Below are 40,686 nucleotides of genomic sequence, written 5' to 3' on the forward strand. Positions count from 1 at the left end.
AGGCCGTCCTTGAGGGCCAGCGGCACGGTGGCCGCGGGGACGAGCTCGCGCAGCGCCACCCAGTCGCATTCACCGGGCAGGCCCTCGAACGGGCGCTGTACGTGCTCGGTGACGGCGTGCGCGGCCGCGGCGCCGTGGCAGGCCTTGTAGCGGCGCCCGGATCCGCAGGGACAGGGCTCGCGGGCGCCCACCACCGGGATTTCCCCGTTGTGGAGCTGCGGCTTCGCGGTCTTCGCGGCGGGGCGCTTCTTTGCCATCGTGGGTGTCTCCCGGTTGCGGCGGTACGGCGGGTTCTGGGCGCGAGCCTAGCCGTTGGTACCGCCGGAACCGGTGGGGTGCGGCCGGGAGCACGGTCGGCGTGCGCTCCCGGACGGCAGCCGGCTGCCTCTACGGATCCCGCGACCCGTTTCCGGGGCCCCCGCGGTAACCCGTTCGCGGCCCCTCGTCAGGTGTCGAGGTCGTCGAAGGCCGTGATGAAGTCGATCGCCGGGGATGCGACGCGCGTAGCGAAATCCTCGTGCCGGGTCCCACAGGCGACGATCACCCACACGGTGACCTCACCCGCCGCTCCGTCCCGGACACCCCAGTCCTGGGCCAAGGCGCTGATGATGTTCAGCCCCCGGCCGCCCCGCGCGGTGACCGAGGGTGTGGACGGGATCGGCCGGGTGGGCCCGCCGCCGTCCGTGACCTCGACCGTCAGTCGCCCCGACTTGTCGACGCCCCATGCGGCGCGTATCTCCCCGTCCCCTACTTCCCGCGCGCCCAGTGGCCGGCCGTGTCGGCAAGCGTTGCTGAGCAGTTCGGAAAGGATCAGAACGGCGTCGTCCACGACCGATTCGGACACCCCGCTGATCCGCAGCTCTCTGCGCATCCGGTGCCTCGCCTCGCCCACGCCCGCAGGACCATGGCGTACGTCCATGCACGACGACGTGGGCACTTCCTGTGCCATCACCAACGCCACCCCCGGAACCTCCTTAGCCCCACGCCATGATCTGGATGCCCCAATGGCCTGGACCGGAAACCGCCACGGACGGGCCCTCTGACGCATTCACGACGGACAGATGCGGAGCGGATGCGCCGGTGCACACCCTGTTACGGGAGGGGTGGAGGCGGCGGGTGTGCATAACGGGACGTCAGCGCCCTAGCTGTGACAGAACCTGACGGGGTCTGTTCGTGATGATCGCTTCTACCCCCAAATCAGCGCAGAGCTGAACGTCATCAGGTTCGTTTACGGTCCATACGTGTACGGGGTGGCCCGCTGCCTGGAGCCTGCGGATGTAGCCGGGGTGGTTGCGCACGATCCGCAGCCCCGGCCCGGCGATGCTCACCCCGGCCGGCAGCCGCCCGTCCCGCATCCGCGGTGAGATGAACTGCATGAGGTAGACGGTGGGGATCGTCGGAGCGGCCGCCCGTACCCGGTGCAGCGAGCGGGGGGAGAAGCTCATGACCCGGACGGGGTGCGGGCCCCCGGCGGCCGGGGCGTCCAGTCCGAAGCGCTTGAGGAGGAAGAGGAGCCGCTCTTCCACCTGTCCGGCCCAGCGGGTGGGGTGCTTCGTCTCGATCGCCAGTTGAACCGGGCGGCCGGCGTCGGAAACCAGCTCCAGCAGCCGCTCCAGGGTGAGCACGGAGGTGCGATCGGGGTCGGCGTCCCAGTCGGGCGACTCCTCGCGGTCCTTCCAGGATCCGAAGTCGAGGGCGGCGAGGTCGGCCAGTTCCAGGGCGGAGACGGCGCCGCGCCCGTTCGAGGTGCGGTTGACCCGGCGGTCGTGGACGAGCACGAGGTGGCCGTCCGCGGTGAGCCGGACATCGCATTCGAGGCCGTCGGCGCCGTCCTCGATGGCCTTCCGGTAGGCGGCCAGGGTGTGCTCGGGGGCATCCTCCGAGGCGCCGCGGTGGGCGACGACCTGAATGGGGTGCGGCGTTGCATGGGTCACCGGGTCATGGTGCCACCGAGGGGCCTCACGCGTCGGGGTGAGTACTGCTAATGCGGGTGAAATGTCGGATATAAAGAATGGACGGAGATGCACAGGTCCGGCTTACAGTGCTCTGACGGGTCATGGGAAAAGCTCTGTACTGGAACTTGTGCGGCACGTCGAACGTTCAGTCGGACCGGTATCACCAGATATCCAGCACCAGTAGCCGTGTGTGTGAACGAGGAGAGAGCGCTGTGAGCACCGAGAACGAGGGCACCGCGGCCCCGACGCCCCCCGCGGCCCCGCCCGCACCCCCTGTGCCCTTGGCCGCTTCGTCCACCCCCGAGCCCTCGTCGGCCGCCGAGCCCGGGGCCGCGCCCTTCGACGCGCCCGCGGGGCAGCCTCCGGCGCACGCGGCCGGTGCCGAGCCGACCCAGCAGCTTCCGCACACCGCTCCGGCTGCGCCGCCCGCCGCTCCGGCCTACGGCCCGCCGGCCCCGGGGGCGCAGGACCCGTACGGGCACGCCCCGCACGGTCAGGCCGCGCACGGGCAGACCCCCGCCCCTGGGGCGCACGGCGCGGAGGGCTGGCCCCCGCCGCCCCCCACCGTCCCGGCGTACAGCGCCGATGGCGGACACGGCGGCGGTACCTGGGGTGCGCCGCTGACCGCGCACGGGTCCCCGGCCCCGAAACCCAAGGGCAGGGGCGGCCTGATCGCGGCCGTGCTCGTCGCGGCCCTCCTGGCCGGCGGTGTCGGCGGTGGCGTCGGCTACTGGGCGGCGGAGCGCAACAACGACGGTTCCGTCTCGACCACGATCACCGCCAGCACGCCCAAGGACCTCAAGCGCGAGCCCGGCTCGGTCGCGGGCCTGGCGGCCGGCGCGCTCCCCAGTGTGGTCACCATCGAGGCCTCGGCCGGAGACGGCGAGGGCGGCACGGGCACCGGGTTCGTCTACGACGAAGAGGGCCACATCCTCACCAACAACCACGTCGTCGCCTCGGCGGCCAACGGCGGCAAGCTGACCGCGACCTTCTCCAACGGCAAGAAGTACGACGCCGAGGTGGTGGGCCGGGCGCAGGGCTACGACGTGGCCGTGATCAAGCTCAAGAACGCGCCGGCCGGACTCAGGCCGCTGGCGCTCGGCGACTCCGACAAGGTCGCCGTCGGAGATTCGACGATCGCGATCGGCGCTCCCTTCGGCCTGTCCAACACGGTGACCACCGGCATCATCAGCGCCAAGAGCCGCCCGGTGGCCTCCGGTGACGGCTCCGGGGGCAAGAACTCGTACATGAGCGCGCTGCAGACCGACGCCTCGATCAACCCGGGCAACTCCGGCGGCCCGCTCCTCGACGGCCACGGCGCGGTCATCGGCATCAACTCGGCGATCCAGTCCGCCGGGAACGGCAGCTTCGGCGGCGGCCAGGCCGGTTCGATCGGCCTCGGTTTCGCCATCCCGATCAACCAGGCCAAGAACGTCGCCCAGTCGCTGATCAAGACGGGCAAGCCGGTGTACCCGATCATCTCGGTCTCGGTGGACCTCCAGTCCAAGGTCGAAGGCGCCAAGATCTCCGAGCAGGGCGCTTCCGCCAACGAGCTGGTCGACCCCAACGGTCCGGCCGGCAAGGCGGGCCTCAAGCCGGGCGACGTCATCACCCAGTTCGGCGGCAAGCCGATCGACAGCGGCCCGACCCTGATCAGCGAGATCTGGACGTACAAGCCGGGCGAGACGGTGAAGCTCACCTATGTGCGCGACGGCAAGCCGAACACGGTGGACATCACGCTCGGCTCCCGGGTGGGTGACAAGCCCTGACCGAGGGGCGGCCAGGGCGGGCGCTCAACGTCCGCTGGGCAATGGCTTGATGGAGAGGGGCCGTGGGCGGGATTCCGCCTACGACCCCTCCCAACGTCCGCTTATGCTTCCTTCGTGTTCGATTCTCGGCACATACGGACATTCCACGAAGTGGTCGCCTCCGGGTCCTATTCGGCGGCCGCGCGCGTCCTGGGGTACACCCAGCCCGCGATCACCCAGCAGATGAAGGCGCTGGAACGCGCCGTCGGCACCCCGCTCTTCACCCGGGTCGGCCGGACGATGCAGCTCACCGAAGCCGGGGAGTCCCTGGCCCGGCACGCCGAATTCATCCTCGGCAGCCTCTCTGCGGCCGAAGCGCAGCTCAAGGCGTACGCCCGGTTGCGTACCGGGCGGGTGCGGGTCTGCGGGTTCCCCAGCGCCAACGTCACACTCGTCCCCGAAGCGCTCAGCGGGCTGGCGAAGGAGCATCCCGGCATCCAGGTCGAGCTGCTGGAGGGAGAACCGCCGGAGTCGCTGCGGCGGCTGCAGCGAGGTGAATGCGACATCACGCTGGCCTTCACCTACCCCGGGCTGCACGAGGAGGTCCCGGAGGAGGTCGCCGAGGTCAAGCTGCTGGAGGACCAGCTGACGGTGCTCCTGCCGACCGGACATCCACTGGCCCGGCGCCGGGCCGTCCACCTGGCCGACCTTTCCGGGGAACGGTGGATCGCCGGCTGTCCGCGCTGCCGGGCCAACCTGCTGCACGAGTGCGCGGAGCTCGGTTTCGTCCCCGACATCCGGTTCGCGACCGACGACAACCTCGTGGTGCAGAGCCTCGTCGCGCAAGGCCTGGGGGTGGCGATGATGCCCGCCCTGGTGCTCCCCTCGCTCTCGCTGACCAAGGTCTGCGGTCGGCCGCTCCAGCCGGCCGCGCGCCGCCACATCGCCGCGTACGTGTACCGGGACCACCTGCGGATCCCGGCGACGGCCGTGGTCCTGGACGAGCTGAAACGGGTGGCGGAGAACCGCATCGGATGCTGACGCCGACGCGCTACGGCCACGCGCATCCATAAACGCAGCCTGGGATTTCAGGTCGAAACTGTCGTTGGACGTGATGGATGGGCTGCCGGACGCTCCCTGTATGACCACCACCACACCGGCCCGTACGACCACGAGCATGGCCGCCCTCGTCCACGAGATCCGCGCGGTCGTGGAGCGTGGGTTCGTTCCCGACCTGACCGCCCACCTGGTCGGTGAGCGGCTCGCCCCGTACCTGCGCAGGAATGATCTGCTCACCCCCGATCAGCGCGAAGGACACGCGGACCGCTACCGGCAGCACGTGCTGCACGCCGAGCCGGACGGCAGCTTCTCGGTGGTGGCGCTGGTCTGGTTACCGGGGCAGGAGACCGCCATCCACGACCACGTCGCATGGTGCGTGGCCGGGGTCTATGAAGGAGCCGAGAGCGAGCTCCGCTACCGGCTCGCCCCGGCCACGGCGACGGCGGGCGCGCGCCTGGTGCCGACGGAGGAGGTCGTGAACGGACCGGGCGACGTCTGCGGGTTCGCCCCGCCCGGTGACATCCACAAGGTCCGCAACTCCTGTCGAACGACGGCGATATCCATCCACGTCTACGGCGCCGACGTGGCCCGCCTGGGCAGTAGCGTCCGCCGCGTCTACACGATCCCGGCCGGCTGATGGCTCTGCTGAACCGGCCCACCCACCGCCCGGTGTGGGACCGGCTGCGCCACGTTTCACGTGAAACAACGCCGACCGCTCCTGTTTCACGTGAAACCTCCCCCTCCCCGTGGCCTGGGCTGACGCTCGCCACCTTCGGTGCCTTCCTCGCATGGTGCGCGCACCTGGTGGTACCGGCCGTGCCGATGCTGACCGCGTCGGTGGTGCTGGGCATCTGCGTCGCGCATCTCCCGGTCACCAGGGCCGTCGTACGAGGGCCCGCGCGCCCGGGACTGTCTCTGGCGGGCCGCAGGCTGATGCGGATCGGCATCGTCCTGCTCGGCCTCGGTCTCGGCCTGGACCAGGTGCTCCGGCTGGGCTGGTCGACGGTGGCGATGGTGAGCGCGGTGGTCGCCGCCACTTTCTTCGGCACCTTGTGGTTGGGCCGGCGCCTGGGGTTGCCGGGGGACCAGCCGTTGTTGATCGCCACCGGGTACTCGATCTGCGGGGCCTCGGCGATCGGCGCGGTGAGCGAGGTGTCCGGCAGTGATGAGGAGGACGTGGCCTCCTCCGTCGCCCTCGTGACCCTGTGTGGAACTTTGGCCATTGCCGTACTCCCGCTCCTCCAGGGTCCTTTGGGCCTCTCCGACCTGGAGTTCGGCCGATGGGTGGGCGCGAGTGTCCATGACGTCGGCCAGGTGGTGGCCACCGCTCAGACCGCGGGACCCGCCGCACTCGGCGAGGCGGTGCTGGTCAAGCTCATGCGGGTGGCGCTCCTGGCTCCGCTCGTCGCGGCAGTGGCGTTCTCGGTACGGGCCCGGCGGCGCGGAGTGCGTACGGCCTCGGGACGGCGGCCCGCCCCGGTGCCGCTCTTCGTGGCCGGTTTCCTGCTGGCGGCCGCGGTGCGTGCCACCGGGGTACTGCCCGGCCCGGCGCTCGACTGGGCGCATACCGCCCAGGAGGCACTGCTGGCCGCCGCGCTGTTCGGCCTGGGCACCGCGGTGCACCTGCCGTCCCTGGCCAGGACCGGAGGCCGGGCGGCGGTGCTCGGCCTCGGTGCCTGGGTGGTCGTGGCCGGGGTCTCCTACGGAGGCGTACTGCTCACCGTATGAGGGTTGTGGCGAAGGAAGTTGGCCATTTCCTGGCCGGAACCGACCGAACGTTCCGACTGTGGCCTGACATCTCACGCCCGCCGTGCCACCCTGCACCCGATCCGCACCGACCACTCTTCACCCCACCCTGCCCGGTTCCGACCGGACCGGGCACGGCAGAAGGAGTCCTGCGTGAATCGACACCGCACGGTCGCATCCGTTCTTCTCGCGGCGGGCGCCCTGCTCGCCGGCGCCCTGACGGCCGCCACCCCCTCGGCCGCAGTGGAGGCCCCGTCCGCCCCGTCCTCCTTCCGGCAGCAGCAGACACCTGGCTTCTGGACCGCCGAGCGCATGCGGGCGGCCGCTCCGCTGGACGTCACGGCGGCCCCGGGATCAAGCTCCCACCGCTCGCCCTCCCCGATGAGCCGCCCCACGTCGGTCCCCACGACGCGGGCGGCGGCCTCCCCCGCCTCCTTCCCGCAGCCGGGCGGCGCCTGGACGGGCGGCGGCGCGGTCGTGAAGACCTCGGGTCGGGTGTTCTTCACCTTCAACGGCCGGACCGCTTCGTGCTCCGGCGACTCCGTCACCAGCGCCAACGGCAGCACGGTCATCACGGCCGGGCACTGCGTGAAGTACCAGGGAGCCTGGCACACCAACTGGATCTTCGTCCCGGCGTACGACAACGGCAACGCGCCGTACGGTCAGTGGTCGGCGACCAAGACCTTCGCGACCACCCAGTGGGCGGCGAGCGAGGACATGAACATGGACGTCGGCCTGGCCGTCGTCGCGCCCCTGAACGGCCAGAAGCTCAGCCAGGTCGTCGGCGCCCAGGGCATCCAGTTCAACGGTGGCTACAACAAGAAGATGTACTCGTTCGGCTTCCCCGCGGCCGCGCCCTACGACGGCACCAAGCTGGTCTACTGCAGCGCGAACACCGGCAAGGACTTCCTTCTGACCAAGGACCACAGCCTGGCCTGCAACATGACGGGCGGCTCCAGCGGCGGCCCCTGGTTCCAGGACTTCAACGAGGCCACCGGCCTCGGCACCCAGGTCTCGGTGAACAGCTTCGGCTACAACTTCCTGCCGAACACGATGTTCGGCCCGTACTTCGGCAATGAGGCCAAGGCGGCCTACGACCAGGCCCAATCCGCCTGACCGCGCCCCCACCGGCCCCCACCGCCCGGTACTCTGTACCGGCCAGGTGGGTTGCCCGAGCGGCCTAAGGGAACGGTCTTGAAAACCGTCGTGGCGCGAGTCACCGTGGGTTCAAATCCCACACCCACCGCCAGCTCAGCGAACGCGCTGATCAGAAGGGGCACCCCGGTCCGGGGTGCCCCTTCGTCGTGGGGCGGGCACGGGGAACAGCCGCAGGCGGCGTCGCTCCATGGGGAGGTCGACGGGGGGCGTTGGTCCCTTTGAGTGGTGTTTGTCGGAAGATCGGCGCGCGTGGTGGGGTTCGTGCGGTTGCGGAAACATCATGGCGAATGTATTCAGATCCGCCCTTCGGAACATCGCGAAATGAGGGACCCGTCATGGCTCTCCGCAGCACCGTCACGTCGTTCTGGACCGTCGTCCTCGCCGCGGTCGCGGCGCTCCTCGCCGCCCTCGGCTTCGGCTCGAAGGCCACTGCGGCCCACGCCCCCTCCGTGGCCGCTCCCGTGGTCCCGGCGACTCGGCGCCGGCCGGTCCCGATGGCGCGGCGGACGTGGCGGGCGATGATGCGGGGCGGCTCGCTCCCGCCCACGATCAAGCAGCGGATCCGGGCCGAGGCGCACGGCAAGACCCCTTCCGTCCGTCGCTCGACCACGGCCCTCGCCGCGGGTGGGATCGCGGGAGGCGTCGGGCAGCCGGCCACCTCTGCGACCGCTGACGGTCCCGTCCGGCAGACCGCTGCCATTGCCGCCAGGGGGCGCACCCGTGTCGTCGCGCAGCGGCTGGAGCTCGCCGCGTAGGAAGCACACGGCGGGTCGGAGCGGAACAGCGGGCGCTGGAGCCCGGCCGGTCACGGCCGAGGATCGCGCCCAGGCGCCCCGGTAGTGGGGTGCGAGGAAGTGAGCCCTGGCGGGCGCCGGGGGCGCACGGGGGGCGCGAGGCAAGGCATCGCAGGGTCGCAAGCTCGGGAGACGGCGGGGTCCCCGGACGGCGCGGCCCTTTTTGGCATGTCCGGACGCGTCAAAACGGCAAAGCGATTCTTCTCCCGTGGGGCAGGAGTGTCGGCCGTTTCAGGGATGCTGCTTTGGGGCCACAGGGCGTGAATCAGGTTTATCCGATGTCGCTCATGCTTGCGGGGATCAGTGCGCTCCGGGGTGGTTCGCCGGGGATTCGGTGGGCAACTCTGATCTCGCGGCGTCGTCACCCGCAGAACGGCCGAGGGGGTCGGCCAAATCCGTTGGTAAGAAGGCGACTTCGGCTTTCTGGAGGATCAGACATGGCAAGCATCCGTACCGCCCGCGTCATCGCCGCCGTCGCCACTCTCCCCCTCGCCGCCGCCCTGTTCGGCGGCGTGGCCGCGGCGGACAACGGCGCTTTCGCGAACGACGGATCGAATGCGAGCGTCGCCAAGCGGGACTGACTGCTCGGGGCGCCCGTGCGACCGGACCGGCTGGGGTCCGGTAGTGCGGGCGCCCCGGTGCGTCACCGCCGTCCACCGACCGCTCGTCGGCATCTTGACACCGACCAGGGATCTGACGGACAGTCAGTTTCACTCGTCGATGTGAAGCCGGGAGGCCCGCGCGTGCACCTCGCCCCGACCGGAGACCAGCTGCGGCTCCGCTCCGAACTGCGGGACTACTTCCGCGAGCTCATGCCCGACGGACTGCCCGAAGACCCGGCTGCGCAGCGGGGACTGCTGCGGCGCATCGGTGCCGACGGACTGCTCGGCCTCGGCTGGCCCGTCGGATACGGGGGCCAAGGACGCGGGGCGGACGAGCAGTTCGTGTTCTTCGACGAGGCCTACCGGGCCGGCGCCCCCGTCTCCATGGTCACCCTCAACACCGTCGGGCCGACCCTGATGAAGTACGGGACGCAGGCGCAGAAGGACCACTTCCTCCCGCGCATCCTCAAGGGCGAGCTCGTCTTCGCCATCGGCTACTCGGAGCCGGAGGCCGGCACCGACCTCGCCTCGCTGCGCACCCGCGCCGTGCGCGACGGCGGTCCCGAAGGGGACTGGCTGATCGACGGGCAGAAGATCTTCACGTCCAACGCCCAGAACGCCGACTGGATCTGGCTCGCCTGCCGCACCGATCCCCAGGCCCCCAAGCACAGGGGGATCTCGATCATCCTGGTGCCCACCGACGCCCCCGGATTCGACTGGACCCCGATCGAGACGGTCGGCGGACTCACGACCACCGCCACGTACTACGACGCGGTCCGGGTGCCCGCCGGCCACCTCGTCGGACCCGAGCACGGCGGCTGGGGACTGATCACCAACCAGCTCAACCACGAGCGCGTGGCCCTGGCCGCCATAGGCATGCAGGCCGAGGACTTCTATGAGCACGCCCTCGGGCACGCCCGGACCCCGGACCCGGTCACCGGCGAGCGTCCGGCGGACCACCCCTGGGTACGGTCCCGCCTAGCCGAGGCCCACGCACGGCTGGCCGCGGTGCGCCTGCTCAACTGGCGCCTGGTCCAGGACGTCGGCTCCGGTACCCTCGCGCCGGGCGACGCCAGCGGCGTCAAGTTCCTGGGCACCGAGTCGGCCGTCGAGGTGTACCGGATGTGCCAGGAGGCGGTGGGCGAGGAGGCCCTCGTACGCGGGCCCGCGGGTTTCGCGGGAGGCGAACTGGAGCGGATGAACCGGGCCGCCCAGATCAACACCTTCGGCGGCGGGGTCAGTGAGGTCCAGCGGGAGATCGTCGCCATGATGCGGCTCGGCATGAAGGGGAGGAAGCGATGACCGCGGACCCGGCCGTGGACGCCGACGGGGCAGCCCGGTTCCACACGCTGCTGAGAACCTTCGAAGGGCGCCCCGCCGCCTCCGGCGGGCGCGCCAAGGACGCGGTGAACGAACCGATGATCCGTCACTGGTGCGAGGCGATGGGCGACACCAACCCCGCCTACACCGGTCCGCACGCCATCGCACCGCCCACCATGCTCCAGGCCTGGACGATGGGCGGCCTCTCCGGCCACAGCGACCGCTCCTCCGCCTACGACGATCTCTTCGCGGTCCTGGACGGCGCGGGATGCACCTCGGTCGTCGCCACCGACTGTGAACAGGAGTACCTGCGCCCGCTGCGCCCGGGCGACACCGTCACCTTCGACGCCGTGATCGAGTCGGTCTCCCCGCGCAAGACGACCAAGCTGGGTACCGGTCACTTCGTGACGACCCGGATGGACGTGCGCGCGAACGGGGAGCTCGCCGGCACCCACCGCTTCCGGATCCTCAAGTACGCACCGGTCCAGCGGGCCGCGCGGGAGCGACGACCCGCTGCGCGCCGTCCGCGGCCCGTGATCAACCGGGACAACCAGGGATTCTGGGACGGGGTGCGCGAGCACAGGCTGCTCGTCCAGCGCTGCACCGCCTGCGCCACCCTCCGATTCCCCTGGCTCCCCGGCTGCCACGCCTGCGCGAGTCCCGACTGGGACACCGTCGAGGCGAGCGGGGCCGGCACGGTCTTCAGCTACGTCGTCATGCACCACCCGGCCTTCCCGGCGTTCGACCCGCCCTACGCGGTCGCGCTCGTGGAACTCGCCGAGGGAGTCCGGATCATCAGCAACATCACCGGCGTCCCCTACGACAAGGTGCGCATCGGCCTGCCCGTCCGGCTGGAGTTCCTGCGCGTGGACGAGGACCTGCAACTGCCCGTGTTCCGGGGGAGCGAGGGCTGATGGACTTCCGGCCCACCGAGGAGCAGGCCGCCGCGGCCGGCCTCGCCGCGCGCATCTTCCACGACCTCGCCACCCACGAGCGCCTCGCGGCCGCCGGCACCGGCAGTGACGCCGAACTGTGGAAGGCCCTGACCACCGCCGGGCTGACGGCCGCCGTCGAGGATGTCGGCCTGCTCGGGCTGGTGCTCCTGCTGGAGGAACAGGGCCGCACGACCGCGCAGGTGCCGTACGCCTCCACCTGCGCCTACGGGATCCTCCCCCTGGTCCGGCACGGCACTGCGGACCAGCGCGCCCGGTTGCTGGCCGCCCTCGGGACGGGCGAGGCGGTGGCCACCGGAGCCTTTCCCGCCCGGGGCAGGATCACCGCCACACCGGACGGGCTGCTCAGCGGAAGCGTCCCCGTCGTGCCCTGGCTGCGCGACGCCACGCACGTGCTGGTCCCGGACGCGGAACGGTCGCTGTGGCTCGTACGGACCGGCCTGCCGGGCGTGGACACCTCGGCGGTGGAGACCACCGCGCCGTGGGCCGCGGGCCGGCTGACGCTGACCGGCGCGCCGGCGGAACGGCTAGGGCGGGGGCCGCGGGTCTACGAGGACGTCCTCGCCGTTGCCCGTACCGCCTTCGCCGGGCTCCAGGCGGGCGTCTGCGCGGGCTCGCTGGCCCGCGCCGTGGAGTACACCTCCACCCGTGAACAGTTCGGCCGGCCGCTCTCCACCAACCAGGGGGTCATGCTCCGCGCCGCCGACGCCCACATGGACACGGAGGCGATCCGGGTCACCACGTACGAGGCGGCCTGGCGCATCGACGAGGGCCTGCCCGCGGACGGGCACGCACTGACGGCCGCCTGGTGGGCGTCGGAGGCGGGCAAGCGGGTCGTGCACGCCGGGCAGCACCTGCACGGCGGCACGGGAGCGGACCTGGACCACCCGGTACACCGCCACTTCCTGTGGGGGCGGCAGCTGGACGCCTACCTGGGCTGCGGCAGCGAGCTGCTGGCGGAGCTGGGCACGCTCCTGGCCGAGGAACCGCCGCGGGCCGCCGAGCCGCCCGTACCGCTGACCACCAGCCCTGACCACCACAGAGGGGACGACACATGAGGGTCGGTGACGCACTGCCGCCGCTGGAGATCCCGGTCACCCGCACGCTCATCGTCGCGGGCGCCATCGCCTCCCGGGACTACCAGGACGTGCACCACGACGCGGAGCTCGCGCGCGAGAAGGGCTCCCCGGACATCTTCATGAACATCCTGACCACCAATGGCCTGGTCGGCCGGTACATCACCGACCACCTCGGGCCGGCCGCCACCCTGCGCAGGGTGGCCATCCGCCTCGGTGCACCCAACTACCCCGGCGACACCATGACCCTCACCGGGACGGTCACCGCGCTCGACGGGGACACCGTCGAGATCCGGGTGGTCGGCGCCAACGGCACAGGACACCACGTCACCGGCACCGTCACGGTGTCCCTGGCGGACCGGGAGGCCGGAGAGTGAGCGTCCGTACCCGGGACGACCTGGGAGGCCGGGCGGCCATCGTCGGCATCGGCGCGACCGAGTTCTCCAAGGACTCCGGCCGCAGCGAGCTCAGGCTCGCCGTCGAAGCCGTCCACACCGCCCTCGACGACGCCGGCCTGGCCCCGGCCGATGTCGACGGCATGGTCACCTTCACGATGGACACCAGCCCTGAGATCACCGTCGCGCAGGCGGCCGGCATCGGAGACCTCTCCTTCTTCTCCCGGGTCCACTACGGTGGCGGCGCGGCCTGCGCCACCGTCCAGCAGGCCGCCCTTGCCATCGCCACCGGTGTCGCCGAGGTCGTGGTCTGCTACCGGGCCTTCAACGAGCGCTCCGGACGCCGCTTCGGCTCCGGGGTACAGCAGCGCGAGCCCTCGGCGGAAGGCGCGGCCCTCGGCTGGTCACTGCCGTGGGGACTGCTCACCCCGGCGTCCTGGGTGGCCATGGCAGCCCAGCGCTACCTGCACGCGTACCACCTGACCCCCGAAGCCTTCGGGCACGTGGCTGTCACCGGCCGTCGGTACGCCGCGAGCAACCCCGCCGCCTACTTCCACGGCAAGCCCGTCACCCTCGCCGACCACGCCGCGTCCCGCTGGATCGTCGAGCCCCTGCGGCTCCTGGACTGCTGCCAGGAGACGGACGGGGGCCAGGCCCTGATCGTCACCAGCACCGAGCGGGCCCGCACCCTGCGACAGTCGCCAGCCGTGATCACCGCCGCAGCGCAGGGCGCCGGCCGCCGGCAGGAGGCCATGACCTCCTTCTACCGGGACGACATGACCGGGCTTCCGGAGATGGACGTCGTCGCACGCCAGCTGTGGCGGACCAGCGGACTGCGGCCCTCTGACATCGACGTCGGCATCCTCTACGACCACTTCACCCCCTTCGTGCTCATGCAGCTGGAGGAGTTCGGGTTCTGCGGGCCGGGGGAGGCCGCCGACTACGTGGCCGCCGGCACGCTCCCGCTCAACACCCACGGTGGCCAGCTCGGAGAGGCGTACCTGCACGGCATGAACGGCATCGCCGAGGCCGTCCGACAGCTGCGCGGCTCCTCCGTAAACCAGGTCGCGGGCGCCGCCCACAGCCTGGTCACGGCCGGTACCGGGGTACCGACCTCCGGCCTGATCCTCAGTGCCGATGGCTGACGCGGGGCCCGGTCCCGCAGGCCGCCTCCTCCACCTTCAGGAGGTGCGGCCGGGCCCGGCCCTACAACCTGAGACGGATCCCGCTTCGGCACCTGCGGCCGATCCCAGGGCCGCTGCGCGCTCCTAGCGTTGAGGCATGACCACGCCTGTCTGCACGCTCGCCTCGAATCCGACGCCGTACCCGTCGTTCTCGGCGTACGTCAGGACCCGCGGCACGGTCCTGATGCGCACCGCGCGCTCGCTCACCGCCAACCCCTGCGACGCCGAGGACCTGCTGCAGACGGCCCTGGCCAAGACCTACGCCGCTTGGGACCGTATCGAGGACCACCGGGCACTGGACGGATACGTCCGGCGGGCCCTGGTCAACACCCGCACCTCACAGTGGCGCAAGCGCAAGGTCGACGAATTCTGCTGCGAGGAACTCCCGGAGGCAGAGCAGGAGCCGTGCACCGACGCCGCGGAGGCGCAGGCGCTGCGTGACGCGATGTGGCGTGCCGTGACCCGGCTGCCGGACCGGCAGCGGGCGATGGTGGTCCTGCGCTACTACGAGGACCTGAGCGAGGCGCAGACCGCGGAACTGCTCGGAGTCTCCGTCGGCACGGTCAAGAGCGCCGTCTCCCGGGCTCTGGGAAAGCTCCGGGAGGACCCGGAACTCGCCCCGGTCCGCTGAGCCGCCGCCCTCGACCAGTCTGACGTTTCACGTGAAAAACCGGGGGACCCGCCCGTTTCACGTGAAACAGCGAAGGGCCCGACGCGCTTTCTACCCCCGGGTAGTGACATACCGCCTGGTACGTGCGCAGAATCTTCCCATTGTCGCGACGGAGCGATAGCGCCCATCGGGAGGACGCCAGTGCTCAGCACCATGCAAGAGGTACCGCTCACCATCAGCCGGATTCTGGAGCATGGCCGCAGGGTTCACGGTAAATCGACCGTGACGACGTGGACCGGCGAGGCGGAGCCCCACCGCCGGACGTTCGCTGAGATCGGCGACCGCGCGGCCCGGCTCGCCAACGCCCTTCGCGACGAACTGGGCGTCGAGCCCGGGAGCGTTTTGGCGACACTGATGTGGAACAACGCCGAGCACGTGGAGGCGTACTTCGCGATCCCCTCCATGGGCGCCGTCCTGCACACGCTCAACCTGCGGCTCCCTCCCGAGCAGCTGGTCTTCATCGTGAACCATGCCGCGGACCGGGTGGTGCTGGTCAACGGCAGCCTCCTCCCGCTCCTCGCGCCGCTGCTGCCGCACCTGCCCACCGTCGACCACGTGGTCGTCTCGGGCCCCGGTGACCGTTCCGTGCTCGACGGTCTCGACGTGCGGGTGCACGACTACGAGGAACTCCTGGCCGGACGCTCCGAGCACTACGACTGGCCCGAGCTGGACGAGCGCCAGGCCGCGGCCATGTGCTACACCTCGGGCACCACCGGCGACCCCAAGGGCGTGGTCTACTCCCACCGCTCCATCTACCTGCACTCCATGCAGGTCAACATGACCGAGTCGATGGGACTGACCGACCGGGACACGTCCCTCGTCGTGGTCCCCCAGTTCCACGTGAACGCATGGGGCCTGCCCCATGCCACCTTCATGACCGGCATCAACCTGCTGATGCCGGACCGCTTCCTCCAGCCCGCCCCGCTCGCCGAGATGATCGAGCGGGAGAAGCCCACGCACGCCGCGGCCGTCCCCACCATCTGGCAGGGGCTGCTCGCCGAGGTCACCGCGAACCCCCGCGACCTGACCTCGATGAAGCAGGTCACCATCGGCGGTGCGGCCTGCCCGCCGTCGCTGATGGAGGCGTACGAGAAGCTCGGCGTCCGCCTGTGCCATGCGTGGGGCATGACCGAGACCTCCCCGCTCGGCACGATGGCGCACCCGCCGGCCGGTCTGAGCGCCGAGGAGGAGTGGCCGTACCGGATCACGCAGGGCCGCTTCCCGGCGGGCGTCGAGGCCCGCCTGATCGGCCCGGGGGGCGACCACCTGCCGTGGGACGGCGAGTCGGCGGGCGAGCTGGAGGTGCGCGGCGCCTGGATCGCGGGTGCCTACTACGGCGGCACGTCCGGTGAACCGCTGCGGCCCGCGGACAAGTTCAGCGCCGACGGCTGGCTGAAGACCGGCGACGTGGGCGTGATCAGCGCCGACGGCTACCTGACGCTGACCGACCGGGCCAAGGACGTCATCAAATCGGGTGGTGAGTGGATCTCCAGCGTAGAGCTGGAGAACGCGCTGATGGCGCACCCCGAAGTGGCCGAGGCAGCGGTGGTGGCCGTGCCCGACGCCAAGTGGGGCGAGCGCCCGCTCGCGACCGTCGTCCTCAGGGAGGGCGCGACCGTGGACTACCCGGGCCTGCGCGCGTTCCTGGGACAGTCGATCGCCAAGTGGCAGCTGCCCGAGCGCTGGACGTTCATCGGGGCCGTGCCGAAGACGAGCGTCGGCAAGTTCGACAAGAAGGTGATCCGCAGGCAGTACGCGGACGGTGAGCTGGACGTGACCAAGCTCGACTGACCCGCGAGCCGGAGGCGACGAGGTCTGACCGACCCGAGCGGCCCGTAGGCCTCAGCCGCGCGTGAGCCATGGCCGCAGCAGCTTGCTGACGGCGGGCATGGCCGCGTAGGTCATCAGGGTGCTGAAGACGACCGTGAAGGCGGCCGTCCGCAGCACGAAGGGCAGGTCCACCAGGTACGGCCCGAGCACCGAGTTGCCGAGCAGCGAGATCGGGAAGATCGCCAGCCCCGAGCTGATCGCCATCTTCCAGCGCGGAGGCGCGGGCCGGGTCGTGCCCGGTTTCGCGAACCAGGTTTCCATGCCGTGCAGTTCCCGCCGGGCTATCTCGTGGTGGTGGTGACCCTGGCAATTGGCGAAGAACGCGGCGCGCTCCGCGGACCGCTGCCAGGCCTCGAAGGCGGCCTGGTGACGGAAGCGGTGCACCAGGAACCAGGGGCCACCCTCCGTCGCCGGCCGGAACAACCCGTACCCGAGATGGTCCGGGAAGCGCGCGGCGGTCTCCAGGATCCCGCGCGCCCAGACCTCGAAGTCCTCCTCGTGACCCGGGTCGACCTGCCGGGCGATGAGGAGGCTCACCTCACCGTTGTCGGCGGGAACGCTGTGCTCGGTCGTGTCGATGATGGCCATCGGGCCAGGATGACTAGTTGGTGCCGATCTTCGCCAGCAAGTCCACGATGCGGCCCTGCACATCGGCGGTCGTGGCCCGCTCGGCGAGGAACAGCACGCTCTCGCCGGAGGCCAGCCGCGGCAGTTCGGCCGGGTCGATCCCGGTGGCCGTGTAGACGACGAGCGGCGTGCGGTTCAGCTGCCCGTTGGCGCGCAGCCAGTCCACGATCCCCGCCCGCCGGCGACGCACCTGCATCAGGTCCATGACGACGAGATTGGGCCGCATCCGGGTGGCCAGTTCCACGGCGTCGGTGTCGGCGCCCGCCCGCGCGACCTGCATGCCGCGCCGTTCCAGGGCGGCCGTCAGCGCGGTGGCGATCTCGTCGTGTTCCTCGATCAACAGGACCCGCGAGGGGTGCTGCTCACTGTCGCGCGGCGCGAGCGCCTTGAGCAGCACGGCCGGGTCGGCGCCGTACGCGGCTTCGCGCGTGGCATGCCCGAGTCCGGCCGTGACCAGGACCGGTACCTCCGCGGCCACCGCGGCCTGACGCAGCGACTGGAGGGCGGTACGGGTGATGGGCCCGGTCAGCGGGTCCACGAACAAGGCGGCGGGGAACGCGGCGATCTGTGCGTCCACCTCCTCGCGGGAGTGCACGATCACCGGGCGGTAGCCGCGGTCGCTGAGCGCCTGCTGGGTCTGGGCGTCCGGCGCGGGCCACACCAGCAGCCGGCGCGGGTTGTCCAGCGGCTCCGGCGGCAGCTCGTCGTCCACGGGCAGCGGTACGGGCCGGTTGACCACCTCGACCGCGCCGCCGGGACCGTCGAGCGGCTCGGGCCCCTCGTCGGAGCCCGCCTCGGGGGCCCCTATCGCGAAGGCGCGGCCCTGCGGCGGGGGCTCGGACAGCCGGCGGCGGCGGCCGGAGCCGCCCGCGTCCACCGAGATGCCCTGGCCCAGGGTGCCGAGCGCGCGGACGCTGATCGGCTGCGAGGACTCCGGCGGAGTGTCGTGCGGCTGCCGGGCACCGGGTACGGCGGCGGGGCCCGCCGCGGGCTCGCCGTCCTCGGAGGCGGTACGAGCCGCGGGCACCGGCCAGGCGGGTGTGTCGGGCAGTGCGCGGCGCCGCCCGGTCGGCGGAACCGGTCCGGGCGCCTCCGGAGCAGCCGCGGGGCCGGCTCCGGGAGCGTCGGCCGCGGGCGCGCCGAGCACCCGGCGCCCACGACGGCCACCCGGAGCATCCGGGTCGGCCTCGGCCGGAGCGGGAACCACCCCGGAGCCCGGGGCGGGAGTCGGCCCGGCGGGCAGCGCGAAGCCGCCCTCGGGGGCGATGGGCCGCTGCGCGGCGGGAGCCGCGAGCCCGGCCGCCGGCACCGGAGCGCCGGGCTGGGGCAAGGGACCCGCCGCCGGGCCGGCCGGCCCGGCGGGGCCCAACGCGCGGCGCCGGCCCGCCGGATGCTCGGTCAGCGGCACGGGCGGTACTGCGGGCACGGGCGGCAGCGCCGGCATCCCGGTGCCCTGCGGGGGCACGGGCTGCTGCGGCCCGGACTGCGGAGGCACGGGCTGCTGAGAAGCGGACTGCCGGAGCGCGGGCTGACGGGGTGCGGACTGGGCGGGTACCGGCTGAGCAGGCACCCCCTGCGGCCCGCCGTCGCCACTGCCGTCCCCGTCCCGGCCGCGCCTGCGCCCGGTACCCAGCCCGGCCGGGTTCACCGGGGACTGCGCCAGCCCGGGGCCGCCGGAACCGTTGCCGTCGAGCGTGCCGTCCGGGCGGCGGCGCCCCGACGACAGCGCGAGTGCTCCCCCGCCCTCCCGCGGCGCCTTCGGCTCGTCGGCAGCGTCGTCCAGGAAGGCGTCCACCCCGCGCCGGGCCCGCCGGCCCCCCGACTCGGCCCTGGTACCCGCGCCGTCCTTGGCGTCCGGCTTCGCTTCGGGCTCCGCGGCCGTAGGCTCCGCCGGCTCGGGCAGCGTCACCGTCCCGGCTCCCGCGCCCAGCGGCAGCTCCAGTACGTAGGTACCGCCCGGCGCACCCGGCACCTCGACGGTCTGCAGGACACCGCCGTGCGCGGCGACGATGCCCCGCACGATCGGTTCGTGCACCGGGTTGCCGCCTTCGTACGGCCCCCGCACCTCGATCCGTACGACGTCACCGCGCTGCGCGGCGGCCACGACGATCGTCGAGTCGCCGTACCCGCTGCCCTGGCGGGTCTTGCCCGTGGCGTCCACCCCGGCGACATCGGCGACCAGGTGCGCGAGCGCGGTCGCGATCCGCTCCCCGTCCACCTCGGCCTCGATCGTCGGCGCGTGCACGGCGAACTGCGCCCGGCCCGGCCCGATCAGCTCCACCGCGCCGTCGACACCGGCCGCGACGACCTTGTTGATCAGCGTCTTCTTCTTGGCGAGCTTGTCGCTGCCCGCGTCCAGCCGCTGGTAGCCCAGTACGTTGTCCACGAGCGTGGTCATCCGCGAGTAGCCGGCCGCCAGGTGGTGCAACAGTTGGTTCGCCTCGGGCCACAGCTGTCCCGCGTCATCGGCGGCCAGCGTCGCCAGCTCCCCGCGCAGTTCCTCCAACGGCCCGCGCAGCGACTCGCCGAGCACCGCCAGCAACTGGGCGTGCCGCGCCGCGAGGGCGTCGTACGGGCGCCGGTCGGTGAAGGTCATGACGGCGCCGACGAGCAGCTCACCGTCCCGTACCGGGGAGGTGGTCAGGTCGACGGAGACCGGCTGCCCCGCCTTGTTCCACAGCACCTGGCTGCGGACCCGGTGCTTGCGGCCGCTGCGCAGGGTGTCCGCCAGCGGGGACTCCTCGAAGGGGAACGGCGAACCGTCCGCGCGCGAGTGCTGGATCAGCCCGTGCAGCTCACGGTTGCCGAGGTCGGTGGCCCGGTAGCCGAGGATCTGCGCGGCGGCCGGATTGACGAGGACGACCCGGCCGTCGGTGTCGGTGCCCACCACGCCCTCGGCGGCGGCGCGCAGGATCATCTCGGTCTGCCGCTGCGAGCGGGCGAGCTCGGCCTCGGTGTCCACGGTCTGCGAGAGGTCCCGTACGACGAGCATCAGCAGCTCGTCGCCGGTGTACGAGGGCTGCGGCTCCCGGTAGGCGTCGCGGCCGTCGAGGTGGGCGGCGGTGACCTCGACGGGGAACTCGCTGCCGTCGGTGCGCCGGGCCGTCATCCTCTTGGGCTTCGCCCGGCCCTCTTCGTCGTCGCCGGGACGGCGCATCGAGCCGGGGATGAGCTTCGAGTCGAACTCGGGCAGGAGGTCGAGGACCCCGCGGCCGACGAGGCCGGTGCCGGGGCTCTCCATGATCTCGAGGGCGATCGAATTCGCGTTGACCACGGTGCCGTTGGCGTTGACGAGCAACAGCGCGTCAGGAAGTGCGTCGAGTATTGCTGCGAGGCGAGCAGCGCCTCGGGATGGCCTGCTGCTCACGACGAGCTTCCTCCCTGACCACGACTACCGGCATGTCACGGGAGGAGTCTAAGGGCACCGCCCCGCGGCGGGATGGCCGATGCGCGGCCGATACCGCACATCCTTCGCATCCTCCCAGGTCAGGAACGCCCACTCGGAAGCACAGGTTCCAGGTTGTTCCACCTGGCGATGTCACATCCGTCCTTCCGCCGGAAGGTGGTGTCCACCTTCTCGCCGTGCCACGTTCCCTTGATCCGTGCGGTGGCCGGGCCGCCGTCGACCATGGTGCAGATCTGGCGCTTTGCAACGGGCGCGAAGGGGTCCTTGCCCTGCTTCGCGAGCGCGTCGAGGCGGGCGCAGGCGTCCTCGGCCTTCGGGTGGTTCCCGCCGACCGGGTCGCACTCCAGCCGGTACTCGCCGTCGGTGCGCGGATTGCCCGTGTCGGACACGGCGATGGTGAGCCGGTCGGGCGTCGACAGCAGCCGCTCCAACGGCAGGGGTGGCAGCGGCCCGGCGGCCGCGGCGGCCAGGGCGGAGGTGACGGCGAAGGCGGCGAGACGCAGCATGGGGCACTCCAGGTCGTCCGTACGTCGTACGCCTGACAAACGATCCGCGCGCCCCGACGTTGCGTGCGGGCCGAGGGGCGCGTGTGTACGCGTCCGGCACGTGCCGGACGCGTCGGCCGGTGGGTGCCATTAAGGCTTTGCCCCGGGGCCGCCGTTCCTTGTACCGTGGGAGCGGATTGGTGACCGGCCCCGAGCCTGTGTCATCATCTGCACGCACCCTCGTACGCGAGGGTGTGCTGGAGGCGTCGCCTAGTCCGGTCTATGGCGCCGCACTGCTAATGCGGTTTGGGGCTTACCCCCCATCGAGGGTTCAAATCCCTCCGCCTCCGCACCTCGAAGAAGCCCCGGTCCTCATGGACCGGGGCTTCTGTGCGTTTCGAACGCCGCCGAAGGGGTAACGCGCCCGCCGCCCGGGAGCCGCGCGAGCACTTCCGGATGATCTCCCTCCGCCCTGTTTCCGCAGGTCAGTGGCGGTGGGGCTAATGGATTTCGCGTCCCGCCGAGGTCCATGTATTGTTGTTCTCGCAAGGCCAACGGGGCGCAAAACCCCGAACAGCCCAAGCACTCGTAGCTTAACGGATAGAGCATCTGACTACGGATCAGAAGGTTGCAGGTTCGAATCCTGCCGAGTGCACAGCAGGCCAGAGGCCCCGGACGAAAGTCCGGGGCCTCTGCCGTTTCCTGCCGTACAGCAGCGAAGTACAGCAACCACCCTCAGCCGCTGCCCCCCATCGCTTCGGACAGCTTGCCGAGAGCATCCCGTACGGCTTCCTCGCTCGCTTCGGCGTAGACCTCCATCGTCATGGCGATCTGCGAGTGCCGCAGGATCCGCTGGGCCACCTTCGGGTGGACCTTGAGCGCGACCAGGAGCGCGGCGCAGGTGTGCCGGGTGTTCCGGAGCGGGATCACCCGCAGGCCGGCCCGGCGAGCGCGCAGGCCGAACATCCGGGTCAGGTTCCCCGGCTCGATCGGGGTCCCGTACTTCGTCGTGAAGACCAGCCCGCGGCTGTCCTGCCACAGCTCCCCGGCCGCGTTGCGGTCCCCGATCTGCTGGGCCCGCCGCATCCGCAGGGCCTTGAGGCAGAGCGCCGGCAGGGGCAGGAAGTCGTCGGAGTCCTCCGTCTTGGTCTCCCGGTGCAGGATCTGCCTCCCGGCCCGCTGGATCTGGTGGTCCACGTACAGCTCCCCGGCATCGAAGTCGATCGACTTCCAGGTCAGGCCCAGCACCTCACCGCGGCGGAGCCCCAGGCACAGGACGAGCATCCACGCGGCGAAGAGGTGATCTTCCCGAGCGACCCCATCCGCCAGGAACCGGCCCGCTTCGACCACGGACCACGGCTTGATCCGCTTGCGTCGGGGCTTGGGCACCTTGACGAGGGAGGCGACGTTCTTGCCGATCTCCTCTTCGGCGACGGCGTGGGTGAGGGCGGCTCGCAGCGCGTCACGGGAGCCCTGGATCACGCGGCGTGACGGGTACGACTCGCAGCACTCCCCAACGGCGCAGCATCGGCGACTGGCGGGGGCGCGCTTGGTGTCCTTCCCCTGAGCGCAGCACTGGCAGACGGCCGCCAGCTTCGTCAGCCACTCCCGGACGTCCCGCACGGTCAGCTTGTCCAGCCGCTTCGTCCCCAGGTGCGGACCGATGTAGAGCCGGACGTACCCCTCGTACGAGACGTACGACAACGGGGCCAGGTTGGGCTTCACGATCGACTCCAGCCAGTAGGCGAGGAAGGCCCCGACCGTCCGGTGCCGGGTGGTCACGGGGCCTCTCTTCGCCTCGGCGTGCAGGTTGAGCCACTTCTCGTGGACCTCTTCGCGGGTCTTGCCGTAGGCGTACTTCCGAGCGCGCTTGCCGTCCGGCTTGGTCACCCAGACGTAGGCGGCGTACCCGTTCTTGTACGCGTAGATCGAGCCCTCGCCATTGCCGCGCTTCCCGCTCATGCCGCCCACCCCTCGGCGCCGGCGGCGATGCGCTCGACGTACTCGTCCACCCAGGCCGGGAGGATGCGGCGGTTGCGACCGACCTTCACCGAGCGGATCTCGCCGGTAAGCACAAGCATCTTGGTCTTGGACAAGCCGAAGCCGAGCATGTCGGCGACCTCGGCGGTGGTGTGCCACTTCCGCTGGATGACTACGGCAGCCACGCGGTATCTCCTTCCAGTTCGGATAGTTCGGCCCGCAGCTCTCGGGCGTGTTCGCGGTTGTGCTGGAGGTCCCGGCGGACGTTGGCGGCGAGCCAGGATTCACCGGGGGTGGAGCCGTGGCCGGCGTAGGCCCAGTGGGCGACGACGAGGAGGGTTGCCTCCGGGTGGTCGTCAGGGTCGGGCAGGCCGAGCGAGGCGCGTTGCTGGGCGGCGCGGTAGTCGGCGCGGACCTGGCGTAAGGCGCCGAGGGTGGTCGAGTAGCGGCGGGACTTGGTGGAGAAGTGGCCGCGGAAGCCGAGCATGTGAGCCCATGCCCGCAGCCGCCGGTCCGGGTAGGCCGGGTCGAGGTCCATGCAGGCTTCCATCAGCCGCCGGGGGTGGTCCGGGACGCCGAGGAGGAGCAGGGCTTCTTTGTTGCCGACCGGGTGGTCCACGGTGCCGGTCGTCTCGGCGGCTTTGGTGGCGTACTTGGCGACGTAGGAGGCGACCGCCTGTTCCGTCAGGTCTTCCCCGTTACCGAAGGCGCCAATGGGCTGCACGTCGAGCTGATCGCCCCACAGGAGCACCCAGTCCTTCTCGAAGCCGTGCTCAGGGCTGGCCGGTACGACGACACGGACGCGGGCAGCGGCGGCCCGGATGGCGTCAGTGAGCAGATCGAGGGTGGCCCACACCGGCGGCGGGCTGTCGGGCCCGGCGGGTCCGTCGAAGCGGATCACGGCGTGGAAGTGGACGGCCCCGCGTTTCTGATACTCGGCGACCTTCCCGAAGGACACGCGTGACTGCTCGCGTGCCGCCTTTTGCGTGAGGCCGGCACGGGCGGCGATCTCGCGGCGGAGGTAGATCGTGAAGTAGCGCCACAGCTCGGAGGCGTGGTTGTTCCACAGCACCGCACCGGCGTAGTCGTACGCGTTCGGGTCGAGGGGGGTTCCCAGTTCTTCGGCGTCCTCGGGGTGCCGGACGCCGCAGCGGCAGGGGCGGGTGCCGGGGCGGTTGTGGACAGGGCCGAAGGACGGCGCGGTGAGGGTGGTGAAGACGCGGGGGTGGTCGCGGATCGTCTCGGGTGTGCCCTTGGAGGGGTCTCCAACGAGGCCGGCGCGGATCAGGTGGTAGGTGTCGCCGGCGTAGGTCCAGGCGCAGGCGGGGCAGCGGGAGGCCCGGCGGTTGCCGCAGGCGACGCGGAGGACGCCGCCGGGTTCGGTGTCCGTGTTGTAGGCGTGGATCACGGTGCGGGTGGCCGGGTCGAGGAGCTTGGTGCCGCCGGAGAGGCGGATCGGGGCGGCGCATCCGCCAGTGCGGCGGATCTGTTCGTGGAGGCGGTCGAAGCCGGGGGCGCCGGCCACTCGGAGCAGATCGCTCAGGGTGGCCGGGTCCAGGCCCGCCGCGGTGGCGGTGTCAGTCACGATCACTTCCCGTGTGCGGTGCCGTGCTTGGCGTTCCAACCGGCGACCAGGGCACCTACCTGCGCGTCCCCCTCGGCTGAGGCGGAGGCACCGCAGTGGCAGACGGCGGAGGCGGTGGCCGGCTCGGACGGGGAGGGCTTGCTCACGTGCAGGCCGGGCGCGTTTTTCGAGGGCGCGAGGTTCGGCACGACGCTCACCTACCGATTCGGACGAGGACGGCGGGCGCGGTGCGGCCGAGTCCCCGGCAGGCGGGGCAGTTGACTCGGACGGTGTCTCGGGCGCCCTCGGGGGTCCGGGTTCCGGTGGTGATCGTGGCGGTGGCGAAGCCGTCGCAGTCGCGGCAGACGGGCCTGGTCTGGTCGTGCTGGGGCATGATGAGACTTCCCTTTCGGGTCCGTTGGATCTGGGAGGGGTTCAGGCGCCCGGGGCGGCGGAAGTTTGGCGACCGAGGCCGCTCCGGGGGCCGCTTAGCGTGTGTTGCGCCTGCCGTGGCCCTTGGCCGCGTACATCTCTGCGTCGGCGGCGGACAGGGCGTCGGTGAGGGTCGGAACCGGCAGGGCGTCGGGGTAGCAGTGGCCGACCGAGGCCGAGACCGACAGGGCATGTCCGTTGTGTGTGACCGGTGCGTCCAGTGCGGACCAGAGGTCGAAGAGGTTGACGGCGCCGAGGTGGGTGATGATGGCGGCGAACTCGTCTCCGCCGAGGCGGGCGGCGATGCCGTGGTGTCCACACCAGTCGCTCAGCCGTTGGGCGGTGGCGGTGAGGACCGCGTCGCCGGCGGCGTGGCCGTGGGTGTCGTTGATGGCCTTGAAGTCGTCCAGATCGACCAGGAGCACGAGCGCGGTGGGGTGCTTGGCGATGAGGCGTTCGGCGCGGACGGTCCATCCGGCGCGGGTGTGAAGGCCGGTCAGGGGGTCTCGGCGGGCGGTGGCCAACCGGCGCCAGAGCAGTCCGCCGTGCAGGGCCCAGCCCAGGGCCGGTAAGCCGGCAGCGATGACGTGCGTGTCCATCTTCGTCACCACCCCTTCTGGAGGTCCTTGACCAGCAGACGCAGGACCACCGCGATCACGGCGACGGAAACGCCGGTGATGGCGACTGCCAGGAGCATCGAGACGAGGACAGCACCGACGACGAGAACGACGGCGCCACCGCCGGCGGCGAGGGCGACCACGCTGCCGGGGGTGAGCTGGATCGTGGAACGGGTCGACGCGGCAGTCGGAGCGGCGGAGTGCTGCGCCATGTGCGAGTGCTCCTGCGGAGTCTCGATGCCAGAGGGCGGTGCGAGCGGGGTGACGATGCCGGTCGGGAGCGGGTTGACCGGGATGCGCGGTCGGAACATGGCGAGGTCTCCCTACTTGGTGATCGGGTCGATAAGCGGGGCGAGAGAGCTTTCGGCGAGGAGGTAGCCGCCGAGGAGGATCACGGCGACGAGCCACAGCGGCGGGCGGATGAGCTTGTAGCCGAGGACGCCGACGACGATCAGGGCGAGCCAGAGCGGTACGTCCATGACGCGGTCTCCTTCGTGATCAGCGCGGGTTGCAGCGGTGGGTTCGGGCGGCGAGTTCGGCGGCGGCGCGGGTGAGGTAGTCGGCTGAGAAGTCGCAGCCGGGGGCGGTGCACACGGCGGTGTGCCTGGTGCGGCCTCGGCCGTCGTGGTGGGTGCCGACACGCACCGGGCCTATGCGGATGACGTTGTGGAAGCGGTTCGGGCGCACGGGTCTGCATCCCTTCCTGTCAGGTGAGTTGGGCGGCGATGGCGTCCGCCAGCGCGGGCGGGATGCCGAGGCGGCTTCGCAAAGTCGCGGTATCGATCGGGGACCCGGTCTGTGTGTGGTGGGCGTCCGCGATCTTCTGAGCGTGGTCAAGCAGGGCGGGCGGGACCGGCGCAGCGGGCGGGAGCGAGACGGGCTCCGGTGGTTCGGAGTGCGGAGCGGGATCAGCAGGTGGCAGCTCGTGGGCCGTGTCTGCTGCGCGTTCCACGGTCACGTCCTGGACGGGCTCGACCTGCGGCTGGTCCGTGGGCTCCGGCTCCCGGACCGGGGCGGGAGCGTGGGCCAGTAGCGTGCCGCCGAGGAAGGCGAGCGCGGGCCAGCCGGCGACGAGGATGCGCAGCCAGGGCGGAACGTTATTCAGGTCGAGCAGTCCGGCGGTGGCGATGTTGGCGCCGAGCGACGCGACGAGGGCGATGGCGAACCAGAGCCATGCGTCTCGGTTCTCCGCGTCGGTGCGCATCCGGCGCCATGCGGCGACCAGCAGCAGGTCGACGCTCACCGGGTAGGCCCACGCTTTCCAGCCGTCCTGTCCGGCCGCCGCTGCCAGGTCGTGCAGGTGGGCGAAGGACAAGGCACCGGCGATGACAGCCTGGATGAGCACGGCATCGAGGCGGAGGGTGCGGGACACGGGTCGCCTCCTTTCGAGGAGGCCGGTGCCGGGCGCTCTCGTCTGGCACCAGCAGGGTTGGGAACGGGTCACGCGGTTCCGGAGCCGAGGCAGTCCGGGCACAGTCCCGTCTGCGTGGCGCCGATCTCGCGGCGCTTACGGCCGACCCGGACGGCCGTGGTGGTCTCCCCGGAGCCGGCGCAGGTGTCGCATACCGCGGCGGCCGGAGCGGGCTTGGGCGAGCGGGGCTGTCGGATCTGGGGCTTCTTGGCGGTGGTCACGGCTGTTCCTCCTGTTTCGGGCATGGGCCGGGTAGGGACCTGGCGCGAGACGGTCGCGCCGACCGAGGGAGGGGTGTTGCTAGTCCGTCGCCGGGATGGGCTTCACCAGCGGAACGGAGCCGGCGGCCGGAGCCACGGCGGGAATCACCGGCCGGTACGGGGCGAGGGCAGGAAGGGCCGGGTTCAGGTGCGCGAACTGGGCGCAGATCGCGGCAGCTTCCTCGGCGCTCAGCTCGGGGGTGCGGATGCGGGACCAGCCGCCGGATGAGTCACCGGCCACCGCGACACCGGGCTTGTCGGGCGCGATCGTCGTCACGGCCACGACCGCATCGGGGGCAATGTCGCCCAGGCCCATGTCGGCGGTCTGCTTGTCGTTGACCCGGTGCACCACACGGCCGGTGAGCTGGGCGCGGAGAGTCGTGGCGCCCTTGCCGAGTTCGGAGCCGAAGCGTTGGCCGCAGATCTCCAGGTAGATGCCCGCGGCGCGAGCCATCTGACCGAGGCGGATCAACTGCATGACCATCCGGTCCCGGCGTTCCTCGTCCTTCTTGACCGCCACGAGGAACAGCTCCGCGACCTCGTCCACCAGCAGGACGATCGGTACCGGCCGAACCTCTTCGGGCAGGGCCCACACGTCGGCTGCCCCGTAGTCGCTCAGCAGGTCGAAGCGGCTTTCCATCTCGTCCACGAGCGCGTCCAGGAGGCCGGATGCCTCCTCCGGAGTGACGGCGAGCGCTGACAGACGCGACGCATATCGGCGCTGTTCAACTCCCCGCTTGCAGTCGATCCCGACCAGGGCGACCCGCAGTCGGGCGAGCCCGGCGATCAGGTTGCGCAGGTACATGGACTTGCCCGACTGGTTGGCGCCGAGCGTCAGCGCGTGCGGCACCTTGAGGTAGTCCCGTACGAACGCGGTGCCGTCCTCCCGGAGCGCGACCGGGACCACCATCTGACCGGACGGGCGCCGGCGCGGCATCTTCACGCGGCGCAGTACGTCGTAGCCGGTCATCCGCAGTTCCACGAACCCCGGCTTCGTCTCGACCACGTGCACGGAGTGAACGCCCCAGGCGTGGCGCAGTCGCTCGGAGGCGGCGATCACATCGGAGGGCTCCAGCCCGGCCGGCAGTCGCAGGGTGACCAGCATCCCGGTCGAGGAGCCCCGTACCCGGCGGATCTTCGGCGGGACGGGCTGTACGTCGCTGCGGCGGGCAACGTTGCGGACCAGGAACGCCCGCAGGCGGGACGGCTGCACCGTCAGCCCACACACATCCATCGTGGCCCGGTACGTCACCGCGAACCGCACCCGTGCCACAGGCAGACCGGCCACGGACCAGAACACGCGGGGCGCGCGTGCCTTCGCGTATCCGAGACCACCGCCCGCACCGGCCAGCGGGAGGCCGACCTCCCATAACGTCGTCAGGTCGGCCATGATCAGGCCCCGATGGTGAGGGCGACGGCGCGGAACGAGATGCCGTGACGGGTCTGGCCGTTGAACGTGTTCTCCCAGTCCCGCGCCTTGAGGCCGATCACCGACACGGGCATGCCCGGCGTCAGGCCCTCGGGGAGACCGGTCTCCGGGACGGTCACCTGGTAGAGGTTGCCCTCCCCCTCATCCGAGATCAGCAGGCCCACCGTGGAGAGGCCAGCGCCGGTCTCCCGGTCCATCGCACGCTCACCGGTCTGCTTGCTCACGAGCTTCGGGGTCGGGGCCGTGGCCACGAACACCACGGCGGTCGACGTGTCCACCTTGAACGACGGCATAGCGGAACTCCTTGAGTCAGGCCCGGCACCTGTAGCCGGGTCGCAGCTTCTCTACGAAGGTAGGCGCAGAAAAATTGTGAGTCAAGAAGTTCTGCGAGTAGCAGTGCGACTGCATTCCTGCGACTCTGTGAAGCACAACCAAGGAGGACTACATGACCAGCGGTTTTGGCCTCGTCGTTCGGTTCACCCTGCGTGACGCAGAGGCTGCGGAAGCGTTCGACGCTCTGGTGCAGGAGACACTGGACGGCATCCGCGCCTACGAGCCCGGCACTCTCTCGTACGTCGTGCATGCCGTGGCGGATGCGCCCAATGAGCGGCTGTTCTACGAGCTGTACGCCGACCGTGAGGCGTTCGACCAGCACGAGCAGCAAGCCCACACCCGCCGCTTCTTGGCGGAACGGGAGAAGTACGTGACGGACTTCGATGTCACCTTCTTGCAGAGCCAGGGCGCCGCGGGAGCGTGGAGGTGACCCCAGAGGAGCGCCGGCTCTTCGGTACGCGCGTCGCGGACCTCCGCGAACAGCGTGGCCTGACTCAGAAGCAGTTGGCAGCCGAGATCGGGCGTACCGCGAGTTGGCTGTCCCAGGTGGAGCGCGGGATTCAGCCGGTCAATCGTCTGGACGTGTTGCGCCTGCTGGCGGACGGCCTAGGAGTCTCGGTGCAGGAACTGCGACCGGACGCGCCGGCGCAGGTCCAGGCACCGGTAGAAGAACCCACCGCTGACCTGCCGAACGATCTCGATCAAGCACGATTGGTCATCTCTGGTCACCCTGTCCCAGAGGTCGTACTCGATTCCGCGAGCCTGGGGCCCGCAAACGTGGAGGAGATCCAGCGTTCGGTCGATCGGGTGTGGGAGCTGACGCACGCCAACGAGTTCGCGGAGCTGAGTGCCCTCCTTGGGCCCTTGGTGCCAAGGATCGAGCGTGCAGCGCGTACGGCTCCGCTTGAGGAACGAGGAAGGCTCTGGGGCCTACTCAGTCGTACGTACCAGGCACTCGCTGCGGCATTCGTGCGCCAGGACGAGGCGGACGCGTCATGGGTGGCGGCCGACCGCGCGATCCGCGCAGCTGAGGAGTCGGGCAACACGCTGGAGGTATTCGCCAGCATCTTCCGCCTATCCCAGGCGTTCGTGCGGCTCAAGCACCTGGACCAGGCCGAGCACTCCGCCACCACCGCGTTGAATGCGCTGGAAAGGCGCTACTCCGGGGCGACGGATGAGCCCGAAGCGTTGTCAGTCATCGGAGCCTTGCGCCTCGCTCTGGCACTCATTCACGCGCGAGCGGGTGACCGGACCCGAGCCCGGCATGAGATGAAGAAGGCGAGGGAGGTCGCGGCGAGGCTGGGAGAGGACCGGAACGACTTCAACTTGGAGTTCGGACCGACGAATGTGGAGATTCAAGCCGTCTCGATCGCGGTCGAGTTGGGCGACGCGGGGGAAGCGATCGAAGTCGGCAACGAGCTGGACACATCCGCCTTGTCGCTAGAGCGTAGGGCCCGCTTGAAAATGGATCTCGGACGAGCCTACGCGCAGCGGCGCCAGGTCGGTGAAGCGCTGGGTGCGTTGCTGGAAGCGGAGGAGCTATCTCCTGACCTCATCCACACCCACGTTGCCGCCAGGGACACGATTCGGGACCTCCTCCTGTTCACCGGGCGTGGCGCACCTGCCGAGCTGAGGGAACTTGCCGAGCGGGCAGACGCGCGTCCCTGAGCTGTTACAGGTTTCTCTACCTCATCAAGCACCCGGCTGCGCTCCGCTCCGCCGGGCTGGCTTCCTGGCTCCGCTCGGGGCGACGCTCCTGCCTGCGGCCCGCTCCGCCCCCGCTGCGCCGACGCCCGCCCCTGTAGGCGGGTAGGCCCAAGGGCATGAGTCGAGCCCTACGGGCCGGCAGTGTCATCGCTCACGGACATGCCTCCGGCGGGGGCGCTCCGACTCCGGGATGCGGGGCCAGTCGTGCGGCCGCAGGTGCGTTGTGGTTAGGGGTGGGGGCTGTCATCCCGTCTGCCGTCGTCCCAGGGCAAGCCGTAGCAGACCAGCCGTCAGGGGCCCAGGTCGTTCGTCCAGCAGGGCGCTCCACCTGGGCCCCTGACGACTGCCCCGCTACCACTACGTGTGGGACGACGGCAGACGGGATGACAGCGGGGCGCGATGGCTGCCGCGCAGGTCGGCACGCCGGATGATCAGCGACCCACCAGCTTCAGACCGGGGCGGACCGGCGGACTGGTCATCTCCCCACCGTCCACAACCGTGGGAACAAGGCCGAACACGTGCAGATTCAGCTCATCGATCGTCAAGTTCAGATCATCGGCCATTACGGAGATGGAAATCTTTTGTGATCGCAGCGCCGAGAATACTTTGCCGAGTAGTTGGGAACTCTCTCGCGTAATTCCGCCAGGCTCTCCGCTTCTGAATCCCATCTGTGACAGATGTTTAACGGCTGTCCTGTAGTTCCATTCGGTTAGGAGATCCAAGTCTTTTAGGCGATAAGCCAGAGCCACGGCGGCCACTTGCCATTTTTGCTTAGCGCTCAAAATTCTGCGCGAATCGGCTGCGTAAAGCTGCTGGGCCAGGATTCCGGACCTCGGCATGAGGAAGGCGGAGGCGAATTGTTGAGCCTCCTGCTCGGCGTCAGGGCCGTGGGGAATTCGGTGCTCTGAATGCATGACGAGGTGGCCGAGTTCGTGTGCAGCGTCGAACCGCCCGCGCTCCCCACTCTTTTCTAGATTCAACACAATGAAAGGCTTAGTGCGCTTCCATCGGAATGAGAAAGCATCGACAGATGAGCAGTCAGACGCGAGGGAGAATACTCGGACGCCGTGCGATTCCAGCAAGTGAACCATATTTGGAATCGGCGCCTCGCCGAGTCCCCACAAGGCCCGGACTCGTTCGGCTGCTTCCTCTGGCTTCAGGTGCGGGAGTGTGGGGACATTCGATTGTGGAAGCCCGAATCGCTGTTCAATCCAGTCGTTAATCTCGACAACGATGCGGCCGGCGCCCCGTGCAGAGTCACGGTCGAGAGCGCTCATCTTTGAAAGCGCCCGGAAGCTGATTGCGTCAAGAGCAAGCTCTTCGACCTCCGCCGCCGTGAAGAACGAGGTCGGAAGATCCAAGGCCACAGCCAACGTTCCCAGTGTCTCTGGAGAGGGAACTTTGTGGCCGTTCTCGAAGGCCGTGAGGCTGCGGACGGAGACGCCGGACGTCTTGGCCAAGCCGGAAAGAGTCATGCGCCTCCTCTTTCGCGCCAGAACCAATCGCGAAGCAGTGAGCATGACTCTCTCCTGAGCTCAAAGGGATTTACAGGGCTCCCTTGAATTCGACCGGGACTTCAACGGGTGACATCGCCGGAATTTCATCCAGACGCTTGATGTCGAACTCGGCGCCGAGGAACGGATTGTCATCCAGGATGATGCGCTCCCGCCACGTATCAACGTGCTTCCCATGCATTTCCACGGGAAGTGACAACTCGAAACTCAAGCCTTCCTTGCTTGATTTGTAGAGAAGAAACCATGTCGGCAGCTCATTTACTTCGACCTCGTCGCGCGCATCGGGTCGCGCGAAGGGGAAGAGGGGGAGCTGTACGTAATTTCGCTCTACGAGCTTCGCGACTGCGGGCCCCTTCGGGTTCTTCGTCCGAACGTCCCCAGAGAAGTTCGCAGCCTCTTCGCCCACCATACCTGAGCCGCTAACAGCGGTGATCGTGAAGGAGCCGGAAGGGTGAATGGTCCGGAGGATCGACTGAGCGTTACTGAACGCCCAGCCCTTGGGTGCCATTCGCTCCCGAAACGTACGGTTGCTCCGGGACCAGAAGGCGTAGCCCGCCATGCCCGGTGCGTCCATTTCTGTGCACAGGCGTGCCTCAGCGGAGCCGCCAGCGATTGCCTTGTGCAGATCCTCGGGCGTAAGTCCAAGCTCGTGCAGCCGCTGTACAGCCGCAACACCAACGTGACACACGGGTTCCACGTGACCTCCAGCACGGGTAGGTTCCAAAAATGCTACCTCATCTGAGGTCGAAATTTTGGAACCTGCGTCAATCGAACACTAGTTCCCTCATCTGGGCGGCGTCAACTAGCCGGCACCACGGCCAGGTACAGCAAGCGAGTACAGCAACCTGCCTGACTGCACCCGCCCCGTTTATGCCTCCCGGGACGTCATGTGAGCCGGAATGACCCGCGCCGACCGATGTTGCTAGAGCTACGGATCAGAAGGTTGCAGGTTCGAATCCTGCCGAGTGCACAGCGGAAGAGGCCCCCCGGTTCGCCGGGGGGCCTCTTGCGTTGTGTGTGCAGCAGCGGACGCCGTCCTGCGTCGCGGCCGCCCACAGCCGGCCGTCGTCGTCGAACCGGATGTTGTCCACCGAGGGGCAGGCGGTGAAGACGCGGTCGTCCGTCAGGGTGCCCGCATCGGTGACCTTGAAGGCGCGGATGTGGCCCGCACGGGTGTCCGCCGCGTACAGCTCGCTCTCGTCGGGGGAGAAGACGAGACCGTTGGGGCCCTGGCAGCCGTCCGCGACCAGGCGGACCCCTGCCGGTCGCCGGGTCGGCGCGGTAGAGGTTGCAGGCGCCGATCTCGCTCGGCGCGCCGGTCCTCGTGGCCACTGGTGATGCCGAAGTCCGGGTCCGAGGACCAGATAGAGCCGTCGGAGCGCACCACCGCGTCGTTCGGGCTGTTGAGGCGCTTGCCCTCCCACCGGTCGGCGATGACGGTGAGGGTGCCGTCCGGTTCGGTGCGGGTGACGCGCCGGTTGCCCTGCCCGCAGGTGATCAGGCGGCCCTCGCGGTCGAGGGTGTTGCCGTTGGGGTGCCCGGCGCCGGTGCGGAAGACCGAGACGGCGCCGGTGGCCTCGTCCCAGCGCAGCATCCGGTCGTTGGGGATGTTGCTCCACACCGGCTGCCGCCAGGCCGGCAGGTAGGGGGACCCTCCGCCCACCGGCAGTCGTCGTGCAGCCGCTCCAGGCGGGCGTCGCCGTTGGCGCAGCGAACCGAGCGGAAACGATCGTCCAGGATCTCGTACAGAGCCAGGCCGGCTATGGCTCACATCCTCTCCTCAATAGCTGCATGAACCGAACGCTATTTGGTACAAGGGTGCGATTGCAGGACCAGGTACTGTCTTCGCAAGGGTTGACGGGCAGATGAGGAAGATCGCGTGGACGACATCGACCGGGCGCTGCTCCAGCGGCTCCAGCAGGACGCGGGCCAGTCGTACGCCGCTCTCGGTGCGGCGGTCGGGCTCTCGGCAGGGGCCACGCACGAACGGGTACGGAAACTGCGGGAACGCGGAGTCATCCGGCGGACCACGGTCGACGTGGCACCGGCGGCCGTCGGGAGCGGGGTCCTGGCCTACGTGATGGTCGACTCGAATGCCTGGATGGGGGACTCCGGGGCCGCCTTCGAGAACATCGCGGAGATCCAGGAGGCGCACATCATCGCGGGCAGCGCCTCCGTGCTGGTCAAGGTGCGGACGGGCTCGACCGAGCAGCTGCAGGACGTACTGCGCCGCCTGTACGCCATCGACGGGGTCAGCGGCACGCAGGCGACGGTCGTCCTGGAGACCTTCTTCGAACGGCCGCTCCCGCTGTGACCTGGTGGTGCACCGGTATCCGGTGGCAGGAGGGCCGGCCCGGCATCGGTTGGTACGGAGGCGAGCGCGGGGAGCGAGGCAGCCTGCTCGGCTACGGGCAGCGGCTGGCCTTCGCCGCCCGGGGCGAGCGGCACTGCCTGGGGGTCCGGCGGGCGGGGAAACGCACGCCGTGTCCCGCGCGCCGGACCGTGCCCGGACGGAGCGGGAGCGCCCAGTGTCCCGAGTGCGCCCGGCTGGACCGGTCCTTCTCGGTGGCCGCCGACACCAACGCCGCCGATCCGCGGCCCTACCGGGTGTACCTCGCCTGGTTCGGGCCCGGGCTGATCAAGGTCGGCATCACCGCCGAGGAGCGCGGCCCGGCCCGGCTGCTGGAGCAGGGCGCGGTCACCTGGGCCTGGCTGGGGCGCGGCCCGCTGATGGCCGCCCGGCGCACCGAGGAACTGCTGCGGGCGGCCCTCGGGGTGCCCGACCGGATCGCCTACGCCCGCAAGCGCGCGCTACGGGCCCAGCTGCCGCCGCCGGCCGAGCGGGCCCGGGCGGTCGCCGAGCTGCACGCCCGGGCCGTGGCGCTGCCCGGGTGGCCGGAGTCGCTGGAGCCGGTGGGCTGCGAAGTGGCCGACCACGCGGCTGCCTTCGGGCTGGACAGGCTGCCCGCGCCGGCGCGGTCGGTCACGGAACTGGTTCCGGGCGGGATTGTCGCCGGGGTGCTGGCCGGCGCGGCCGGACCGGACCTGCACTTCGCGGACGGGCTCGTCGTGGACACCCGGCTCCTTGCCGGCTGGGAGCTGGTGGCCCCGGCGGGGTACGCCGGTACGGACGTGCCGGTGACGGCGATCGCGCCGCCCGCCGACGCCGAGCAGGACGGGCTCTTCTGACCGGACCGGATCCGGGGCACCAAGGTCAAAACTTGGATCCCTTTGGCCCCGTGGCCTCCTTTCGGGTGGACACGCACAGGGCCGCCGCGGAGGGTGGTCGCCATGAGCATCCAGCCCGCACCGCCCTACGAACCGCCTTACCTGATGGCCGTCTTCACCAGTGTCCGTACCCCTGACGACACCGGCTACCAGGAAACCAACGACCGGATGAACGAGATCGTCCGGACCAACCCCGGCCTCCTCGGCTACGAGTCCGCTCGCACCCCGGGCGGTCTCGGCATCACCGTCGCCTACTTCCGCGATCACGACTCCCTCACCGAGTGGCGGGAAGACCTGGAGCACCAGGCCGCGATGAAGCAGGGCCGTGCCCAGTGGTACGAGAGCTACACGCTGCACGTCGCCAGCGTCGAACGGAGCCACGGCTTTGTCCGCGACCACGGCTGAGGCGGTCCGCGCCTTCCGCGACCGGCTCGGACTGCCCGGGCTGGTCGACGTGCACACCCACTTCATGCCCGAGCGGGTCCTGGACAAGGTGTGGGACTACTTCGACGCCGTCGGCCCGCTCACCGGTGTCGAGTGGCCCATCACCTACCGGCACGAGGAGGAGCAGCGGGTCGCGCTCCTGCGCGCCTTCGGCGTACGGGCCTTCACCGCCATGCTCTACCCGCACAAGCCGGCGATGGCCGCCTGGCTCAACGCATGGGCCGCGGACTTCGCAGCGCGGACCCCCGACTGCCTGCACACCGCGACCTTCTTCCCGGAGGAGGGCGTGGCGGAGTACGTCGGCCAGGCCGTCGACGCAGGAGCCCGGATCTTCAAGGCGCACCTTCAGGTCGGCGGCTACGATCCGAACGACGAACGGCTGCGACCGGTCTGGGGACTGCTCGCCGAGGCCGCCGTCCCGATCGTGGTCCACTGCGGCTCGGGGCCGGTGCCCGGCAAGCACACCGGACCCGAGCCGATCGCCCGCCTGCTGGCCCGGCACCCCCGGCTGCCCTTGGTCATCGCCCACATGGGCATGCCCGAATACGCCGACTTCCTCGACCTGGCCGACCGCTACCCCGAGGTCCGGCTCGACACCACCATGGCCTTCACCGACTTCTCCGAGCAGTTCAGCGGCTTCCCGGCGGGTGACCTCGGGCGGCTCGCGGACCTCGGGGACCGGATCCTGCTCGGCACCGATTTCCCGAACATCCCCTATCCCTACGAGCACCAGCTGACCGCCCTCGACCGGCTCGGCCTGGGTGACGACTGGCTGCGCGCGGTCTGCCACGACAACGGCGCCCGGCTCTTCCGCCTGGCGTGAGCCCGGCCCTTCCACCTGGCCCAGCCACCGGAACGGCCGGGCCGTCCCGGCTCCGCCGTTCTCAGGAAATTCACAGGTAGGCACAAGAACGCTCTCAGAGGCCGCGTCCAGCGTGTACGCATGACTGCGACGACCACCTCCCAAGCGTCCATGTCCACCGGCAAGCACACGGCCCTCGTCCGCCCCGACGGCGGCCCCTGCCGGGTGCTCGTCGTCGACGACGAGGCCGCGCTCTCCGAACTCCTTTCCATGGCCCTGCGCTACGAGGGATGCGAGGTCCGCAGCGCCGGCGACGGGGCTGCCGCGCTACGGACGGCACGGGAGTTCCGCCCGGACGTGGTGCTCCTGGACGTCATGCTCCCGGACATGGACGGCCTCGCCGTGCTCGGCCGGCTGCGCCGGGAGCTCCCGCACGTGCCGGTGCTGTTCCTGACCGCCAAGGACTCCGTCGAGGACCGGATCGCCGGGCTGACGGCAGGCGGCGACGACTACGTCACCAAGCCGTTCAGCCTGGAAGAGGTCGTGGCCCGGCTGCGCGGCCTGGTCCGCCGTTCGGGCGCGGCGCAGGCGGCCCGGGGCGGCTCGGTGCTGGCCGTCGGCGACCTCCGGCTCGACGAGGACAGCCACGAGGTGACCCGGGGGGGCCAGGAGGTCCACCTCACCGCCACGGAGTTCGAGCTGCTGCGCTACCTGATGCGAAACCCGCGCCGGGTGCTGAGCAAGGCGCAGATCCTGGACCGGGTGTGGTCCTACGACTTCGGCGGCCAGGCCAACGTCGTCGAGCTGTACATCTCCTACCTGCGGCGGAAGCTGGAGAGCGGCCCCGGCTGGCCGCCGATGATCCACACCCGGCGCGGCGCCGGTTACCTGATCAAGCCGGCCGAGTAGTGGCCGGACGCCTCCCCGGCCGTGGGAGCCCGGGCCGCGCCGCGCGGCGCCCCCGACGGCCGTGGTCGCTGCGGGCCCGGCTCGTCCTGGCGGCGGTGGTGCTGATCGCCGTGGTCGGGGCGGCCATCGGCGCCGTCACCACCTTCGCGCTACGCCAGTACCTGGTCCAGCAACTGGACGATCAGCTGCGTGCCTCCATCACGATGGCCACCCGTGGCCCCGGCGCCAACAAGGCCGCCCGAGAGGGCAACCTCGGCTTCGTGCTGGCCGGAACCCCGCCCGACGCCGCCGGGATCCGGCTCGACGAGAACGGCAAGGTCGTCGGCAGCGCACGCAACGCCGCCGTCGGCGGTCCCGAGCTGGATCACCGCCAGCCCCTCACCGAAGCCCAGACCGCGGCTCTGGCGAAGGCGGCCCGCAAGGCCGCTCAAGGCCGACCCGGACCGCTGGACGTGGACCTGCCGGAACTCGGCGGATACCGGGTACTCACCGCCCCCGACGGAAGCCTGGTCCTGGGCTTCCGGCTCGGCGAGGTCGACTCCACCGTGCGGACGCTGATCGCGGTGGAGGTCTTCGCGACCCTGGCCGGCCTGATCGCCGCCTCCCTCGCCGGACAGGCCCTGGTCGGCGTTGCGCTGCGCCCGTTGCGCCGGGTGGCCGTCACCGCCACCCGGGTCTCCGAACTCCCCCTGCACAGCGGTGAACCCGCGCTGCACGAGCGGGTGCCCGACGCCGAGGCCGATCCCCGTACCGAGATCGGACAGGTCGGCGCGGCCCTCAACCGGATGCTGGGCCATGTCTCCTCCGCCCTCACCGCCCGGCAGCAGAGCGAGACGCGGGTACGCCAGTTCGTGGCCGACGCCAGCCATGAGCTGCGAACCCCACTGGCCTCGATCCGGGGATACGCCGAGCTGACCCGCCGGGGGCACGAGGAACCCGGCCCGGACACCCGCCACGCCCTCGGCCGCATCGAATCCGAGGCCACCCGGATGACCGGTCTGGTCGAAGACCTGTTGTTGCTCGCCCGGCTGGACGCGGGCCGACCGCTCGACACCGGCGACACCGCCACCGACCTGGCCCCCCTCGTGGTCGATGCCGTCAGCGATGCGCGGGCCGCCGGGCCCGAACACCACTGGCGGCTGGATCTCCCGGACGAACCCGCCACCATCCGGGCGGATCCGGCCCGCATCCAGCAGGTCCTGGTGAACCTCCTCGCCAACGCGCGCACCCACACCCCGCCCGGTACCACCGTCACCGCACACGTTTCACGTGAAACCCTCCCCGAAGCACCCGGTGTTTCACGTGAAACACCGCTCGTCCGCCTCCGGGTCGAGGACGACGGGCCGGGAATCCCCGCAGAGTTGCTCCCCCACGTCTTCGAGCGGTTCGCCCGCGGGGACGCCTCCCGGTCCCGGGCCGCGGGGTCCACCGGCCTTGGGCTCGCCATCGTGCAGGCAGTGGTCACCGCCCACGGCGGCCGGGTCGAGGTCCGCAGCCGGCCCGGCCAGACCTGCTTCGAGGTCCTCCTGCCCCTGGCGCCCGCCCAGCAGCAGACCGACTCACAGACGGAGCACAGGCTCAGCACACACCGGTGACAGCCCGGCCGACGAGGGTCGGAGCATGCCAACCGACACCTCTCCCGGTCCCGGAGCCCTCCCGGCCCGTGTGCACCTGGCACCCGTACCCGGTGAGCCAGTACTCGACGTGGTGATCCCGGTGTTCAACGAGGAGAAGGACCTCGGCCCGTGCGTGCGCCGGCTGCACGATCACCTCACCAGAACGTTCCCGTACCCCTTCCGCATCACCATCGCCGACAACGCCAGTACGGACCGGACCCCCGACGTCGCGGCCGGCCTCGCCGCCGCCGTGGAGGGGGTCCGCAGTACCCGGCTGGAGGAGAAGGGCCGCGGCCGCGCCCTGCGCACCGTCTGGTCCCGCTCGGAGGCCCCCGTCCTCGCCTACATGGACGTGGACCTCTCCACCGACCTCAACGCGCTGCTGCCCCTCGTCGCCCCGCTGATCTCCGGCCACTCGGACCTCGCCATCGGCACCCGGCTCGCGCGCTCCTCCCGTGTGGTCCGGGGAGCCAAGCGCGAGTTCGTCTCCCGGGCCTACAACCTGCTGCTGCGCTCCTCCCTCGCCGCACGCTTCACCGACGCCCAATGCGGGTTCAAGGCCATCCGGCGCGAAGTCGCCGAACGGCTGCTGCCGCTGGTGGAGGATTCCGGCTGGTTCTTCGACACCGAGCTGCTGGTATTGGCCGAGCGGGCCGGGCTACGGATCCACGAGGTGCCGGTGGACTGGGTGGACGACCCCGACTCCACCGTCCACATCGCACGCACCGCCGCCGAGGACCTCAAAGGCGTGTGGCGGGTCGGCCGGGCGCTCGCCGTCGGCGCGCTGCCGCTCGACCGGCTCGCCCGTCCCTTCGGCGACGACCCGCGGGACCGGACGGCACTGCCCGGGGTCCCGCGCGGGCTGGCCCGCCAACTCCTCGGCTTCTGCGCGGTGGGACTGTTCAGCACCCTGCTCTACCTGGCGCTGTACTCGGCCTTCCGCACAGCGGCCGGGCCCCAGGCCGCCAACGCGGCCGCCCTGCTGCTCTCGGCCGTTGCCAACACCGCCGCCAACCGCCGGCTCACCTTCGGGGTGCGGGGCCGCGCCCGCGCCGTGCGCCATCAGGCACAGGGGCTGCTGGTCTTCGCCATCGGCCTCGCCCTGACCAGCGGTTCGCTCGCCGCCCTGGGCGCGGCCACGACCGGGGCGGCCCACAGCATCGGCCCCGCCCACAGCACCGAGCTGGCCGTACTGATCACGGCCAACCTCGCCGCCACCGTGCTGCGCTTCCTGCTCTTCCGCGCCTGGGTCTTCCCCGAACCGCGCGGCAACCCCACGAAGGACGACATCCGATGACGACGGCAGCAGTCCCCCTGTTCCCACCCGCCCCGCCGGGGGCCCCCACACAACCCCCGGCGGAACCGCCGGCCCACAGGGTGAACCCCCCCCGAGCCCCTGCAACAGTTGTGAAACCCCAGAATGGGGAATGGG

Annotated in this window: 43 protein-coding genes, 3 tRNA genes and 2 pseudogenes (1 of these 48 running past the window's edge); 26 read left to right on the plus strand and 22 right to left on the minus strand. The window is 70.6% G+C overall.

Annotated features, from left to right (window positions below):
- The 3 genes from ACWGH1_RS12790 to ACWGH1_RS12800 all read right to left on the minus strand — a co-directional run.
- Positions 1–257: the 5' end (the start) of a DUF5926 family protein gene (locus tag ACWGH1_RS12790; RefSeq protein ID WP_453352375.1), read on the minus strand. 718 nt of this gene lie to the left of the window's left edge; 257 of the gene's 975 nt are visible here — the first part of the coding sequence; its start codon is at positions 255–257; the stop codon falls past the left edge of the window.
- 188 nt (positions 258–445) lie between these two features.
- On the minus strand, positions 446–1,048 hold the full coding sequence (locus ACWGH1_RS12795) for an ATP-binding protein (protein WP_453352376.1): 603 nt from the start codon (positions 1,046–1,048) through the stop codon (positions 446–448).
- 85 nt (positions 1,049–1,133) lie between these two features.
- Complete coding sequence (locus tag ACWGH1_RS12800; protein ID WP_453352377.1) at positions 1,134–1,934, minus strand: glycerophosphodiester phosphodiesterase; 801 nt, start codon at positions 1,932–1,934, stop codon at positions 1,134–1,136.
- Between the two features lie 233 nt (positions 1,935–2,167).
- Here ACWGH1_RS12800 and ACWGH1_RS12805 point away from each other — a divergent pair, with 233 nt between their 5' ends.
- The 15 genes and pseudogenes from ACWGH1_RS12805 to ACWGH1_RS12875 all read left to right on the plus strand — a co-directional run bounded on the left by ACWGH1_RS12805 (position 2,168) and on the right by ACWGH1_RS12875 (position 16,451).
- Positions 2,168–3,724, plus strand: coding sequence for a S1C family serine protease (locus tag ACWGH1_RS12805; protein WP_453352378.1), 1,557 nt, complete (start codon positions 2,168–2,170; stop codon positions 3,722–3,724).
- Between the two features lie 114 nt (positions 3,725–3,838).
- Positions 3,839–4,744, plus strand: coding sequence for a LysR substrate-binding domain-containing protein (locus ACWGH1_RS12810; protein ID WP_453352379.1), 906 nt, complete (start codon positions 3,839–3,841; stop codon positions 4,742–4,744).
- A 100-nt stretch (positions 4,745–4,844) separates the two neighbouring features.
- Positions 4,845–5,399, plus strand: coding sequence for a cysteine dioxygenase (locus tag ACWGH1_RS12815; RefSeq protein WP_453352380.1), 555 nt, complete (start codon positions 4,845–4,847; stop codon positions 5,397–5,399).
- Entirely contained in the window at positions 5,399–6,490 is a 1,092-nt protein-coding gene (locus ACWGH1_RS12820; RefSeq protein ID WP_453352381.1) for a YeiH family protein, read from the plus strand. Before ACWGH1_RS12815 ends, ACWGH1_RS12820 begins: the two co-directional genes overlap by 1 nt.
- A 171-nt stretch (positions 6,491–6,661) precedes the next feature.
- Positions 6,662–7,624, plus strand: a complete 963-nt coding sequence (locus ACWGH1_RS12825; protein WP_453352382.1) for a trypsin-like serine peptidase — start codon at positions 6,662–6,664, stop codon at positions 7,622–7,624.
- Between the two features lie 45 nt (positions 7,625–7,669).
- A tRNA-Ser gene (locus ACWGH1_RS12830) sits at positions 7,670–7,757 on the plus strand.
- Positions 7,758–8,001: 244 nt separating this feature from the next.
- A complete protein-coding gene (locus tag ACWGH1_RS12835) occupies positions 8,002–8,421 on the plus strand; it encodes a DUF6344 domain-containing protein (protein ID WP_453353054.1) in 420 nt (139 codons plus the stop codon).
- Positions 8,422–8,747: 326 nt separating this feature from the next.
- Positions 8,748–9,029: pseudogene (locus tag ACWGH1_RS12840) on the plus strand (hypothetical protein); the annotation flags it as partial.
- Between the two features lie 174 nt (positions 9,030–9,203).
- On the plus strand, positions 9,204–10,364 hold the full coding sequence (locus tag ACWGH1_RS12845) for an acyl-CoA dehydrogenase family protein (RefSeq protein ID WP_453353053.1): 1,161 nt from the start codon (positions 9,204–9,206) through the stop codon (positions 10,362–10,364).
- Positions 10,361–11,296 carry a bifunctional MaoC family dehydratase N-terminal/OB-fold nucleic acid binding domain-containing protein gene (locus tag ACWGH1_RS12850; protein WP_453353052.1) on the plus strand — a complete coding sequence of 312 codons (936 nt, stop codon included), beginning with the start codon at positions 10,361–10,363 and terminating at the stop codon, positions 11,294–11,296. Before ACWGH1_RS12845 ends, ACWGH1_RS12850 begins: the two co-directional genes overlap by 4 nt.
- Entirely contained in the window at positions 11,296–12,393 is a 1,098-nt protein-coding gene (locus ACWGH1_RS12855) for an acyl-CoA dehydrogenase family protein (RefSeq protein WP_453353051.1), read from the plus strand. Before ACWGH1_RS12850 ends, ACWGH1_RS12855 begins: the two co-directional genes overlap by 1 nt.
- Positions 12,390–12,788, plus strand: a complete 399-nt coding sequence (locus ACWGH1_RS12860; protein WP_453353050.1) for a MaoC family dehydratase — start codon at positions 12,390–12,392, stop codon at positions 12,786–12,788. The genes ACWGH1_RS12855 and ACWGH1_RS12860 overlap by 4 nt, the downstream gene beginning before the upstream one ends.
- Positions 12,785–13,951 carry a lipid-transfer protein gene (locus ACWGH1_RS12865; protein WP_453353049.1) on the plus strand — a complete coding sequence of 389 codons (1,167 nt, stop codon included), beginning with the start codon at positions 12,785–12,787 and terminating at the stop codon, positions 13,949–13,951. The genes ACWGH1_RS12860 and ACWGH1_RS12865 overlap by 4 nt, the downstream gene beginning before the upstream one ends.
- Before the next feature lie 136 nt (positions 13,952–14,087).
- Positions 14,088–14,621, plus strand: coding sequence for a SigE family RNA polymerase sigma factor (locus ACWGH1_RS12870; protein WP_453353048.1), 534 nt, complete (start codon positions 14,088–14,090; stop codon positions 14,619–14,621).
- Between the two features lie 180 nt (positions 14,622–14,801).
- Positions 14,802–16,451, plus strand: coding sequence for a long-chain fatty acid--CoA ligase (locus ACWGH1_RS12875; RefSeq protein WP_453353047.1), 1,650 nt, complete (start codon positions 14,802–14,804; stop codon positions 16,449–16,451).
- A gap of 51 nt (positions 16,452–16,502) precedes the next feature.
- Here the strand turns inward: ACWGH1_RS12875 and ACWGH1_RS12880 are convergent, their stop codons facing one another.
- The 3 genes from ACWGH1_RS12880 to ACWGH1_RS12890 form a co-directional block, all read right to left on the minus strand.
- Entirely contained in the window at positions 16,503–17,078 is a 576-nt protein-coding gene (locus ACWGH1_RS12880; protein WP_453353046.1) for an antibiotic biosynthesis monooxygenase, read from the minus strand.
- A gap of 13 nt (positions 17,079–17,091) precedes the next feature.
- The gene (locus ACWGH1_RS12885) at positions 17,092–20,484 is read right to left on the minus strand and encodes a PAS domain-containing protein (protein ID WP_453353045.1); all 3,393 of its coding nucleotides are present in this window, start codon (positions 20,482–20,484) and stop codon (positions 17,092–17,094) included.
- A gap of 119 nt (positions 20,485–20,603) precedes the next feature.
- The gene (locus tag ACWGH1_RS12890; RefSeq protein WP_453353055.1) at positions 20,604–21,029 is read right to left on the minus strand and encodes an SSI family serine proteinase inhibitor; all 426 of its coding nucleotides are present in this window, start codon (positions 21,027–21,029) and stop codon (positions 20,604–20,606) included.
- 238 nt (positions 21,030–21,267) lie between these two features.
- Between ACWGH1_RS12890 and ACWGH1_RS12895 the strand changes: the two genes are divergently transcribed.
- A tRNA-Ser gene (locus ACWGH1_RS12895) sits at positions 21,268–21,358 on the plus strand.
- Between the two features lie 232 nt (positions 21,359–21,590).
- Positions 21,591–21,663, plus strand: a tRNA-Arg gene (locus ACWGH1_RS12900).
- Between the two features lie 80 nt (positions 21,664–21,743).
- On the opposite strand, the gene ACWGH1_RS12905 is transcribed toward ACWGH1_RS12900, so the two are convergent.
- The 13 genes from ACWGH1_RS12905 to ACWGH1_RS12965 all read right to left on the minus strand — a co-directional run bounded on the left by ACWGH1_RS12905 (position 21,744) and on the right by ACWGH1_RS12965 (position 28,994).
- The gene (locus ACWGH1_RS12905; protein WP_453354179.1) at positions 21,744–22,979 is read right to left on the minus strand and encodes a site-specific integrase; all 1,236 of its coding nucleotides are present in this window, start codon (positions 22,977–22,979) and stop codon (positions 21,744–21,746) included.
- The gene (locus ACWGH1_RS12910) at positions 22,967–23,173 is read right to left on the minus strand and encodes an excisionase family DNA-binding protein (protein WP_453354178.1); all 207 of its coding nucleotides are present in this window, start codon (positions 23,171–23,173) and stop codon (positions 22,967–22,969) included. The genes ACWGH1_RS12905 and ACWGH1_RS12910 overlap by 13 nt, the downstream gene beginning before the upstream one ends.
- A complete protein-coding gene (gene repSA, locus ACWGH1_RS12915) occupies positions 23,161–24,573 on the minus strand; it encodes a replication initiator protein RepSA (protein WP_453354177.1) in 1,413 nt (470 codons plus the stop codon). The genes ACWGH1_RS12910 and repSA overlap by 13 nt, the downstream gene beginning before the upstream one ends.
- A 2-nt stretch (positions 24,574–24,575) precedes the next feature.
- A complete protein-coding gene (locus ACWGH1_RS12920; protein ID WP_453354181.1) occupies positions 24,576–24,761 on the minus strand; it encodes a hypothetical protein in 186 nt (61 codons plus the stop codon).
- A gap of 5 nt (positions 24,762–24,766) precedes the next feature.
- Complete coding sequence (locus tag ACWGH1_RS12925; RefSeq protein WP_453354176.1) at positions 24,767–24,946, minus strand: hypothetical protein; 180 nt, start codon at positions 24,944–24,946, stop codon at positions 24,767–24,769.
- A gap of 94 nt (positions 24,947–25,040) precedes the next feature.
- A complete protein-coding gene (locus ACWGH1_RS12930; protein WP_453354180.1) occupies positions 25,041–25,583 on the minus strand; it encodes a GGDEF domain-containing protein in 543 nt (180 codons plus the stop codon).
- Between the two features lie 5 nt (positions 25,584–25,588).
- A complete protein-coding gene (locus ACWGH1_RS12935; RefSeq protein WP_453354175.1) occupies positions 25,589–25,912 on the minus strand; it encodes a SpdD-like protein in 324 nt (107 codons plus the stop codon).
- A gap of 12 nt (positions 25,913–25,924) precedes the next feature.
- Complete coding sequence (locus ACWGH1_RS12940) at positions 25,925–26,080, minus strand: hypothetical protein (RefSeq protein WP_453354174.1); 156 nt, start codon at positions 26,078–26,080, stop codon at positions 25,925–25,927.
- A 19-nt stretch (positions 26,081–26,099) separates the two neighbouring features.
- On the minus strand, positions 26,100–26,288 hold the full coding sequence (locus tag ACWGH1_RS12945; protein ID WP_189812239.1) for a mobile element transfer protein: 189 nt from the start codon (positions 26,286–26,288) through the stop codon (positions 26,100–26,102).
- A 19-nt stretch (positions 26,289–26,307) separates the two neighbouring features.
- A complete protein-coding gene (locus ACWGH1_RS12950) occupies positions 26,308–26,973 on the minus strand; it encodes a DUF2637 domain-containing protein (protein ID WP_453354173.1) in 666 nt (221 codons plus the stop codon).
- 68 nt (positions 26,974–27,041) lie between these two features.
- Positions 27,042–27,233: a hypothetical protein gene (locus ACWGH1_RS12955; protein WP_453354172.1), complete on the minus strand. Its 192-nt coding sequence runs from the start codon at positions 27,231–27,233 to the stop codon at positions 27,042–27,044.
- A 79-nt stretch (positions 27,234–27,312) separates the two neighbouring features.
- Positions 27,313–28,662, minus strand: a complete 1,350-nt coding sequence (locus tag ACWGH1_RS12960; RefSeq protein ID WP_453354171.1) for an FtsK/SpoIIIE domain-containing protein — start codon at positions 28,660–28,662, stop codon at positions 27,313–27,315.
- A gap of 2 nt (positions 28,663–28,664) precedes the next feature.
- Positions 28,665–28,994 (minus strand): SCO3933 family regulatory protein, encoded by a 330-nt coding sequence (locus ACWGH1_RS12965; RefSeq protein WP_366081200.1) that lies wholly within the window; start codon positions 28,992–28,994, stop codon positions 28,665–28,667.
- A 152-nt stretch (positions 28,995–29,146) separates the two neighbouring features.
- On the opposite strand from ACWGH1_RS12965, the gene ACWGH1_RS12970 reads away from it, so the two are divergent.
- Both ACWGH1_RS12970 and ACWGH1_RS12975 read left to right on the plus strand, forming a co-directional pair.
- Positions 29,147–29,464, plus strand: a complete 318-nt coding sequence (locus ACWGH1_RS12970; RefSeq protein WP_453354170.1) for a putative quinol monooxygenase — start codon at positions 29,147–29,149, stop codon at positions 29,462–29,464.
- Positions 29,461–30,702, plus strand: a complete 1,242-nt coding sequence (locus ACWGH1_RS12975) for a helix-turn-helix domain-containing protein (RefSeq protein WP_453354169.1) — start codon at positions 29,461–29,463, stop codon at positions 30,700–30,702. Before ACWGH1_RS12970 ends, ACWGH1_RS12975 begins: the two co-directional genes overlap by 4 nt.
- Positions 30,703–31,172: 470 nt before the next feature.
- Here ACWGH1_RS12975 and ACWGH1_RS12980 read toward each other — a convergent pair whose 3' ends face one another.
- The 3 genes and pseudogenes from ACWGH1_RS12980 to ACWGH1_RS12990 all read right to left on the minus strand — a co-directional run.
- Entirely contained in the window at positions 31,173–32,261 is a 1,089-nt protein-coding gene (locus ACWGH1_RS12980) for an ImmA/IrrE family metallo-endopeptidase (protein WP_453354036.1), read from the minus strand.
- Positions 32,262–32,286: 25 nt separating this feature from the next.
- Positions 32,287–32,952, minus strand: coding sequence for a hypothetical protein (locus tag ACWGH1_RS12985; protein WP_453354035.1), 666 nt, complete (start codon positions 32,950–32,952; stop codon positions 32,287–32,289).
- A 325-nt stretch (positions 32,953–33,277) separates the two neighbouring features.
- Positions 33,278–34,004 (minus strand): annotated as a pseudogene (locus ACWGH1_RS12990) (SMP-30/gluconolactonase/LRE family protein); the annotation flags it as partial.
- A 130-nt stretch (positions 34,005–34,134) separates the two neighbouring features.
- Between ACWGH1_RS12990 and ACWGH1_RS12995 the strand changes: the two are divergent.
- The 7 genes from ACWGH1_RS12995 to ACWGH1_RS13025 all read left to right on the plus strand — a co-directional run bounded on the left by ACWGH1_RS12995 (position 34,135) and on the right by ACWGH1_RS13025 (position 40,551).
- Entirely contained in the window at positions 34,135–34,569 is a 435-nt protein-coding gene (locus tag ACWGH1_RS12995) for an Lrp/AsnC family transcriptional regulator (protein WP_453354034.1), read from the plus strand.
- Positions 34,566–35,444 carry a DUF2797 domain-containing protein gene (locus tag ACWGH1_RS13000; RefSeq protein ID WP_453354033.1) on the plus strand — a complete coding sequence of 293 codons (879 nt, stop codon included), beginning with the start codon at positions 34,566–34,568 and terminating at the stop codon, positions 35,442–35,444. The genes ACWGH1_RS12995 and ACWGH1_RS13000 overlap by 4 nt, the downstream gene beginning before the upstream one ends.
- A gap of 102 nt (positions 35,445–35,546) precedes the next feature.
- Positions 35,547–35,888: an antibiotic biosynthesis monooxygenase family protein gene (locus tag ACWGH1_RS13005; RefSeq protein ID WP_453354032.1), complete on the plus strand. Its 342-nt coding sequence runs from the start codon at positions 35,547–35,549 to the stop codon at positions 35,886–35,888.
- Positions 35,869–36,750, plus strand: coding sequence for an amidohydrolase family protein (locus ACWGH1_RS13010; RefSeq protein WP_453354031.1), 882 nt, complete (start codon positions 35,869–35,871; stop codon positions 36,748–36,750). The genes ACWGH1_RS13005 and ACWGH1_RS13010 overlap by 20 nt, the downstream gene beginning before the upstream one ends.
- Before the next feature lie 120 nt (positions 36,751–36,870).
- Positions 36,871–37,638: a response regulator transcription factor gene (locus tag ACWGH1_RS13015; RefSeq protein WP_453354030.1), complete on the plus strand. Its 768-nt coding sequence runs from the start codon at positions 36,871–36,873 to the stop codon at positions 37,636–37,638.
- Entirely contained in the window at positions 37,638–39,233 is a 1,596-nt protein-coding gene (locus ACWGH1_RS13020) for a sensor histidine kinase (RefSeq protein WP_453354029.1), read from the plus strand. The genes ACWGH1_RS13015 and ACWGH1_RS13020 overlap by 1 nt, the downstream gene beginning before the upstream one ends.
- A 25-nt stretch (positions 39,234–39,258) precedes the next feature.
- On the plus strand, positions 39,259–40,551 hold the full coding sequence (locus ACWGH1_RS13025) for a glycosyltransferase (protein WP_453354028.1): 1,293 nt from the start codon (positions 39,259–39,261) through the stop codon (positions 40,549–40,551).
- Positions 40,552–40,686: the final 135 nt, after the last annotated feature.

The organism is Streptomyces sp. NPDC054883, assembly GCF_053610645.1.

Excerpts from the sequence above, each read along its gene's own strand:
- ACWGH1_RS12870 (WP_453353048.1), top strand. The coding sequence starts at position 14,088 with ATGACCACGCCTGTCTGCACGCTCGCCTCGAATCCGACGCCGTACCCG.
- ACWGH1_RS12795 (WP_453352376.1), bottom strand. The coding sequence starts at position 1,048 with ATGCGTCAGAGGGCCCGTCCGTGGCGGTTTCCGGTCCAGGCCATTGGG.
- ACWGH1_RS12850 (WP_453353052.1), top strand. The coding sequence starts at position 10,361 with ATGACCGCGGACCCGGCCGTGGACGCCGACGGGGCAGCCCGGTTCCAC.
- ACWGH1_RS12980 (WP_453354036.1), bottom strand. The coding sequence starts at position 32,261 with ATGCTCACTGCTTCGCGATTGGTTCTGGCGCGAAAGAGGAGGCGCATG.
- ACWGH1_RS13025 (WP_453354028.1), top strand. The coding sequence starts at position 39,259 with ATGCCAACCGACACCTCTCCCGGTCCCGGAGCCCTCCCGGCCCGTGTG.
- ACWGH1_RS12930 (WP_453354180.1), bottom strand. The coding sequence starts at position 25,583 with ATGGACACGCACGTCATCGCTGCCGGCTTACCGGCCCTGGGCTGGGCC.
- ACWGH1_RS13005 (WP_453354032.1), top strand. The coding sequence starts at position 35,547 with ATGAGCATCCAGCCCGCACCGCCCTACGAACCGCCTTACCTGATGGCC.
- ACWGH1_RS12940 (WP_453354174.1), bottom strand. The coding sequence starts at position 26,080 with ATGGACGTACCGCTCTGGCTCGCCCTGATCGTCGTCGGCGTCCTCGGC.
- ACWGH1_RS13015 (WP_453354030.1), top strand. The coding sequence starts at position 36,871 with ATGACTGCGACGACCACCTCCCAAGCGTCCATGTCCACCGGCAAGCAC.
- ACWGH1_RS12835 (WP_453353054.1), top strand. The coding sequence starts at position 8,002 with ATGGCTCTCCGCAGCACCGTCACGTCGTTCTGGACCGTCGTCCTCGCC.
- ACWGH1_RS12860 (WP_453353050.1), top strand. The coding sequence starts at position 12,390 with ATGAGGGTCGGTGACGCACTGCCGCCGCTGGAGATCCCGGTCACCCGC.
- ACWGH1_RS12820 (WP_453352381.1), top strand. The coding sequence starts at position 5,399 with ATGGCTCTGCTGAACCGGCCCACCCACCGCCCGGTGTGGGACCGGCTG.
- ACWGH1_RS12970 (WP_453354170.1), top strand. The coding sequence starts at position 29,147 with ATGACCAGCGGTTTTGGCCTCGTCGTTCGGTTCACCCTGCGTGACGCA.
- ACWGH1_RS12890 (WP_453353055.1), bottom strand. The coding sequence starts at position 21,029 with ATGCTGCGTCTCGCCGCCTTCGCCGTCACCTCCGCCCTGGCCGCCGCG.
- ACWGH1_RS12815 (WP_453352380.1), top strand. The coding sequence starts at position 4,845 with ATGACCACCACCACACCGGCCCGTACGACCACGAGCATGGCCGCCCTC.
- ACWGH1_RS12965 (WP_366081200.1), bottom strand. The coding sequence starts at position 28,994 with ATGCCGTCGTTCAAGGTGGACACGTCGACCGCCGTGGTGTTCGTGGCC.
- ACWGH1_RS12960 (WP_453354171.1), bottom strand. The coding sequence starts at position 28,662 with ATGGCCGACCTGACGACGTTATGGGAGGTCGGCCTCCCGCTGGCCGGT.
- ACWGH1_RS12855 (WP_453353051.1), top strand. The coding sequence starts at position 11,296 with ATGGACTTCCGGCCCACCGAGGAGCAGGCCGCCGCGGCCGGCCTCGCC.
- ACWGH1_RS12935 (WP_453354175.1), bottom strand. The coding sequence starts at position 25,912 with ATGTTCCGACCGCGCATCCCGGTCAACCCGCTCCCGACCGGCATCGTC.
- ACWGH1_RS12925 (WP_453354176.1), bottom strand. The coding sequence starts at position 24,946 with ATGCCCCAGCACGACCAGACCAGGCCCGTCTGCCGCGACTGCGACGGC.
- ACWGH1_RS12880 (WP_453353046.1), bottom strand. The coding sequence starts at position 17,078 with ATGGCCATCATCGACACGACCGAGCACAGCGTTCCCGCCGACAACGGT.